The sequence below is a fragment of the Pseudomonas sp. BTN1 genome, from assembly GCF_001907715.1.
GTDB lineage: Bacteria > Pseudomonadota > Gammaproteobacteria > Pseudomonadales > Pseudomonadaceae > Aquipseudomonas > Aquipseudomonas paracarnis.
This window is the reverse complement of sequence record NZ_MPBM01000038.1, coordinates 113487-171157: the sequence shown is the minus strand read 5'-3', so window position 1 is coordinate 171157 and position 57671 is coordinate 113487. Positions and strand designations below refer to the sequence as shown.

Annotated in this window: 52 protein-coding genes and 3 pseudogenes (2 of these 55 cut by a window edge); 35 read left to right on the top strand and 20 right to left on the bottom strand. The window is 59.7% G+C overall.

Translation table 11 applies throughout. From position 1 onward, the window contains the following. The 5 genes from BMH52_RS19415 to BMH52_RS19390 all read left to right on the top strand — a co-directional run. Window positions 1-279: the 3' portion of a helix-turn-helix transcriptional regulator gene (locus BMH52_RS19415; RefSeq protein ID WP_073844737.1), read on the top strand. Its footprint begins 561 nt before the window's first position; the window shows 279 of its 840 coding nt (coding positions 562-840); the start codon falls outside the window, past its left edge; it ends in the stop codon at window positions 277-279. Between the two features lie 36 nt (window positions 280-315). Beyond that, window positions 316-1698, top strand: a complete 1383-nt coding sequence (locus tag BMH52_RS19410; protein WP_014718431.1) for an aspartate aminotransferase family protein — start codon at window positions 316-318, stop codon at window positions 1696-1698. A gap of 144 nt (window positions 1699-1842) precedes the next feature. Next, complete coding sequence (locus BMH52_RS19405) at window positions 1843-3222, top strand: APC family permease (protein WP_073844736.1); 1380 nt, start codon at window positions 1843-1845, stop codon at window positions 3220-3222. 222 nt (window positions 3223-3444) lie between these two features. Beyond that, on the top strand, window positions 3445-4935 hold the full coding sequence (locus tag BMH52_RS19395) for an aldehyde dehydrogenase (protein WP_072434558.1): 1491 nt from the start codon (window positions 3445-3447) through the stop codon (window positions 4933-4935). 131 nt (window positions 4936-5066) lie between these two features. Further along, window positions 5067-5999: a cupin gene (locus tag BMH52_RS19390; protein WP_072434559.1), complete on the top strand. Its 933-nt coding sequence runs from the start codon at window positions 5067-5069 to the stop codon at window positions 5997-5999. Between the two features lies 1 nt (window position 6000). On the opposite strand, the gene BMH52_RS19385 is transcribed toward BMH52_RS19390, so the two are convergent. The 3 genes from BMH52_RS19385 to BMH52_RS19375 all read right to left on the bottom strand — a co-directional run bounded on the left by BMH52_RS19385 (window position 6001) and on the right by BMH52_RS19375 (window position 7568). Then, window positions 6001-6906, bottom strand: a complete 906-nt coding sequence (locus BMH52_RS19385) for a LysR family transcriptional regulator (RefSeq protein WP_072434560.1) — start codon at window positions 6904-6906, stop codon at window positions 6001-6003. 117 nt (window positions 6907-7023) lie between these two features. After that, window positions 7024-7284, bottom strand: coding sequence for a metallothionein (locus BMH52_RS19380; RefSeq protein ID WP_072434561.1), 261 nt, complete (start codon window positions 7282-7284; stop codon window positions 7024-7026). A gap of 56 nt (window positions 7285-7340) precedes the next feature. Then, entirely contained in the window at window positions 7341-7568 is a 228-nt protein-coding gene (locus BMH52_RS19375) for a hypothetical protein (RefSeq protein ID WP_003191203.1), read from the bottom strand. Window positions 7569-7785: 217 nt separating this feature from the next. Here BMH52_RS19375 and BMH52_RS19370 point away from each other — a divergent pair, with 217 nt between their 5' ends. The 9 genes and pseudogenes from BMH52_RS19370 to BMH52_RS19335 all read left to right on the top strand — a co-directional run. Beyond that, a complete protein-coding gene (locus BMH52_RS19370; protein ID WP_072434562.1) occupies window positions 7786-9513 on the top strand; it encodes a hydrogenase maturation protein in 1728 nt (575 codons plus the stop codon). Window positions 9514-9655: 142 nt separating this feature from the next. Continuing rightward, a complete protein-coding gene (locus tag BMH52_RS19365; RefSeq protein ID WP_014718438.1) occupies window positions 9656-10264 on the top strand; it encodes a dTMP kinase in 609 nt (202 codons plus the stop codon). 319 nt (window positions 10265-10583) lie between these two features. Continuing rightward, window positions 10584-10832, top strand: coding sequence for a CsbD family protein (locus BMH52_RS19360; protein WP_014718439.1), 249 nt, complete (start codon window positions 10584-10586; stop codon window positions 10830-10832). Between the two features lie 490 nt (window positions 10833-11322). Next, a complete protein-coding gene (locus BMH52_RS19355) occupies window positions 11323-12690 on the top strand; it encodes an epoxide hydrolase family protein (protein ID WP_073844735.1) in 1368 nt (455 codons plus the stop codon). A 62-nt stretch (window positions 12691-12752) separates the two neighbouring features. Then, window positions 12753-13826: an alpha/beta fold hydrolase gene (locus BMH52_RS19350; protein WP_073844734.1), complete on the top strand. Its 1074-nt coding sequence runs from the start codon at window positions 12753-12755 to the stop codon at window positions 13824-13826. Between the two features lie 24 nt (window positions 13827-13850). Further along, window positions 13851-14360, top strand: coding sequence for a cytochrome P460 family protein (locus BMH52_RS19345; protein WP_032902606.1), 510 nt, complete (start codon window positions 13851-13853; stop codon window positions 14358-14360). Between the two features lie 25 nt (window positions 14361-14385). Beyond that, window positions 14386-15162 carry an alpha/beta fold hydrolase gene (locus tag BMH52_RS19340; protein WP_073844733.1) on the top strand — a complete coding sequence of 259 codons (777 nt, stop codon included), beginning with the start codon at window positions 14386-14388 and terminating at the stop codon, window positions 15160-15162. Window positions 15163-15174: 12 nt separating this feature from the next. Next, a pseudogene (locus BMH52_RS29645) lies at window positions 15175-15252 on the top strand (creatininase family protein); the annotation flags it as partial. Window positions 15253-15326: 74 nt separating this feature from the next. Continuing rightward, window positions 15327-15503 (top strand): annotated as a pseudogene (locus BMH52_RS19335) (aldehyde dehydrogenase family protein); the annotation flags it as partial. A gap of 99 nt (window positions 15504-15602) precedes the next feature. On the opposite strand, the gene BMH52_RS19330 reads toward BMH52_RS19335, so the two are convergent. Then, window positions 15603-16814: a cytochrome c biogenesis protein DipZ gene (locus tag BMH52_RS19330; protein WP_014718445.1), complete on the bottom strand. Its 1212-nt coding sequence runs from the start codon at window positions 16812-16814 to the stop codon at window positions 15603-15605. A gap of 30 nt (window positions 16815-16844) precedes the next feature. Then, the gene (locus BMH52_RS19325; protein WP_073844732.1) at window positions 16845-17105 is read right to left on the bottom strand and encodes a DUF2790 domain-containing protein; all 261 of its coding nucleotides are present in this window, start codon (window positions 17103-17105) and stop codon (window positions 16845-16847) included. A 304-nt stretch (window positions 17106-17409) separates the two neighbouring features. Here BMH52_RS19325 and BMH52_RS19320 point away from each other — a divergent pair, with 304 nt between their 5' ends. Both BMH52_RS19320 and BMH52_RS19315 read left to right on the top strand, forming a co-directional pair. Further along, a complete protein-coding gene (locus tag BMH52_RS19320) occupies window positions 17410-18150 on the top strand; it encodes a response regulator (RefSeq protein ID WP_014718447.1) in 741 nt (246 codons plus the stop codon). Further along, entirely contained in the window at window positions 18147-19454 is a 1308-nt protein-coding gene (locus BMH52_RS19315) for a HAMP domain-containing sensor histidine kinase (protein WP_073844731.1), read from the top strand. The genes BMH52_RS19320 and BMH52_RS19315 overlap by 4 nt, the downstream gene beginning before the upstream one ends. Before the next feature lie 247 nt (window positions 19455-19701). Here BMH52_RS19315 and BMH52_RS19310 read toward each other — a convergent pair whose 3' ends face one another. After that, a complete protein-coding gene (locus BMH52_RS19310; protein ID WP_044483237.1) occupies window positions 19702-19887 on the bottom strand; it encodes a hypothetical protein in 186 nt (61 codons plus the stop codon). Between the two features lie 20 nt (window positions 19888-19907). On the opposite strand from BMH52_RS19310, the gene BMH52_RS19305 reads away from it, so the two are divergent. Then, window positions 19908-20099 carry a hypothetical protein gene (locus BMH52_RS19305; protein WP_073844729.1) on the top strand — a complete coding sequence of 64 codons (192 nt, stop codon included), beginning with the start codon at window positions 19908-19910 and terminating at the stop codon, window positions 20097-20099. Between the two features lie 248 nt (window positions 20100-20347). Here BMH52_RS19305 and BMH52_RS30005 read toward each other — a convergent pair whose 3' ends face one another. Beyond that, window positions 20348-21073: a methyl-accepting chemotaxis protein gene (locus tag BMH52_RS30005; RefSeq protein WP_370712708.1), complete on the bottom strand. Its 726-nt coding sequence runs from the start codon at window positions 21071-21073 to the stop codon at window positions 20348-20350. Window positions 21074-21205: 132 nt separating this feature from the next. After that, window positions 21206-21961, bottom strand: a pseudogene (locus BMH52_RS30000) (MCP four helix bundle domain-containing protein); the annotation flags it as partial. Window positions 21962-22118: 157 nt separating this feature from the next. On the opposite strand from BMH52_RS30000, the gene BMH52_RS19295 reads away from it, so the two are divergent. After that, window positions 22119-23330 (top strand): multidrug effflux MFS transporter, encoded by a 1212-nt coding sequence (locus BMH52_RS19295; RefSeq protein WP_073844727.1) that lies wholly within the window; start codon window positions 22119-22121, stop codon window positions 23328-23330. 96 nt (window positions 23331-23426) lie between these two features. Here BMH52_RS19295 and xerC read toward each other — a convergent pair whose 3' ends face one another. Continuing rightward, a complete protein-coding gene (gene xerC, locus BMH52_RS19290; protein WP_073844725.1) occupies window positions 23427-24341 on the bottom strand; it encodes a tyrosine recombinase XerC in 915 nt (304 codons plus the stop codon). A gap of 108 nt (window positions 24342-24449) precedes the next feature. Then, complete coding sequence (locus tag BMH52_RS19285; protein WP_032902545.1) at window positions 24450-25262, bottom strand: M949_RS01915 family surface polysaccharide biosynthesis protein; 813 nt, start codon at window positions 25260-25262, stop codon at window positions 24450-24452. Window positions 25263-25673: 411 nt separating this feature from the next. Here BMH52_RS19285 and arnC point away from each other — a divergent pair, with 411 nt between their 5' ends. The 12 genes from arnC to BMH52_RS19225 all read left to right on the top strand — a co-directional run bounded on the left by arnC (window position 25674) and on the right by BMH52_RS19225 (window position 38759). After that, the gene (gene arnC, locus BMH52_RS19280) at window positions 25674-26708 is read left to right on the top strand and encodes an undecaprenyl-phosphate 4-deoxy-4-formamido-L-arabinose transferase (protein WP_073844723.1); all 1035 of its coding nucleotides are present in this window, start codon (window positions 25674-25676) and stop codon (window positions 26706-26708) included. Beyond that, window positions 26705-28696: a bifunctional UDP-4-amino-4-deoxy-L-arabinose formyltransferase/UDP-glucuronic acid oxidase ArnA gene (arnA, locus tag BMH52_RS19275; RefSeq protein WP_073844721.1), complete on the top strand. Its 1992-nt coding sequence runs from the start codon at window positions 26705-26707 to the stop codon at window positions 28694-28696. The genes arnC and arnA overlap by 4 nt, the downstream gene beginning before the upstream one ends. Then, window positions 28696-29580 (top strand): 4-deoxy-4-formamido-L-arabinose-phosphoundecaprenol deformylase, encoded by an 885-nt coding sequence (gene arnD, locus BMH52_RS19270; protein ID WP_073844719.1) that lies wholly within the window; start codon window positions 28696-28698, stop codon window positions 29578-29580. Before arnA ends, arnD begins: the two co-directional genes overlap by 1 nt. Continuing rightward, window positions 29577-31232, top strand: a complete 1656-nt coding sequence (arnT, locus tag BMH52_RS19265) for a lipid IV(A) 4-amino-4-deoxy-L-arabinosyltransferase (RefSeq protein ID WP_073844717.1) — start codon at window positions 29577-29579, stop codon at window positions 31230-31232. The genes arnD and arnT overlap by 4 nt, the downstream gene beginning before the upstream one ends. Next, on the top strand, window positions 31229-31576 hold the full coding sequence (gene arnE, locus BMH52_RS19260) for a 4-amino-4-deoxy-L-arabinose-phosphoundecaprenol flippase subunit ArnE (RefSeq protein WP_014718466.1): 348 nt from the start codon (window positions 31229-31231) through the stop codon (window positions 31574-31576). Before arnT ends, arnE begins: the two co-directional genes overlap by 4 nt. Continuing rightward, entirely contained in the window at window positions 31573-31986 is a 414-nt protein-coding gene (arnF, locus tag BMH52_RS19255; protein WP_014718467.1) for a 4-amino-4-deoxy-L-arabinose-phosphoundecaprenol flippase subunit ArnF, read from the top strand. The genes arnE and arnF overlap by 4 nt, the downstream gene beginning before the upstream one ends. Then, window positions 31983-33365, top strand: coding sequence for a UDP-glucose/GDP-mannose dehydrogenase family protein (locus tag BMH52_RS19250; protein ID WP_014718468.1), 1383 nt, complete (start codon window positions 31983-31985; stop codon window positions 33363-33365). The genes arnF and BMH52_RS19250 overlap by 4 nt, the downstream gene beginning before the upstream one ends. Then, the gene (locus BMH52_RS19245) at window positions 33366-34988 is read left to right on the top strand and encodes a glycosyltransferase family 39 protein (protein ID WP_073844715.1); all 1623 of its coding nucleotides are present in this window, start codon (window positions 33366-33368) and stop codon (window positions 34986-34988) included. A gap of 317 nt (window positions 34989-35305) precedes the next feature. Beyond that, window positions 35306-35524, top strand: coding sequence for a type VI secretion system contractile sheath small subunit (locus tag BMH52_RS19240; protein ID WP_256575809.1), 219 nt, complete (start codon window positions 35306-35308; stop codon window positions 35522-35524). A 134-nt stretch (window positions 35525-35658) separates the two neighbouring features. Further along, on the top strand, window positions 35659-36369 hold the full coding sequence (locus tag BMH52_RS19235) for an HPP family protein (protein ID WP_019817055.1): 711 nt from the start codon (window positions 35659-35661) through the stop codon (window positions 36367-36369). 131 nt (window positions 36370-36500) lie between these two features. Continuing rightward, on the top strand, window positions 36501-37604 hold the full coding sequence (locus BMH52_RS19230) for an enoyl-CoA hydratase/isomerase family protein (RefSeq protein WP_073844711.1): 1104 nt from the start codon (window positions 36501-36503) through the stop codon (window positions 37602-37604). A 3-nt stretch (window positions 37605-37607) separates the two neighbouring features. Then, window positions 37608-38759: an acyl-CoA dehydrogenase family protein gene (locus BMH52_RS19225; RefSeq protein WP_073844709.1), complete on the top strand. Its 1152-nt coding sequence runs from the start codon at window positions 37608-37610 to the stop codon at window positions 38757-38759. A 129-nt stretch (window positions 38760-38888) separates the two neighbouring features. Here the strand turns inward: BMH52_RS19225 and BMH52_RS19220 are convergent, their stop codons facing one another. From BMH52_RS19220 to BMH52_RS19200, 5 genes are read right to left on the bottom strand one after another with little or no spacing between them, the layout of a single operon-like run. Further along, window positions 38889-39662, bottom strand: a complete 774-nt coding sequence (locus BMH52_RS19220) for an enoyl-CoA hydratase (RefSeq protein WP_014718474.1) — start codon at window positions 39660-39662, stop codon at window positions 38889-38891. An 11-nt stretch (window positions 39663-39673) separates the two neighbouring features. Then, window positions 39674-40801, bottom strand: coding sequence for an acyl-CoA dehydrogenase (locus BMH52_RS19215; protein WP_019817058.1), 1128 nt, complete (start codon window positions 40799-40801; stop codon window positions 39674-39676). A 9-nt stretch (window positions 40802-40810) separates the two neighbouring features. Further along, window positions 40811-41995 (bottom strand): acetyl-CoA C-acyltransferase, encoded by a 1185-nt coding sequence (locus BMH52_RS19210; protein ID WP_014718476.1) that lies wholly within the window; start codon window positions 41993-41995, stop codon window positions 40811-40813. A 12-nt stretch (window positions 41996-42007) separates the two neighbouring features. Beyond that, window positions 42008-42775: an SDR family NAD(P)-dependent oxidoreductase gene (locus BMH52_RS19205; protein ID WP_014718477.1), complete on the bottom strand. Its 768-nt coding sequence runs from the start codon at window positions 42773-42775 to the stop codon at window positions 42008-42010. Between the two features lie 21 nt (window positions 42776-42796). Continuing rightward, window positions 42797-44446 carry an AMP-binding protein gene (locus BMH52_RS19200; RefSeq protein WP_073844707.1) on the bottom strand — a complete coding sequence of 550 codons (1650 nt, stop codon included), beginning with the start codon at window positions 44444-44446 and terminating at the stop codon, window positions 42797-42799. Window positions 44447-44823: 377 nt separating this feature from the next. Between BMH52_RS19200 and BMH52_RS19195 the strand changes: the two genes are divergently transcribed. The 5 genes from BMH52_RS19195 (at window position 44824) to BMH52_RS19175 (ending at window position 53564) form a co-directional block, all read left to right on the top strand. Continuing rightward, entirely contained in the window at window positions 44824-45717 is an 894-nt protein-coding gene (locus BMH52_RS19195) for a bestrophin family protein (RefSeq protein ID WP_014718479.1), read from the top strand. 70 nt (window positions 45718-45787) lie between these two features. Continuing rightward, window positions 45788-46846 carry a tetratricopeptide repeat protein gene (locus tag BMH52_RS19190; RefSeq protein ID WP_073844705.1) on the top strand — a complete coding sequence of 353 codons (1059 nt, stop codon included), beginning with the start codon at window positions 45788-45790 and terminating at the stop codon, window positions 46844-46846. A 156-nt stretch (window positions 46847-47002) separates the two neighbouring features. Next, on the top strand, window positions 47003-48502 hold the full coding sequence (locus BMH52_RS19185) for an ATPase domain-containing protein (RefSeq protein WP_014718480.1): 1500 nt from the start codon (window positions 47003-47005) through the stop codon (window positions 48500-48502). 39 nt (window positions 48503-48541) lie between these two features. Further along, a complete protein-coding gene (locus tag BMH52_RS19180) occupies window positions 48542-50164 on the top strand; it encodes an ATP-binding protein (protein WP_143192536.1) in 1623 nt (540 codons plus the stop codon). A 121-nt stretch (window positions 50165-50285) separates the two neighbouring features. Next, window positions 50286-53564, top strand: a complete 3279-nt coding sequence (locus BMH52_RS19175) for a hypothetical protein (RefSeq protein ID WP_073844703.1) — start codon at window positions 50286-50288, stop codon at window positions 53562-53564. A gap of 108 nt (window positions 53565-53672) precedes the next feature. Here the strand turns inward: BMH52_RS19175 and BMH52_RS19170 are convergent, their stop codons facing one another. The 5 genes from BMH52_RS19170 to BMH52_RS19150 form a co-directional block, all read right to left on the bottom strand. Beyond that, complete coding sequence (locus BMH52_RS19170; RefSeq protein ID WP_005788286.1) at window positions 53673-54050, bottom strand: response regulator; 378 nt, start codon at window positions 54048-54050, stop codon at window positions 53673-53675. 78 nt (window positions 54051-54128) lie between these two features. Beyond that, on the bottom strand, window positions 54129-55322 hold the full coding sequence (locus BMH52_RS19165) for a hybrid sensor histidine kinase/response regulator (RefSeq protein WP_020302773.1): 1194 nt from the start codon (window positions 55320-55322) through the stop codon (window positions 54129-54131). Next, window positions 55316-55915, bottom strand: coding sequence for a chemotaxis protein CheB (locus tag BMH52_RS19160; RefSeq protein WP_014718484.1), 600 nt, complete (start codon window positions 55913-55915; stop codon window positions 55316-55318). Before BMH52_RS19160 ends, BMH52_RS19165 begins: the two co-directional genes overlap by 7 nt. Beyond that, window positions 55912-56742: a protein-glutamate O-methyltransferase CheR gene (locus tag BMH52_RS19155; protein ID WP_019817062.1), complete on the bottom strand. Its 831-nt coding sequence runs from the start codon at window positions 56740-56742 to the stop codon at window positions 55912-55914. Before BMH52_RS19155 ends, BMH52_RS19160 begins: the two co-directional genes overlap by 4 nt. Continuing rightward, on the bottom strand, window positions 56743-57671 hold the end of the coding sequence (locus tag BMH52_RS19150; protein ID WP_073844701.1) for a response regulator. Its footprint extends 2569 nt past the window's final position; 929 of the gene's 3498 nt are visible here — the last part of the coding sequence; its start codon lies off the right edge, out of view; its stop codon occupies window positions 56743-56745.

Here is a 57671-nt window from a genome sequence, read left to right as displayed (position 1 = left end):
CGTATTCACTCGGCACTCAACAACTTCGGCTCGTCGCTGCTCACCGAACGCGAATGCCGGATCACCCAGTTGATCCTGCGCGGCCACTCCACACGTTCGCTGGCCGAGCGCCTCGGAGTCTCCGAAGACACTATCAAGTCCCACCGCAAGCACATCTACAGCAAGCTCGACATCGGCACGCAATCGGAACTGTTTTCCCTGTTTATCGACTCGTTGGCCGAGGCCCAGGGCGGGCTGAGCAAAGACCCCCTCGAACGCTACATGAGCAAAAGCCGTTGACCGGCTGCATGACCACCCACAACAAGAGAAAAAGCCATGAACCTACCCTTTGAACCGCAACGCCAGACCCAGGACTACCAGGCCTCGGACGCGGCGCACCATATCCATGCCTTTGTGGATCAAAAGGCGCTGAATGCCGAAGGCCCACGCGTAATGGTCCGCGGTGAGGGCCTGTACCTGTGGGACAGCGAGGGTAAGCGTTACCTGGACGGGATGTCGGGCCTGTGGTGTACGCAGCTGGGTTATGGCCGCAAGGACCTGACCGCTGCGGCGGCTGCGCAGATGGATCAGTTGGCGTACTACAACATGTTCTTTCACACCACCCATCCGGCGGTGATCGAGCTGTCCGAGTTGCTGTTCAGCCTGTTGCCAAAGCACTACAGCCATGTGATCTACACCAACTCCGGTTCCGAAGCCAACGAGGTGCTGATCCGCACCGTACGCCGCTACTGGCAAGTGCTCGGCAAGCCGCAGAAGAAGATCATGATCGGTCGCTGGAATGGCTATCACGGCTCCACCCTGGCGGCGTCTGCCCTGGGCGGCATGAAATTCATGCATGAAATGGGCGGCTTGATCCCGGACGTCGCGCACATTGACGAGCCTTATTGGTACGCCCAGGGCGGTGAGTTGACCCCGGCCGAGTTCGGAAGGCGCTGCGCCCTGCAACTGGAAGAAAAGATACTGGAGTTGGGCGCGCAAAACGTCGCCGGTTTTATCGCTGAACCTTTCCAGGGCGCCGGCGGCATGATTTTCCCCCCAGAAAGCTACTGGCCAGAGATCCAGCGCATCTGTCGCCAATACGATGTGCTGCTGTGCGCTGATGAAGTGATTGGCGGTTTCGGCCGTACCGGTGAATGGTTTGCCCATCAGCATTTCGGCTTCGAACCCGACACGTTGTCGATCGCCAAGGGCCTGACCTCCGGTTACCTGCCCATGGGCGGTTTGGTATTGAGCAAGCGCATGGCCGAAGCCCTGGTGGAGCGGGGCGGGGTGTTTGCCCATGGACTGACGTATTCCGGGCACCCGGTTGCGGCGGCGGTGGCCCTGGCCAACCTCAAGGCGCTGCGTGACGAAGGGATCGTGCGCCAGGTGAAGGACGACACCGGGCCGTATTTGCACACGCTCCTGCATGAAGTCTTTGGTAACCACCCGCTGATCGGCGAGATCCAGGGTACCGGCCTGCTGGCAGCCTTGCAGTTTGTCGAGGACAAGGGCACGCGCAAACGCTTTGCCAATGAAAACGACCTGGCCTGGCAATGCCGCACGTTTGGCTTCGAAGAAGGCGTGATTATTCGCTCGACCCTGGGCCGTATGATCATGGCGCCGGCCCTGGTGGCCAGCCGCGCGGAGCTTGATGAGCTGGTCGACAAAACCCGCATCGCGGTGGACCGCACCGCACGGATCGCGGGAAAACTGTGAAGGGCTAAGCCCCTGCATGCCGCTCGGTTGAACAGGGTGGGCGCCCATAGCGGCCTGCCCACCGCTCCCAATGGATGACTCATCAACGGTGTCGATTTGATCGAACGCCGCGGTGCCCTGCATTCCACTTTCCAGGAGTCAGCAATGAATACAATAACAAACGTAGCCGATACTCCCGCCCATCAAACCTCAACCCAACTGACCTCATCGCGCCGCTTTCGACAACCCCTGGGCCTTGTCGGGCTTGTACTGTTCGGCCTGGCGTATATGGTGCCGCTGGCGGTGTTCACCACCTACGGCCTGGTCACCCAGATGACCAAAGGGCATCTGGCCACCGCCTACCTGTTGACCCTGGCTGCCATGCTGCTGACGGCCTACAGCTATGGGTGCATGGTCAAGGCGCACCCCTATTCGGGCTCGGTCTACACCTATACGCGCAAGGCGTTTGGCGCCTCCTTCGGCTTTATCGCCGGCTGGACCTTGCTGCTGGACTACATCTTCCTGCCGCTGCTCAGCTATTTGCTGATCGGCATCTACTTGTCCGAATACTTTCCTACCGTGCCCACCGCCGTATGGGTATTGGGCTCCATTGCCCTGGTGACGGCGCTCAATCTGGTGGGTATCGAGTCGATTACCCGGGTCAATTGGGTGCTGATCGTGGCCCAACTGGTGTTCATCGTGGTGTTCGTGGCGTTGTCGATTTATAACCTCAGCGGGCAAGCCGAGCCGGTGTCGCTACTCAAGCCGTTTTACCATGAAGGTTTCAGTGTGCCGCTGATCATGACCGGCGCGGCGGTGCTGTGCTTGTCGTTCCTGGGTTTCGATGCCGTGTCGACCATGGCTGAAGAGACACCTGACCCGCGCCGTACCATTCCGCAGGCGATCATGGCGGTGTCGCTGATCGGTGGGTTGCTGTTTCTGGTGGTGTCGTATTGCGCCCAGATGGTCTTCCCGGAATGGGATAGTTTTGCCGATCCCGACTCGGCTTCGGTCGATGTGATGCGCCGGGTCGGCGGCGAGCTGCTGGTGAGTGCATTTACCGCCACCTACGTGGCGGGTTGTTTCGCTTCCGCGATGGTCTCCCAGGCCAGCGTGTCCCGGGTGCTGTTCGCCATGGGCCGCGACGGCGCATTGCCCAGGGTATTCGGCAAGCTGGTGACGAAAAAACGCGTCCCGGCCAACGCGATCATGCTGGTCAGCCTGTTTTCGCTGATTGCGCTGTTTATCAGCCTGGACACCGTGGCCAACATGATCAGCTTTGGCGCGCTGTTCGCGTTTTCGGCGGTGAACCTGGCCGTGATCAAACATTACCTGGGCGACCAGAAGCTGCGCGGTACACGCAACTATCTGCTGTACGCCGCCCTGCCAGGCCTGGGGTTTCTCAGCACGCTGTGGTTGTGGACGAGCCTGTCCGGCCTGTCGTTCACCATCGGCCTGTGCTGGATGGCCCTGGGGCTGCTGTGTTTGCTGTGCCTCACCCGAGGGTTCCGGGTGGGGATGCCGGAATTGCACATGGCCGAATAAGAAAAAAAACGGGCGTTCCCTAATGCCAATCAGTCAAGCGCAGGCCCCCTGTGGGAGCGGGCTTGCTCGCGAAGACGTCGGCCCAGCAAACATTGATATTGACTGATACACCGCCTTCGCGAGCAAGCCCGCTCCCACATTGGCACTGCGTTGCCTTGAGCATTGCGTTCGGCGTCGGGCTTGCCGCCGCGTGGATTAGACCCAATTACATAGGAGTACAGCATGTTCAACCTCGACTACTGGCAGCAACGCGCTGCCCGTCAAACCTTCATCAACACCGCCTTGATCGACGGCCAGGCCGTCGCCGCACTGTCCGGGGCGACCTTTGACGCCATCAACCCTGCGACCAACCAGCTCCTTGCACGTGTCGCCGCCTGCGGTGAGGTTGAAGTGGACTTGGCAGTGCGCTCCGCACGCCGCGCCTTTGAGAACGGCCCGTGGCGGCGCATGCCTCCAGGCGAACGCAAAAAAGTCCTGATCAAACTCGCCGACCTGTTGATGACCCACCGCGAAGAACTCGCATTGCTGGACTCCCTGAACATGGGCAAGCCGGTAATGGACGCCTATAACGTCGACGTGCCCGGCGCGGCCCATGTGTTCGCCTGGTACGGTGAAGCCCTGGACAAGCTCTACGATCAGGTCGCGCCGACTGCCCACAACGCGTTGGCGACCATCACCCGCGAAGCCCAGGGTGTGATTGCCGCGGTGGTGCCGTGGAATTTTCCGCTGGACATGGCCGCCTGGAAACTGGCACCCGCCTTGGCGGCCGGCAATAGCGTGGTGCTCAAGCCCGCTGAGCAATCGCCGTTTTCCGCCCTGCGCCTGGCCCAACTGGCGCTGGAGGCAGGCATCCCCGAAGGCGTGCTAAACGTGGTGCCAGGTATGGGCGAGGGCGCCGGCAAGGCACTGGGGTTGCACCCGGACGTTGATTGCCTGGTGTTTACCGGCTCCACCCAGGTGGGCAAATACTTCATGCAGTACGCCGCCCAGTCCAACCTCAAACAGGTGTGGCTGGAGTGTGGTGGCAAGAGCCCGAACCTGGTGTTTGCAGACTGTCAGGACCTGGACCTGGCGGCGGAGAAGGCGGCCTTTGGGATTTTCTTCAACCAGGGCGAGGTGTGTTCGGCCAATTCGCGCCTCTACGTGCAACGCTGCATCCACGACGAGTTCATCGAGCGCCTGATCGATAAATCCCGCGCCTGGATGCCCGGCAACCCACTTAATCCCGCCAGCGCCGCCGGTGCAATTGTCGACAGCGGGCAAACCGCACGCATCATGCAAGCCATCGGCCGGGCGCACGCAGACGGTGCCACGCTGTTGACCGGTGGCCAACAGTTGAACATTGAGGGTTGTTCAAACTTCATCCAGCCGACGATATTCGCCAACGTCACCGCTGACATGCGCCTTTCCCAGGAGGAGGTGTTTGGGCCTGTGCTGGCGGTGAGCGCTTTCGATACCGAAGAACAGGCCATTCAGCAAGCCAACGACAGCCTTTATGGCCTGGCGGCCTCGGTGTGGAGTGATGACCTGAACCGTGCGCATCGCGTGGCCCGTGCCCTGAACGCTGGCACCGTGTCGGTCAACACCATTGATGCGCTGGATGTGACCGTGCCGTTTGGCGGCGGCAAGCAGTCGGGGTTCGGGCGCGATTTGTCGCTGCATTCGTTTGATAAGTACACGCAACTGAAAACCACCTGGTTCCAGTTGCGTTAACTGCCCCGTTTCGCATAACTGCTGTGCCGTCACAGGCATTCATCCGCCAGTGGGCAATGCCTATAGTCCACTCACCCCGTGCAGCGCTTCAACCGCGCTGCGCGATCCAGCCCAAGACTGAGGTGAGCCTGATGAACCGTGAATTGGACCCCGCACTGACGGATATCAACCAAGTGGACGCCGAGTACTTCGAGTACAGTAAGGCGGCGAACCCCATCAGTGCCAACCTGATTTCCCGCATTCCCTACCACAGCTTTCCCGCCTCGCTGTATGACAATGGCCCCTCCCGCGTGGTACCGCTGGACCTCAGCGAGGCTTTGGGCTGCGAAGGCCCCGCCACCGGCCCCGGGTTATGCGCAAACTTCATGCGCCTTAACCGTGGTGACACACTGACCCTGCAACCCAACGCCACTTCCCAGGTGTTCTACGTGATTGCCGGGCAAGGCAGCGTGGTTCAGGGGGAGTATGAGATTCAATGGTCCAAGGGCTGCTTTATTGCCCTGCCGGGATTACAGCAGGCGCACTTCAGTGCCCGCGAGGATGCACGTCTTTACTATGTTCACGATGAGCCGTTGCTGCGTTACCTGGGGGTGACACCCCGCGCCGATCGCTTTGCGCCGACCCTGTACCCAGCAGCGCTGGCCAACGCGAAGTTGCGTGAAGCGGCCGATGATCCCAGGGCACAGGACCGCAGCCGCATCAGCATCCTGCTGGGCAACCGTCATTTCCCGCAGACGCGCACGGTGACTCACGTGCTGTGGGCCATGTACGGAATTCTGCCGGCGGGATCGGTGCAGAAACCCCATCGGCATCAGTCGATTGCACTGGACTTCATTATTGATTGCCCCAAGGGCTGTTATTCATTGGTGGGCACCGAGCTGGACGCGGATGGGCAAATCCGTAACCCGCAGCGGGTCGACTGGTCGCCCGGCCTGGCGTTTGTCACACCACCCGGTTACTGGCATGCGCATTTTAATGAATCGGATAGCGAGGCGTTCCTGATCCCGATTCAGGATGCGGGGCTGCAAACCTACTTGCGTGCGTTGGATATCCGCTTCAGTTGAGTCACTTCCAGTCCGGTGTTTCGCCCAGTCGTTCAACGATAAAGTCGATAAAACACCGGACCTTCGATGACACGATGCGCTTGGGCGGGTACACAAACCACACCGCAAACGCCCGCTCCACGCCCTGGATGTGCCATTCGGGTAGCCACACTGCCAACTCACCGGCCTCGATACTTCGCGCCACCAGCCAGTCCGGCAACAGCCCAAAGCCCAAGCCTTGGCGCACGGCGATGAGTTGCGCGTCCAGGTCATTGATTCGAATCACGCCGTCATGCAGCAACGGGAACGCGCGGCCGGCGGATACAAAACTGATATCGCCGCCGGTCGCCGTGCCCAGCACCGCAGGCACACCGGCCAAGTCCGTGGGCGTGGACGGAGGAGGGTGCTGCGTGCCAAACGCCGGGCTGACCACCAAGCGGTAGTGGCCGTCGCTGAGCTTGCGTGCCTTGAGCGTCGAATCGGCCAGCTCGCCAATGCGGATGGCCAAGTCGACGCCGGCATGAATCAAATTGACCTTGTTGTTATCCAGCACCAGTTCCACGCTGATCTGCGGGTAGCGCGCCAGAAAGTCATTCAACGCCGGCAGGATGTGATGGCGAGCAAACGCCGGTGGCAGGTTGAGTTTCAACACGCCCCGGGGATGCTGGTTCAGCGCAGACGTGGCTGCCTTGGCGTGTTCCAGTTCATCCAATACTCTGCGTGCGTGTATCAGGAAGGTCTGGCCGCCTTCGGTCAGATGCAGCGTGCGTGTGGAGCGGTTGAACAGCGCGATGCCCAGGTCCTGCTCAAGTTCCTTCACATAGCGTGAAACCGTTGAGGCCTTGATCCCCAAGCGCTCGGCGGCACGCGAGAAATTGTTGCCTTCGGCGGCTTCGATGAAGGCGGTGAGCGCGGTGAAATAGTCCAAGGGCAGCCTCAGGGCAGGGCGGTGAGACGTGCAGGTTGTTGAGTTTTGCCGGGGGCTGTCAACTGCTAGACCCTAGAGCCACGATGCAGCCCCCGTTTTCCTAGTGGGGCTGAATGATCAAGGCGATATGGGATCGCTTGCAGGAAAGGTTTCTTCGATCGCCTCGTCGAGCTGGCTATCGCTGACGGAGCGGTCTCGCACCTTCACATTCGACTCGCAATGGCAATCAACACTGGGGCACGCTTGACCCTGTGGGTGCAAGTCGGCGCATGCCTGGCTGCAGTAGGCTTTGCCGTTGCGCTGGTGACGCATGTCATGGGTCACCTGGCAGGTGCAACCTGGGCAGGCGCAGGGCAAACCTTGAGTTGTCGGGTTCATAGGTCCTCCGAATATTCAGTGATTGATAAACGGGCAGCGCTTTTCTGATACGCAAATCAGGGCTGCTGGTAATGCCCTGGGATGTCATGGCCTTCATCGGCGGGCTTGTTGCGCTTTTGCACCTGGACGTCGCTCAATTTCGCGTCCTTGAGCTCTGCAAAGCGCTGCCTGAGCAGGGACTCGGCCCATTGAGGGTCCAGCGTGTCGGCATCGTGCTCAAGCGTGCGGCTTTGTGGCTGGTTGTCGAGGATGAAACTGATGAGGTAATGCGGTTTCTCGAACATGAACGTGGCTCCGTTACGGTTAACAAGGCGTACCCGAGCAGGGCATGTTCATTTGATGAGTAGGTTGCGCGGTGATTCAGAAAAAATAAGCCGCTTTCATCTATTGATCTCGATCAGGTGGGGAGGCTGGCTCGCTCTATAACCTTGGGCGCTTATCGATGGCCAGGGACGGCTCAACGGGCTGCTCCGGTCGCACATTCTCAAGGAAGAGTCAGCCATGCGATCACTGAAGATCCTGTTGTTATCATCGGCATTCAACGGTTTAACCCAACGGGCCTGGCTGGATCTGCGCCAAGCGGGTCACGACCCCAGCATTGTGGTGTTCACCGATCAAGCCACGGTATGCCAGCAGGTCGAGGCGTCTGGCGCCGACCTGGTGATCTGCCCATTTTTGAAGGACCGTGTGCCGCATCAACTGTGGAGCCATCCGCAACGCCCGGTGGTGATCATCCATCCGGGCATCGTCGGCGACCGTGGCGCCAGTGCGCTGGACTGGGCCATCACCCAGCAGGCCCGCCGTTGGGGCGTCACCGCCTTGCAAGCGGTGGAGGAAATGGACGCCGGGCCAATCTGGTCCACCTGTGAGTTCGACATGCCCGCCCAGGTGCGCAAATCCGAGCTGTACAACGGCCTGGTGAGCGACGCCGCGATGGTTTGCATCCGTGATGTAGTGGCGAAATTCGCCAAGGGATTCGTCCCGACACCGCTCGATTACACCCAACCCAGCGTCATCGGACGCTTGCAGCCGAACATGACCCAGGCCGACCGCACCTTCAGTTGGTTCGATTGCGCAGGCTTTATCAAACGCAGCATCGACGCTGCCGATGGCCAGCCCGGCGTGTTGGCCAGCCTGTTGGGCGGGCAATATTACCTCTACGACGCGCACTTGGACGCTCGCCAGGGCACTCCCGGAGAAATCCTCGCAGTGCAGGACGATGCCGTGCTGGTAGCGGCTGGAGATCACAGCCTGTGGATCGGCTCGCTCAAACCCAAAGGCCCAGAGACCTTCAAGCGACCGGCACGGCACGTTCTGGCTGAGCAGTTGGCCGGGGTGCCGGTGCTGGACAGTTCAATCGCCTGCCAGGCGTTCAACGAGCGGGTCTATCAACCCATTCGCTACCAAGAGTTCGGCCACATCGGCGAACTGACGTTCGAGTTCTACAACGGCGCCATGAGCACCGAACAATGCCAGCGGCTGGTCGCAGCGTTGCGCTGGGCCAAGGCGCGAGATACCCAAGTGTTGCTGATCAAGGGCGGGCGCGGCAGCTTTTCCAATGGGGTGCACCTAAACGTCATCCAGGCCGCCGACGTGCCGGGGCTGGAAGCCTGGGCCAACATTCAAGCCATCGACGATGTGTGCCTGGAGCTGCTCACTGCCAGGCAGCTGGTGATCAGCGGCCTGACCGGCAGCGCAGGCGCAGGCGGCGTGATGCTGGCGCTGGCCGCCGACATTGTATTGGCCCGCGAAGGTGTGGTGCTCAACCCGCACTACAAGACCATGGGACTCTACGGCTCCGAATACTGGACCTACAGCCTGCCACGGGCCGTGGGCAGCGAAATCGCGCATAAGCTTACCGAAGAATGCCTGCCCATCAGCGCCATCCAGGCTCAGCAGTACGGCATGGTTCAGGCCATCGGCCCGCGTTGCCCGCAAGCATTTGGCTTATGGCTTTTGCAACAGGCCGACAGTGCGTTGACCGATGATAAGTACCTTCATGCACGCACACGTAAAGCCACGCTGGATACTCAGCAAGTTGAACGCTGTCGCGACCAGGAACTGGCACAGATGCGATTCGACATGGTGGAAAATCGCCAGCAGTTTGCCGAGAAATGCCGCAACTTCGTGTTTAAACGCAAAACCTGCCAGACCCCGCAGCGGTTGATTGCGCCGTGGGCGTTGAGGTACGAGGCTGGCGTGCCGCAAAGCCGGATGCTGAATGACTGACCGTCGACGCGGGGAGGGCGCGGCGGCCAGTCCAGCCTCGCGTTGGGCGATAGGGTTCCCCATAATGAAGTCCAATTTGCCCAAATGCTCAAACTAGAGGCCCCATGGAACTGTACAACCTTAACGATGACGCAGCGCTCGTATGACTCGGGCGCTGTTTATTTCGTTGGATGGGCCCAAGGGTACCGGCAAAACCACGCTGTTGGAGGCCGTTACGACAGCGTTGAGGGCCGACAATAAAAAGGTCGTCCGACTGTGCGAGCGCAAGAGCGATCCCTATCGAGCGCAAACGATGGCGCTGGTTAACAAATTCGCCAGAGACCCCAGCCGGGATCTGGAACTTGAGGTGTGTGAGCGCTTTGCTGACAGCCGCAGCTGGATTACCCAGCACGTACTGGCCGCACAGCCACCTGACAGCATCATCCTGATGGATCGCTGGTACCCGTCTGATGCTGCGTTTCGTCGATTGATACCCTTTGCAGACATTCTTGAGCTGAACATTGATCGACAGGTGCAAGTGCCGGATCTGCATGTGGGGGTTGTCACCGCGGCGCAAATATCCTGGGCACGGGCGGCAGCACGACGGCGCGGGCTGAGCAGTACGGTGATGTTTAAGCTGGAGGAGCAAGTTGTGTGTACCGAGGCGTTTGAACGAGCGGCGGTGGGGCAGGGGTGGGTGATCTGTCGCAATGAAGGGACGATTGAGGAGGCGATGAGGCGGGTGGTTTCGCAGATATATAAAGTCCTTTGATCGAATTCAAGATGAAGAGCGCAAAGGCAACGAGAGTTAGCGGCGCTTGAGCAAAACATAGAAGCGTTGAAACGCCAGGGTGGTGACGCCGCCATTATTGACTGCGAGGGACGCCCGTGCGTGCGCACGCGAGAGGTCCCGGGCGAAAACCCCTATCACGATGCCGCTACAGGGAAGAAGACTTATCGGTTGATCTGGACTAAGTGAGGCTCATCAACTTTGAACTAATCAATAAGCCTGTCCACCTAACGCTTTGCACGTTGCCTCAAACCCGGGTTTTTCCTGGGTTACCCAATCACACACGAAGGTTTGGTTAATCATGAAGAGCGAACAGGTAGAAGGCGTTGTAGAAAAGGTTGCTGGCAAAGCGCAGAGCGCAGTCGGGAAGCTTTTTGGTGATTCGAAGTTGGAAGCTGAGGGCGCTGGACGCCAGGCTGCGGGTCAACTGACGCAAACCTATGGTGACGCACTGGACAGCGTTTCTACATTCGTCAAAGAAAAACCGGTTGCTGCACTGGCAATCGGGGCTGTTGCTCTACTGGTGCTGAAGAGATTGCTTGGTCGCTGAACAGCAGTAGCTTCAATCAGATTGCTAACGCGGTAGAAACGATGGTGAACGCTAACCAGAATCAGGGGCAAATTTCTGCAGTTTCTTGCAGGCGTGGAAGGGCGTGAAGTGGAGCGGGGTATCTGCCTGTTCCTTGGGTAACCAAGTCATGCTGCCTGGCAATCGACGCGGTCTCTATGCCCTTTGCCGAGCTTGATGGGCTGAAAAGCCCTTATGTTTTCCAGGTCCCAGAAAAGCCAATGCCCCGACAAGTCGGGGCATTGGCTTTTTTATGAGCGAGTGGTCGGTTTGTATCGTTTTGTATCTGCGCTTTGGATAGATACACAGCGATTCCTTTAAGTCGGTTGATGACACATACGGGATACCCGCGGGGCTTTAAATGAACCCATCGAGAAGGCGCAAACCTTTTCCAATGGATGACTCATTTAACTCGCGGTTATCCCTGTGCGTTTCGCGACGTTGTCGACCAATGACTTATAGGAAATTCAAAATGCCTGCAGCTACGTTCGGTTTCACCTGGCGCCATTGTCTGGCTTCTTCCGTGAGAATGGGCGCTTTGGGGTTGGCCCTGATAGCCGGCAGCGGTGCTGCCTGGGCTGGTGGCCCGGCCGTCGATGCGTCAGTTGCCAGCTCGGCCTCGACCCATCCCGAATCGATTAGACCTTATCGAATTCACGTCGATGAAGCTCAATTGGCCGATCTGAAAAAGCGCATTGCGGCGACCCGCTGGCCGGACAAAGAGACCGTCAACGACGTTTCCCAAGGCGTGCAGTTGGCCCAGGTCCAGGCGCTGGTGAAGTATTGGGGCAGCGGCTATGACTGGCGCAAGGCCGAAGCGAAGCTCAATGCGCTGCCTGAATTCATCACGACTATCGACGGCGTGGACATTCAATTCATCCATGTTCGCTCGCCAAACCCCAACGCGATGCCGCTGCTTCTGACACACGGATGGCCTGGCTCACAGTTTGAGTTCCTGAAGACGATCGGCCCGCTGACGGATCCCGTTGCTTACGGCGCTAAGGTTGAAGATTCGTTCGACGTGATCATTCCATCGATTCCGGGACACGGTTTTTCCGGTAAGCCAACTGAATTGGGCTGGGGGCCGGATCGGGTCGCGAAGGCTTGGGATGTGCTCATCAAGCGTCTGGGTTATACCCACTATGTTTCCCAGGGCGGAGATCACGGTTCGGTCATATCGGATGCATTGGGCCGCCTGAGTCCGCCGGGGCTGTTGGGCATTCACTTGAACATGCCGGCCACCATCCCGCCCGAATTGGTCAAGCCGATCAATAGTGGTGACCCGGCCCCTGTCGGGCTCACTGAGCCTGAACGCAAGGCGTTTGATTCCTTGAGCACCTTCTTCGGCCGCAATGCAGCATACGGCGCGATGATGGTTACGCGCCCGCAGACTATCGGTTACCTGCTGGCCGATTCGCCTACCGGAACTGCGGCGTGGATGTACGAAAAAATCGCCGCGTGGACGGACAGTGATGGCCAGCCTGAACGGGTATTGACCCGTGACGAGATGCTGGACGATATCAGCCTGTACTGGCTGACGAACGCAGGCGCATCGTCATCGCGTTTCTACTGGGAAAACAACAACAACAATTTCAGCGCTGCCGCGCAGAACACCGCAAGCATCAAGGTGCCGGTGGCGATCACGGTCTTCCCGCACGAGATCTATCAGGCGCCAAAAAGCTGGGCGCAACGCGCTTACCCATCACTTTCCTACTACAACCAGGTTAACAAGGGCGGCCACTTCGCTTCCTGGGAGCAACCTCAATTATTCAGCGAAGAGTTGCGGGAGGCCTTCCGGCCGCTGCGCGCCAAGCTGAGCGCAACGAAGACAGGCCAGTAGCTCACACGCAATTCAGCCAACACACCGGGCCGCTATTCGGCGGCTCGCTACGGAGAAACACCATGGAGATGACCTTGCTGAACAATCAAAATAAATCCAGCCGCCTGCGGGGTCTTACCCCATCGCTGTTGGCAGCAGCAGTGCTGCAATTCGCGGCGGTGGCTGTCGGTTTTTCCCAAGCCAGCGCGGCTGATGTACCCGCGTCCACCATTGGGGCGATCACCCCGGGAGCTCACACCTCTCTCGGTGCACTTAAGCATGTGAAAGCGGGGCTGCTGAACGTTTCTTACGCGGAACTCGGCCCAGCCGATGGCCCTGTGGTCATTTTGTTGCACGGCTGGCCCTACGATATCAACGCATACGCTGATGTCGCTCCTGCTTTGGCGGACAAGGGATATCGAGTGTTGATCCCTTCTGCGCGTGGTTATGGCGATACGCATTTTCTCTCGGCCAAGACCATTCGCAATGGTCAACCTGCTGCGCTGGCGACCGACCTGATCGACTTCATGGACGCGCTGAAGATCAAGACCGCGGTGCTGGGTGGGTTTGACTGGGGCGCCCGCACTGCGGATATCGTTGCCGCACTGTGGCCGGAAAGAGTGAAAGCCCTGGTCGCTGTGAGCGGTTACCTGATAGGCAGCCAAGAGGCGGGCAAGGCGCCATTGCCGCCAGCCGCCGAACTGCAGTGGTGGTACCAGTTCTATTTCGCGACCGAGCGCGGGCGCCTGGGCTACGAGAAAAACACCCATGACTTCGCCAAGCTCATCTGGAAGCTGGCGTCGCCACAGTGGAATTTCGACGACGCCACTTATGAGCGCAGCGCGGCATCCTTGCAAAACCCTGATCACGTGGCCGTGTCGATTTTCAACTATCGCTGGCGCCTGGGGTTGGTCAAGGGCGAGGCCAGATACGACGCGCTGGAGAAGAAACTCGCGGCATTTCCATCCATCAGTGTGCCCACCATCACCCTGGAAGGTGATGCGAACGGCGCACCGCACCCACCTGCCGAAGCGTACGCCAAGCGCTTCACTGGCAAGTATGAGTACCGATTGATCACCGGTGGTGTAGGCCACAACTTGCCGCAGGAAGCGCCGAAAGCCTTCGCCCAGGCGGTGATCGACGCCGATCATCTTTGAAAACCGGCTGAGAGGATGGCGATGATGAAGCTGAAATTTCTGGCCGCGATGTCGGCTGCCATTGCAATCGCAGCGTTGAGCGCTGCCGGTGTGGCCTCGGGCGACGCCAGTACTGGTGACGCCTCTCCAATCTATGGCGTGAAATTGCCGGAAAACTACCGCCTATGGCCGCTGATTGCGCCGGCGCAGGAAGCGGCCCCCCTGAACGAACTTCGAGCCGTGCTGGGCAATGACTTGGCCATCAAGGCATATCAGGATTCAACGCTGCCATTCCCTGATGGCACGGTGCTGGTAAAGCTGGCCTGGAAACATGTGCAGTCCCCGGAATTCGAGCCGGCGTCCATCCCGGGGCCGGCCACGACCGTGCAGGTGATGGTCAAGGACTCGAAAAAATATGCAGCAACCGGTGGTTGGGGATTCGGGCGGTTTATCAACGGTAAACCGGCCGATGAAGCCCAACACCAAACCTGCTTCGCCTGTCACCAGGCGCGAGTGCGTAATCACGATTTTGTCTTCACTCGCTTCGCTCCCTGATTTCCCGTCAAACCTGGAGTCAACAATGAAAAAAGTACTAACCGCACTGGCCGTCGCCGTCAGCCTGAGCATGGCGACACACGCCTGGTCGCAAACTGAAAAACCCACGATTGTGCTCGTACATGGCGCCTTTGCCGATGCGTCGAGTTGGAATGGGGTCGTGAAGATTCTCGAGAAGGACGGTTATCCAGTGGTTGCCGCTGCCAACCCATTGCGCAGTGTAAAGAGCGATGGTTCGGCAATCTCGGCATTGTTGACGAGCATTCATTCGCCGGTGGTGTTGGTCGGCCACTCCTATGGCGGCAACGTTATCAGTGATGCGGCCAACGATCATGCAAACGTCAAAGCCCTGGTTTACGTCAGTGCGTTTGCACCTGAGGCCGGGGAAACCGTCGCCGGGCTGGCCGGCAAATTCCCGGGCAGTACGCTGGGCCCAACGCTGGCTGCGCCTGTACCGCTGGCCGATGGGGGCAAGGACTTGTACATCCAGCAGGACAAGTTTCACAACCAGTTCGCCGCTGACGTCCCCGCGAAAGAGGCGGCATTGATGGCCGCCACCCAACGCCCGGTAGCGGAAGCGGCGCTCAACGAAGCGTCCGGCAGCCCTGCCTGGAAGCATATACCGTCCTGGTACATCTACGGCGACAAGGACAAGAACATTCCCCCGCAAGCCATGGCATTCATGGCCAAGCGCGCCGCTGCCAAAGCCGTGGAAGTGGTCAAGGGCGCTTCACATGTGGTGATGGTTTCGAACCCGGAACCGGTTGCCCGCCTCATCGAAAAAGCCGCCACGGCGAAATGACACGCCAGGGGCGAAGCGGCGTTTTCAGCGTTCTACGCCGAGGCGAGTTTTGCACGTCGCCCGGCGGGTTTCGTTTTGAAGTTGTGCAACGCTGAAACGCGGGAGAGGGGGGGTCGACGCGGCCAACGCCTGGGCATACCGGGCGTTGTGCTTATCGCGGGCAACCGGACCGTGCCCAACACCTGGCGACCCAGCTGCAGGCCGGCTCGGTGTTGATCAACAGAATTTCGCCAGAGCTGCTGGCGCCGTTCGGCGGGGTAAAGCAGTCCGGTGTCGGCCGAGAGTTTGGAGTCTTTGGGCTGCAAGCATTTCTTGAGGCCAAAAGCATCGTGTCGGATTAGCCTGGGGTTGGCGGGAGAGGGTGGTCGCGCAACCCAGGCCGCAGGAGAAAAAGCTAATGGCCCACAGCACGTTGCCTGTGGGCCATGGGTTTTCAAGGGTTACGCGGCTGGAGCTTTCGCCTCCTGCAGCAGTTGCTGAATCATCTTTTCCTGCGTCTCGTAGCGTCCTTCTCCGAAGTGGGTGAAACGCACTTGCCCTTTGGCGTCGATCAGGTAGTGCGCGGGCCAGTACTGGTTATCGAAGTTGCGCCAGATCGCGTAGTTGTTATCGATGGCTACCGGGTAAGTGATGCCGAGCTTTTTCACCTCATCCCTGACATTGCTGATGATGCGTTCAAAACCGTATTCCGGGGTGTGGACGCCGATTACCACCAAGCCATCCTTCTGGTACTTCTGCGCCCAGTCCTTCACGTACGGCAGGGTATGCTGGCAATTGATGCAGTCGTAAGTCCAGAAATCGACGAGCACCACCTTGCCTCTGAGCGATTCACTGGTCAGTGCGGGCGAATTGAGCCATTCCACCGCGCCAGAAAGCGACGGCATCGGGCCTCGGGCGTTGTCGAGGGTGGGTTCGGCCTTGGCCTTGCTTACCAGGTATTCGACGACTTTGGGGACGCTTTGCAGCACCCCGTTTTCCAGCACGCTGACGCCTTCGGACGACGCCCCGGCCAACAGCGTCTTGTCGGCACCGGTAGAAATCATCAGCGCTGCGGCCAGGACCGCAAAACCGGTGGCGCGCCGCAGCCAACCAGTAACCGGAATCGAGGCCTTCAGGCGATTGACTAAACCACGTCCGGCGAAAATCAGCGTACCCAACGACAGTGCACTGCCCAGGCCGTAGGCCACCAGCAGCAGGCTGGTTTGCGCATTGGCGCCTTGCAGCATGGCGCCGGTAAGGATCACCCCGAGGATAGGCCCGGCGCACGGCGCCCAGAGCAGGCCGGTGGCGACGCCGATCATCAGCGAACCCAGCGGCCCGGACATTTTGCGCGTCTGGGGGTCGAGGCAATTGCCCAGTAACACGAACGGGCTGGCCAGCCAGCCACTGATTCGCGCCGAGATCAGCGACAAGGCAAACAGCGCCATCACCACCAGTGCCACATGACGCCCGGTGTTGTTGGCCTGAATCACCCATTCACTGCTGACCACGGCCAGGCTGGAAACCAGCGCGAAGGTCAGGACCATGCCACCAAGGGTAAGCAGGATCGATGAGCGTGTGCGGTCGATACCCGCGAACAGAAATGGCACGACCGGCAGGATACAAGGGCTGAGGACGGTCAATAAGCCGCCCAGGAATGCGATGAGGAACATAAGGGTCTCCTGATGAAATGTGGGCCGGGCTCAGTTATCGCTGTGGCATTCGGCAAATTTGCGGTAGTTCAGGATCTCGGTCTTGCCCTGCGAATTCAGGTAGGTCAGCTGGGCATCGACAATGCCGCAGGCCGCCCCGGCATCCTGTGTCAATGCCACCACTTTCTGGATGTCCAGGTGCGTGCCGTAGGTGTAGGTCTGCGGCGTGACGTCGGCTTCGGCGCGGGCCGAGAAGGTGCAGATATTCAGGGCGGCAAACAGGTAAGTGGCATAGAGGGTATTGGTGTTCATGGTCGTTTCCTCAAGGCTTCAAGGGTTGGGTCGTTCGGTTGAGCCGAGGCGCTAGGGTTGGCCTCGATGTGGCTCATTAGAAGCCCGCGAGGTATCTCGTCTGTGTCAAAAACAGGCGCGGATAAATCGGTTCGTATCAGGACCCCATCCCGATACACAGCCATACAAAACCTAGAAAATTGTTGTTTTTGCCTCTGCATGTATCCTTCGCCACAGCAGATACACTGCAATACAAACCGCCACGGGCGAACGGGCTCAGCCTCTATAGACTGAGCCGCAATTCCCATTGACAGAGGCTTGGCCCATGGAACACGTTGATCACATCCTCATCGTGGACGATGACCGTGAGATTCGAGAGATGGTAGGCAACTACCTGAAGAAGAACGGCCTGCGCACCACCGTGGTTGCCGATGGCCGCCAGATGCGCTCGTTTCTCGAGGCCACGCCGGTAGACCTGATCGTGCTGGACATCATGATGCCCGGCGACGATGGCCTGGTGCTCTGCCGCGACATTCGCGCCGGCAAACACAAGGCCACGCCGGTGCTGATGCTGACCGCCCGCAACGACGAAACCGATCGCATCATCGGCTTGGAAATGGGCGCCGACGATTACCTGGTCAAGCCGTTCGCCGCCCGTGAATTGCTGGCACGCATCAACGCTGTGCTGCGCCGTACGCGCATGCTGCCGCCCAACCTGGTCGTTACCGAAACCGGAAGGTGGCTGGGGTTCGGGCGCTGGCGCCTGGACACCTCCGCCCGCCATCTGCTTGATGAAGACGGCACCATGGTCGCCCTCAGCGGCGCTGAATATCGCCTGCTGCGGGTGTTCCTCGACCATCCGCAACGGGTACTCAATCGCGACCAGTTGCTCAACCTGACCCAGGGCCGTGACGCCGACCTGTTCGACCGTTCCATTGATCTGCTGGTCAGCCGCCTGCGCCAACGCCTGCTTGACGATGCGCGCGAGCCGGCTTACATCAAAACCGTACGCAGCGAGGGGTATGTCTTCTCGCTGCCGGTGCAAGTGCTTGGAGCACCGGCATGAAGCCTTCGCTGCATTGGCCTCGTACCCTCATCTCGCGGCTTTCGCTGATCTTTCTGGTAGGGCTGACCCTGGCGCAGGCCTTGTCCTTCGGCGTGCAGTATTACGAGCGTTACGAAACCGCGAAAAACACCATGCTCGGTAACCTGGAAACCGATGTATCGACGTCCATTGCCATCCTTGACCGCTTGCCCGCCGAGGAACGCATGAGTTGGTTGAAACAACTGGATCGACGCAATTACCGCTATTTGCTCGACGAAGGCTCGCCAGGCGTCGCTCTGCGTGACACGCCGATTGCAGTGACCTCGATCAAGGAGGCCATCGGCAAGGATTACCCGATGACCGTGACAGACATTCCCGGGCCTATCAAACATTTCCAGGTCCATCTGAAACTGGCCGACGGCAGCCCGGTGACCATCGACGTGCGCCCCTCGATGGTGCCGTTGTCGCCGTGGCTGCCGGTGGTTTTGCTGGGCCAGTTGGCCTTGATGATTCTATGCACGTGGCTGGCCGTTCGCATTGCCATAAGCCCGCTGACCCGCCTGGCCCAGGCCGTGGAAAACCTCGATCCCAACACTCACCCGGTGCATCTGGATGAACAAGGCCCGACCGAAGTCGCACACGCTGCCATCGCCTTCAATGCCATGCAGGCGCGCATTGCGGCCTATCTGAAAGAACGCATGCAACTGCTGGCGGCGATTTCCCACGACCTGCAAACCCCAATCACGCGCATGAAGCTGCGTGCCGAATTGATGGACGACTGCGGTGACAAAGACAAATTGTGGAATGACCTCGGCGAGATGGAACATCTGGTGCGTGAAGGCGTTGCCTATGCCCGCAGCGTGCATGGCGCCACCGAGGAAAGCCGCCGTACCGATTTTGATTCATTCCTCGACAGCCTCGTGTTCGACTACCAGGACATGGGCAAGGACGTGCAGCTCAGCGGCAAAAGCAATGCAGTGATTCACACTCGACCCCACGCGCTGCGCCGAGTGCTGGTAAACCTCACGGATAACGCGCTCAAATTCGCCGGTGCCGCGCAGCTGCGGGTCGAGCCGGAGGAGGGCGACAGCCTCTCGGTGACCGTGATGGATCGTGGTCCCGGCATTGCCGAAGAGGAGCTGGCCCGTGTGATTGAGCCATTTTACCGCGTGGAAAATTCGCGCAACCGCAGCACCGGCGGCACGGGCCTGGGCCTGGCTATCGCCCAGCAACTGGCACAAGCCCTCGGCGGCACCCTGACCTTGAGAAATCGCGAAGGCGGCGGATTGTGCGCTGAACTGAGATTACCGACGCGCTTCTCGTAGGAGGCGCGAAGCGGCGCTAGTCAACTGTGCTTTGAATCTGGATGTGGAAGAGTTGATCAACGCGAGTTTCATCAAGCGCTTTCGCCAGCGCCCGCGTCAAACCGAGTCGACCATGAACCTATAAGGCATAACACTTCATTTAACATAATATACATTATGCGAACCATCCTATACGGAGCTGGGGGGCTCTGGAGGCTATATTTCACCTGGTGATCAGCGCTCAGGTGTTGCTACTAGCAACACAGGTTCAGAACGATGAATCCTGGGCTTGGCCATCTGCCTCGATACGAATCTTGGCGCGTGCAACAACGGCCATAGCCTCGGCAATGAAAGCTGCATCACCGGTGTCGTGTGCATCAGCCAAAAATACAGCTACGGCCTCTGAATCAACCAGCGAGTCTGCTGGGTCATAATCATAAATTGGCTCTGTCATCTGATCACCTGGAGAAAATAATGAACCCGAAACCCAAGGCTAAAAATACGAGCAGGAAAGTAAAATGCCAGGATGCAGCTGATGACACTGGCGATTTAATCATACCGCTGACTGACGATCTCCTGTCGGCCATCAAGTTAGCCAGCGGCGACAAACTCGACCTGGAAGTGAAACCTAACGGCACCATAATCCTGACGCCAGTTCGTGCGTAGGACCAATTCAGCCATCCACGCGATTGATGGTTGCAGCCCATAAACGACGTGACTTGTTACCGACTACACGTGATTTCACTGGGCGCTAATTTCTAATCCTTGAGAGATAGCGTTCAAATTTGGAAGATAACGAGCAAGGATGAGCTACCCCGAGTTCATCTGCTGAGCTACCCTTCTCCTTTTTAATATCCTTTATGCATAACTAAACTAAATGACTATTTAGTTGAGTTATAAGCTGTTACCCCAGATCAAAGCCTAAACCGATCCACCGACTGCGAAAGCTTCCCCGCCAAACTCGACAATTCATCCGTCGTCGACGCCGTCTCGCCAATCACCCGACTGTTACTTTCCGACATCCCCGCAATTCTCTCCACCTGATGAGCGATCTCATTACTGGCCAGGCTCTGCTCACTAATCGTGCGTGAAATATCGTTGACCAATTCAGTGGTACTCAGCGTAGCCTGGAGGATCTCGCGAATGGCGCGCTCCACCTCGGCAGTCACCGCCATGCCCTTGTCCACTTGGGCAACGCCCTCCTCCATGCTGATCACCGCTTCACGGGTGTTCTGCTGGATACTCCCGACCATGCTGGCGATTTCCTGGGTGGAGGCGCTGGTGCGTCCGGCCAGGCTGCGCACTTCGTCGGCCACGACCGCAAAGCCGCGCCCTTGTTCACCGGCGCGAGCGGCTTCGATGGCGGCGTTCAGGGCCAGCAGGTTAGTCTGGTCGGCAATCCCCTTGATCACCTGGATAATGCTGTAGATCGCCTCGGACTCCTTGTCCAGCGTGCGGATCACTTGGGCTGACTGTTGGGCAGAACGGGCGATGCCATCCATGTCGCTGACCACCTGGTGGATAACCCGGCCGCCGTCCTTGGCCAGGGTTTCAGCCTGGCTGGCCATGTCCAGGGCACGTTGGGCGTGACGGGTGATTTCTTCGATGCTGGCGGTCATTTCGCTCGCGGCGGCGGCCATGGTGCTGGCGGCGACGCTTTGTTGCTGGCTGCTGCCTGCCACTTCATGGCAACCCTGGCTGAGGCGCTCGCTCATGCCATTGACGCCATGGGCGTTGCTGCGAACCACTTCGATCATGCCGCGCAAATCCCGCTGCATCGTCGCCAGGCTGCGAATCAGTGCACTGGCTTCGTCCTGGTTCTTGGGTTCGGCAATCGGCTCGCTCAGGTTGCCATGGGCAATGCTCTGGGCAATACGGCTGGCGGTGCGCAACGGCCCCATGATGCTCAGGGTCACCCAACGTCCTTGTGCCAGCAGCAACAGCAGGCTCGCCCCCAATACAATAATCAAGGTCCAGTTAGCGTTACTGATGGTTTGCCGGGTACCGGTGCTGGTGAGTTGGGTATTGTTTTCGATCAGTTCGCTCAACGCCGCCATTTGTTCTTCCAACTGGCTGAACGCGGCATTGAAGGTCTGCAGTTCCCCTCGTGCGGCCTCGGGATTGTCCAGGGCCAGCGCGACGATGCGCTCGCCGGCACTGATGTAGGTGTCCAGGCTGGGTTTGATTTTTTCCAGGCTGGCCTTGATCGAGGCGTCCAACGGCAGCTTGAGATTGTCCGCCAGCACCTCGCGAAAGTGCTCGGCATGCTCCTTGATCGAGCTGTTGACCTCGGCCGCCGTACTGGTGCTTTTGCCCAGCCCGACCAACATGGCTGACAGTACATCCGCACGCAGGGCGTCGTGCATCATGTCGGCTTCCATGTGGTTGCGCAGTACCGTCATGCTGACGTCGTTATCCTGTACCGCATCGGCCATCCGCGTATTGCCCAGGTAGCCAGCCAGGCTCATGATCAAAGCGGTGAGCAACCCGGTCGCAATCAACAGCACCAAGCGTAATTTGATCGTCATAGTGGTACCCCGTGCCAGGACCGCCGGTTGGGAGCCCAACCGTTTCAGTGTCGTTGCTAGCTGTATCGGCAGCTGTTGCTTGTTAGTGAAGCCTAAGTTTGCGGATCTGCGCGGTTCCCTTAAGCTGACCGTCCGTTGCTCTACCTGGATCTGCCAAATGCCTCAACGTATCGCCCGCCTCGCCCTGTTGCTGGGCTTGATCACCGCAATCGGCCCGTTTGCCATCGACATCTACCTGCCGGCACTGCCGACCCTGGGCGCCAGCCTCCAGGCCTCGCCGGCGGCCGTGCAGATGAGTTTGACGGTGTTCTTCATGATTATCGGCGTGTGCCAGTTGTTCTACGGCCCCCTCAGCGACGTGTTCGGGCGTAAACCACCGATTTATGCGGGTTTGGTGATCTTTGCCATTGGCAGCGTCGGCTGCGCGCTGGCACCGACCATCGAAGTGTTGATTGGTTTTCGTGCGGTGCAGGCGTTCGGTGCTTGTGCGGGCATGGTGATCCCACGGGCGATTGTCCGTGACCTGTATACCGGCCATGAAGCGGCGCGTCTGATGGCTTTGTTGATGCTGGTGATGAGTGTTTCGCCGATCCTCGCGCCGCTGGCCGGTAGCCTGGTGATTTCGATCTGGAGCTGGCGCGAAGTGTTTGCCGTGTTGGCGGTGGTGGCCGTGCTGTGTCTGGTGATGACCGCCGTACAACTGCCAGAAACCCACCCGGCCGAGCGCCGCCTGGGCAAGACACTGGGCCAGGCATTCGGCAGTTATGGCGCCCTCCTCCGCGACCCGGTCTTTACGGGGTTGTCGGTGGTGTGCGGGTTTGGCCTGGCCACCTTTTTCGTGTTCATCGGCAGCGCGCCCTTCGTGTACATCGAATTTTTTGGCCTGACACCGACCCAGTTCAGCCTGTGCTTTGCGCTCAACGCGGCTTCGTTTTTTGCCATGAGCCAATTGACCGCCCGCCTCAGCGCCCGCTTTGGCCTGGCGCCGTTGATTCGCTGGTCGGTGGTGGGCGTGGCGGCGGTCATGAGCTTGCTGGCGGCTACTACACTGTGGGGTGACAGCCTGGGCTTGATGATGGGGCTGTTGTTTATCGGTTTTGGCTTTCTTGGCCTGCTATTGCCGGCGGCCGGGGTACTGTCGCTGGAGGATCATGGTGCGGTGGCGGGTTCTGCGTCTGCACTGCTGGGCGCGATCCAGATGGTCACGGCGGCTGTGGCGATGACCTTGGTGGGGATCTTTGCCGACCATACACCGGTGCCGATGTTGATCGGCATTGCGCTGTGTGCGCTTGCCGCGATGCTGACCACCTTGTGGACGTTGCGGCGCTTGCCGGCTCACCTGGTCTCAAGCGTCCCGCCTTCCTCCTGAGCAGAGGAGCAGGCAGATTCAACATTCTGGTTGCCTGTGAGGCCCTCTTCGCAGGCAAGCCAGCTCCCACATTTGAATCGTGGTGTATCCACAAGCCTACAAATCAAATCGATCCACCGCCCGCCGCCGCTCATTGTCGTCACGCACGTCATAGCTGGCGGTGGTCTGGATATTGGTGTGATGCGCCAGTTTCTGCGCAATCGACAAATCATGCTCCTCGATCACCCGCGTGATAAACGAACGACGGAAATCATGGGGCATGATCTTGACCCCCACTTGATCGCCGCGCTGGCGCGCGATGTAGTAAATCGCATGCTTGGTGATGCGTTCCCGGGTGATATGGCTGCCTCGCCGGATACGGTTGAACAAGAAGCTGTCGTCCTGCTCGCCTTCCTTGAGGTGCTCGCGGCGGAACGCCAGCCAGGCCTGCAGCTCGGCAAACGCCCAGTCCGGCGCGTACTTGACCAGCTCTTTGTTGCCCTTGCCGATCACGCGCAAGCTGCGCTCGTCAAAGTTGATCTGTGCCAGGTCCAGGTTCACCGACTCCGACTTGCGCATGCCCGAGCCATATAACAGACCGATCACTGCGGCATCCCGCAGGCCCTGAGGCCGGGGGTCGGCGGCGCAGACGTCGAGCATCTCGCGGATCAAGGTGCGGCGCAGATTGCGGCCCTGGCTCAGGCGCGTACCGGGTGTGGCCTTGACCGAGCGCATCTTCAACAGGTGGTCCTGGCTGATCAAGCTCATGCGCCACGCCTCATTCATCACCCCGCGCACCGCATTCACATACAGCGACGAAGTGTTCGGCGCTAAGCCGTCCTCGCGCAAGGCAGCCACCAGTGCGATGACGTGTTCGGGCTGCAGCAGGTGCCAGTCAATCTCTTCGAGGTTGAGATCTTCGAAACCCAGGCGGTCGGCGGCATCCTGCAGCACGTAGCGCATGGTTAACTGGCTGGAAGGCGCCAGGCGGGTGAGGTAAAGGGTCAGCGGGTTGCGAATGGACTCGGTCAAGGTAGATCAGCCTTTGGATTAAATACATCGACCAACTATTTGATTAGTCGATGTATTTAGTGGGTTGGCGAAGGCCGAGTCTAACCCAGGAGCGGCCCTGGCACAAAATCACGGGGCTGTATCGTCGTCCTCACTGGCTGCCTGGGGTTGGGCCTGGGACTGGCTCCAGTCGGCGTCCTGTTGCTGCATCAGCGCGAACCACTGCTGGCGCATAAAAGCGAGGTAACTGTCCGGCGCCTTGGCAAAGTCCTTCTCGTCGCCATAGCAGCCTGGCAGGGGCAGTTCGGTGCCCTGCTCCTTGTATTGGCTGACCAACGCTTGCTGCGCCACGACGCTGCAGTCAGTGGGCAGTGGCATGCCGCGCAAGGCGCCAGCGTCCTCATCCCACCAACTTGCGCCCACGCGGTCGAGGCCGCGCAGACGATACTTCTCGGACTTTCCGGCATGCATGATCAGCTTGAATTCGTTGGGGCTGACATCACTGGTGCAGGCCCGCGAATAACCGACCGTGGCCTGGGTATTGCCGTCGCCCAGCAGGTCGGTGACCTTGGTGGCAGCCCGATCAAAGCGCAGCCCGGCGTCGAATTCGCAGTGCTGTACATCGTCGTACAGCATCCACACGCGCTTGGGGCGCTCGCCTCCCAGCACGTATTGCGCCGCGTAGACAAAGGCCGACTGGGTACCATCGTCATCGCGCTCACCGACTTGCTCGGCGAGTACCAGCAGGTTTTTGCCTTGGCGGTCATCCCAGGTATAGGCGGCGACCTGCTTGCCGCGCACTTCCACCCCGTCCGGCACCTGGTCCAGTGGGGTCAGCGCGACGCCCTGATCAGCCCGCACGCTGGTGACACAGGCCACCGTCATCAACAATCCCATCAGCGCTGGCCGCAACTGGCCGCGTAAAAGCTGCACGCTATTCATCCGAGTACCCTGGCAAGAGAGGGCTTACTTTACCGGCACTTGAGCGCCAATGCAGAGAAGATTGTTGAAGGGCAAACATTGGGCTGATCGCCTCGCTCAGATTGAACCAAGCGTCTTGCACGAAGCTCCGATATCGCCCTGTGAGGCCTACATGTAACGCCTTGATTACTTAGCTGAACCCTAGCTGTCTGCCTGTCAAATAAACGAGTTTTTCATCCGCCTTTCATATTCGTTGCACATTTTTGCGCTTAACCTTGTAGGCAACACTTGAGAGCAATCCGTGGATTATCGACTAACCTATTGAAAACGCATCATCTTTAGCCCCGTTTTGTAACCTGCGGGCTGTAGTTTTGCCCAATGAACGCTGCCGTTTTCACGCTTGAAGTCGCTTTAGCCCGAGGTCATGAATCTTTGAAACCCTACCCTATTCATTGCGTGTCGATCGTTATCCCGGTCTACAACGAACAAGAAAGCCTGCCTGAGTTGCTGCGTCGCACCACGGCAGCCTGCAAGCAGCTGGCCTACGAATACGAAATCATCCTGGTGGATGACGGTAGCCGCGACAACTCGGCCCAACTGCTCGAAGACGCCGCCGCGGAAGACGGCAGCAATGTGGTAGCGGTGATCCTTAACCGCAACTACGGCCAGCACGCGGCGATCATGGCCGGCTTTGAACAGTGCTGTGGCGAAGTGGTGATCACCCTTGACGCCGACCTGCAGAACCCGCCGGAAGAAATCCCGCGCCTGGTCGAGCAAGCCGCCCTGGGCTACGACGTGGTCGCCACCGTGCGTAATAACCGCCAGGACTCGGCCTTCCGCCGCTGGCCCTCGCGCTTGATCAACCTTGCCGTGCAGCGCTCTACCGGCGTGGCCATGACCGACTACGGCTGCATGTTGCGCGCCTACCGCCGCACCATCGTCGACGCCATGCTCGCCTGCCGTGAACGCAGCACGTTCATCCCGATCCTGGCCAACGGCTTTGCCCGCCACACCACGGAAATCCTGGTGCACCACGCCGAACGTGAGCACGGCGAATCCAAATACAGCGCCATGCGCCTGATCAGCCTGATGTTCGACCTGCTGACCTGCATGACCACCACGCCCTTGCGCCTGCTGTCCATCGTCGGCTTCAGCCTCGCGGCGCTGGGCGTGCTGTTTGCCTTTGCCCTGATCGTCATGCGCCTGGCCTTCGGCGCCGACTGGGCTGGCGATGGCCTGTTCGTGCTGTTTGCGGTGCTGTTTGTGTTCACCGGTGGCCAGTTCATCGGCATGGGTCTTTTGGGCGAATACCTGGGCCGCATGTACAGCGATGTCCGCGCCCGCCCACGCTTCTTTATTGAAAAAGTGCTGCGCAACCAACCGGCAGCACCGGCTCCAGTCGTCGTGGTCGACGGCCTGGTGTCTTCCCATACTTCTACTTCTTCTTCGGATCAGGTCCAGTCATGAGTTCAAAAGCTGTTGTATTCGCCTACCACGATATTGGCTGCGCAGGCATTGAAGCGCTGCTCAGCGCCGGTTACGACATTGCCGCCGTGTTCACCCATGCCGATGACCCCAAGGAAAACAACTTCTACGGTTCCGTCGCCCAACTCTGCGCCCGCAATGGCATCCCGGTGCATGCACCGGAAGACGCCAACCACCCGCTGTGGATCGAACGCATCGCCAAGCTGAACCCGGAGTACATCTTCTCGTTCTACTACCGCAACCTGCTGAGCGAGCCGCTGTTGGCCACCGCCCGCAAAGGCGCGTTCAACCTGCACGGCTCGTTGCTGCCTAAATACCGTGGCCGCGCGCCGGCCAACTGGGTGCTGGTCAACGGCGAAACCGAAACCGGTGTGACCCTGCATCGCATGGTCAAGCGTGCCGATGCCGGCGCCATCCTGGCCCAGCAGAAAGTCACCATCGAGCGCAGCGATACCGGCCTGAGCCTGCACGCCAAGCTGCGTGAGGCGGCCACGGCGCTGCTGCGTGATGCCCTGCCACAGCTGGCCCAGGGCAAGCTGAGCGAAACCGCCCAGGACGAGAGCAAAGCCACCTACTTCGGTCGTCGCACCGCCGCCGATGGCAAGCTGGACTGGAAAAAGCCCGCCGAGCAACTGTTCAACCTGGTACGTGCAGTGACCCAGCCGTACCCGGGCGCCTTCTGCGCCGTGGGCGAGCACAAGTTGATCGTGTGGCAAGCCGACGTGGTCAAGGGCAACGAAGGTCTGGCGCCTGGCCGTGTAATCAGCGTCAACCCCCTGCGCATTGCCTGCGGTGAAGATTCCCTGGTGGTCAAGTTCGGCCAGCGCAACGAAAACGGCCTGTACCTGGCCGGCCCGTCCCTGGCCGATGAGTTGGGCCTGGTAGACGGTTCCGTGCTGCGCGGCGCCGAGTCGGGCCGCAAGCCGCGCCGTACCCGTGTGCTGATCCTGGGCGTGAACGGTTTTATCGGTAACCACCTGTCCGAGCGCCTGCTGCGTGACGACCGCTACGAAGTCTATGGCCTGGACATCGGCTCAGACGCCATCGAGCGCCTGCGCAGCCACCCCAACTTCCATTACGTGGAAGGCGACATCAGCATCCACACCGAATGGATCGAGTACCACATCAAGAAATGCGACGTGGTGCTGCCGCTGGTGGCCATCGCCACGCCGATCGAATACACCCGTAACCCGCTGCGCGTATTCGAACTGGACTTCGAAGAAAACCTCAAGCTGGTGCGCTACTGCGTCAAGTACAACAAGCGCGTGATTTTCCCGTCGACCTCCGAAGTCTATGGCATGTGCCAAGACCAGTATTTCGACGAAGACACCTCCAACCTGGTAGTGGGCCCGGTCAACAAGCAACGCTGGATCTACTCCGTCTCCAAGCAACTGCTGGACCGCGTGATCTGGGCCTACGGCGACAAGGGCCTGAAGTTCACCCTGTTCCGGCCATTCAACTGGATGGGCCCGCGCCTGGACCGCCTGGACTCGGCGCGTATCGGCAGCTCCCGCGCCATTACCCAACTGATCCTGAACCTGGTGGAAGGCACGCCGATCCGTCTGTTCGACGGTGGTGAGCAGAAGCGTTGCTTCACCGACATTGCCGACGGCATCGAAGCCCTGGCACGCATCATTGATAACGACAATGGCGTCTGCGACGGCCAGATCATCAACATCGGCAACCCCGAAAACGAAGCCAGCATCCGCCAGTTGGGCGAAGAGCTGCTGCGTCAGTTCGAGGCTCACCCACTGCGCCACAACTTCCCGCCGTTCGCCGGTTTCCGCGACGTCGAGAGCAAGGCGTTCTACGGCACAGGCTACCAGGACGTGGCGCACCGCAAGCCGAGCATCGAAAACGCCAAGCGCCTGCTGAACTGGGAGCCGAGCGTAGAGATGAGCGAAACCATCGGCAACACGCTCGATTTCTTCCTGCGTGAAGCCATGCTTGAAATTGCGGATAAAAAGTAATGCAGGCAGGTCTTCGCATCGACGTCGACACCTACCGCGGCACCCGTGAAGGTGTGCCGCGGTTGCTCGACTCCCTGGCCGAAGCCGGGGTCAAGGCGACGTTCTTCTTCAGTGTCGGGCCGGACAACATGGGGCGTCACTTGTGGCGCCTGATCCGCCCGCAGTTCCTGTGGAAGATGCTGCGCTCCAACGCGGCCGGCCTGTATGGCTGGGACATCTTGTTGGCCGGCACTGCCTGGCCAGGCAAGCCGATTGGCCGAGACCTGGGGCATTTGATGCGCCAGGCCAAGGCGGCCGGGCATGAAGTCGGCCTGCACGCCTGGGACCACCATGGCTGGCAAGCCAACACCGGGCGTTGGAGCGAGGCACAACTGGTCGAGCAGATTCGACGCGGCGTAGACACCTTGAGCGACATTCTCGGCGAGCGCATCGACTGTTCAGCGGCCGCCGGCTGGCGTGCCGATGAGCGTGTGGTGCAAGCCAAGCAAGGCTTCAACTTTCGCTACAACAGCGATTGCCGGGGCTCCAGTCTGTTTCGACCAACCTTGGCCGATGGCAGCGCGGGCACCCCACAAATTCCGGTAGACCTGCCGACCTTCGACGAAGTCGTCGGGCCGGTGGTGGCTGCCAACGATTTCAACCGCTTCATTCTCGAGCGCTTCAGCGCGTCGAAGCTGAACGTCTACACGATCCACGCGGAAGTAGAAGGGATTCTGATGGCCAATGAATTTCGCCAGTTGCTCGCCCAGGCCGGGCAGCGCGGCATCGAGTTCAAACCCTTGGGCGAGCTGTTGCCCACGGATGTGACCACCCTGCCCCAGCAACAGTTGGTGCGCGGCGCATTGAGCGGCCGCGAGGGTTGGCTGGGAGTGCAGCAGGCATGATCCGCCGCTGGGCTTTGCCCTTGCTCCTGCTGGCGTTTGCCGTGTTCTACCTGCTGCCATTGGCCACCCATGGCCTGTGGATCCCAGATGAAACCCGCTATGCGCAAATCAGCCAGGAAATGCTGCTGACCGGCAAGTGGGCCGCGCCGCACTTCATGGGCATTCGCTACTTCGAAAAGCCCGCCGCAGGCTATTGGATGATCGCGCTGGGCCAGGCGATCTTCGGGCAGAACCTGTTCGGCGTGCGGTTTGCCTCGGCGTTGAGCACCGGTTTGAGCATTTTGCTGGTGTACCTGGTCTCTCGTCGGTTGTGGAATGATCCGCAAAAAAGCCTGGTCAGCACGTTGCTCTACATGAGCTTCGTCAGCGTGGCCGCGCTGGGCGGCTATGCCAACCTGGACCCGCAGTTCACCTTCTGGGTCAACCTGACGGGCGTGGCCTTGTGGTTCTGTTTCGACAGCACCACGCGGCGTGCGCGCTTGTGGTCCTGGGCCTTGCTGGGCCTGGCGTGCGGCATGGGCTTCATGACCAAGGGCTTCCTGGCCTGGTTGCTGCCGGTGCTGGTCGCCCTGCCCTACGCCGTCTGGCAAAAACGTTTTGGCGAGTTGTGCAAATTTGGCCCTGTTGCCGTGGTGGTGGCGATTGCTGTCAGCGTGTCGTGGGCGTTGGCCGTGCACCTGCAAGAGCCGGACTACTGGCATTTCTTTTTCTGGCACGAGCACATCCAACGCTTTGCCGGTGAAGACGCCCAGCACGCCGAACCTTTCTGGTATTACTTGCCGCTGCTGGTCGCGTTCGCGCTGCCGTGGGTTGCGCTGTTGCCGTCCGCGTTCAAGCAGGCCTGGCTGCAACGGCGCGTGCCGAAAACCGCGTTCCTGCTGCTGTGGCTGTTGATGCCCCTGGCCTTTTTCAGCCTGGCCAAAGGCAAGCTGCCCTCCTACATCATGCCGTGCATGCTCCCCCTGGCCTTGCTGATGGGCTCGGCCCTGAGCGACAAACTGGCTCAAGGCCACGGCCGTGTGCTGCGCATCAATGGCTGGTTGAACCTGGTGATGGGTGTGCTGGTGTTGCTGGCCCTCAGCTGGTTCCAGTTGAAGAAGCCGGTCTACGAACCGGGTGAGGAAACCGTCAGCCTGGTGCTGGTGTTCATCTTTTTGTTCGGCTGGATCGTGGTCAATCTGCTGCAAGCGGCACGCCCCTTGGCATTGTGGGCCGCGCCGCTGATCGGCAGTGGATTTCTGGTGCTGCTGGTGCCTGCGGCGTTGCCCCATTCGGTGGTTTACAACAAGACCCCGGATCAGTTCATCATTGATCACATCGACGAGTTGCAGCCCAGCGTTGCCCTGCTGAGCAACGACCTGGGCGCCGCGTCGGCGCTGTCCTGGCGCCTCAAACGCCCGGATATCACGCTGTACAACACCTCGGGTGAGGTCAAGTACGGCCTGGCTTACGAGGACACGGCCCCGCGTCTGGTCGACCGTAACCGCATCCAGACGTGGATGGCCGAAACCCGTCGTACCGGTGCGGTGGGCGTGGTGATGCGCGTCAATAGCACCGGCGAAAAGGAAGAACTCGCGCTGCTGCCCACTGACGGCAAGCGTTATGCGCAGGGCAAGATCGTGATCCTGATTTTCCCGCAGGTCGCGCCATGATCACCCTGCTGCTACTGCTCACGGCCTGCCTGCTCACCTGCATGGGCCAGGTCTCGCAAAAATTCGCCGTGGAGAGCTGGCGCGGCGTGCCGGACGGCTGGGCACCGAAACTGCGCTCGCCGTGGTTGTGGTCGGCGCTGGTGTGCCTGGGCCTGGGCTTGCTGGTGTGGCTGCTGGTGTTGCAGCGCCTGGAAGTCGGCATTGCCTACCCCATGCTCAGCCTGAATTTTGTGCTGGTCACGCTGATGGCGCGCTTTGTGTTTCACGAACCCATTGATGCCCGTCATTGGCTGGGTGTGGGGCTGGTGATTGCCGGCGTGGTCTTGCTGGGGCGCCAGGTATGAGCCGCATGCGGGGTTTCGCCCTGGCCCTGGGCAGTGTCGGCCTGGTGAGTGGCGCCCAATTGGGCATGCGCTGGAGCATGACGCGCCTGCCGCTGCCCACCCAATGGCTGGCTGCCTTCACGGATAACAGCATCGACCTCGGCGCCCTGGGCGTGGTGATCCTGGCGATCATCGCCTATGCGCTGTCGATGCTGTGCTGGCTCGGCGCACTGAAGCACTTACCCCTGGGCCGCGCCTATTCGCTGCTCAGCATCAGTTACGCGCTGGTGTATTTGCTGGCCGCCAGCCTGCCGGTGTTCAACGAAGATTTTTCGCTTTCAAAAACCCTGGGGGTGGCCTTGGTCATCCTCGGCGTACTGGTTATCAACTCTCGTCGTGCTAGCACCTCAAGTCCCAGGAATACCCCATGAAAATCAGTGTATTTGGTAGTGGTTACGTTGGTCTGGTTCAGGCCACGGTATTAGCCGAAGTCGGTCACGATGTCATTTGCATGGACGTTGACAAGCACAAAGTCGAGTCACTGCAGAAGGGGCATGTGACCATCTTCGAGCCGGGCCTGGCAGCCATGGTCAAGGACAACCTGGAAAGCGGACGCCTGCGCTTTACCCACGACGAAAAACTCGCCGTCGAGCACGGTGAAGTATTGTTTATTGCTGTGGGCACGCCGTCGGATGAAGACGGTTCGGCCGACTTGAAATACGTGCTGTCGGTGGGTGATGCAGTTGCCCGCCATCGCGTGGCGCCGGTGATCCTGGTGGAGAAATCCACCGTACCGGTAGGCACCGGCGACACGTTGCGTGACCACATCCTCAATAACCTGCGTGCCGCCGGCCGTGAGCTGCAGTTCGATATCGTCTCCAACCCGGAATTCCTCAAGGAAGGCTCCGCCGTTGCCGACTGCCGCCGCCCGGACCGGATCATCATCGGCTGCGAGCGTGAAGAGGTGCGCGACGTGATGCGCGACCTGTACGCACCGTTCAACCGCAACCACGACCGCATCATCTTCATGGACCTGCGCAGCGCAGAACTGACCAAGTACGCCGCCAACTGCATGCTGGCCACCAAGATCAGCTTCATCAACCAGATCGCCGAGTTGGCTGAACACCTGGGTGCCGACATTGAGTCGGTGCGCCTGGGCATCGGTGCCGACTCACGCATCGGCTACCACTTTATCTACCCCGGCTGCGGTTATGGCGGCTCGTGCTTCCCCAAAGACATGCGCGCCCTGATCCACAGCGCCAAGCAGGCCAACTGCTCCAGCGACCTGCTCGAAGCCGTGGAAGCCATCAACCAGCGCCAGAAGAGCAAGTTGTTCGAGCGCATCAACGCGTTCTTCCAGGGCAACCTCAAGGGCAAGACGTTTGCCCTGTGGGGCCTGGCCTTCAAGCCCAACACCGATGACATGCGTGATGCCCCCAGCCGCGTGCTGATGGAAGCGCTGTGGGCTGCCGGCGCCAATGTGCGCGCCTTTGACCCTGAAGCCATGCAGGAAACCCAACGCATCTACGGCGATGACCCGCGCCTGATGCTGATGGGCACCCCGGAATCCACCTTGGGCGGCGCCGATGCGTTGATCGTGTGCACCGAATGGCAGCAATTCAAGGCGCCGGACTTTGACCTGATTCACCAGCGCCTGAAAACCCCGGTGATCTTCGACGGCCGTAACCTGTACGACGGCGAGCGCCTGGCGCGCAAAGGCTTCAAATACTTCCCCATCGGCCGCGGCGATTCCTGCGAGTTGCCGATCCCCCAGCAAAACTGGGTGGAACAGGTCAAGGACGCTTGCTAGGTGAACATCGCCTTACCGTCCGCGCAGCGCGCGACGATCCGCCACCAGTCGCTGGGGCTTGGGCTCTTGGCGCTGCTGCTGTTTATCGTCGGCAACTGGCACCAGGCGATCATCGGCTTTGATTCGCGCTTTGTGCTGTTTGCCCAGGAAATGCTGCGTCACGGGCCGAGTTTCTTTCCCACCACCTATGGTCAGCCGTATGCCGATTACCTGGCGACGTCGACCCTGTTGACGTGGCTGCTGTCGGTGCCCTTGGGCCAGGTCACCAGCCTGACGGCGTGGCTGCCCACTGCGGTCGCGTCGGCGCTGATTGTGGTGCTGGTCTATCGCCTCACTGCACCCTACTCGCCACGTTGGGGCCTGCTGAGTATTGCGATGCTGCTGCTCAGCAGTACGTTCATCAGCGAAACCCGTGCAGTCTCCCTCGACCAGATGCTCGCCGCCGTAACGTTGGCGGTGTTCTACCTGGGCTACGCCCATGATCATTTCGCCGCAGCCAAGCGCCTGCATTGGGTGTTTTTGCTGGTGCTGCTGGGGTTTGCCATTCGCGGCCCGATCGGCCTGGTGATCCCTACGGGCGTGTTGTGCAGCTACTACCTGATCAACCGCCAGTGGCGCCAACTGTTCAGCTTCGGCCTGCTGGCACTGGCGCTGCTGGCGGCGTGCGTCGGCCTGTTGCTGCTGCTGGCCAAGCTCAGCGGCGGCGAAGACTTTATGCATGACGTGATTCGCATGCAGTTCCTGGGGCGCATGGATGGCAGCGAAGGCTCCGGCGGCGTGCTGTATTACTTCACCAGCTCCCTGGGCAACTACGCCCTGGCCTATCCAATCGCGTTGTTGGTGCTGCTGGCGGTGCTGATGGGCGGTCGACGTGCGCCGGACCCGGCATTGAAGCTGGTGCTCTACTGCGCGGCAGCCGGTGTGTTGGTGATGCTGGGGCTGTCGGTGCCCCAAGCCAAGAAAGCGCGCTATATCCTGCCGATGTTACCGATGGCCGCGATCATTGCCGCGTATCCCTTCGCGGTCACACAACGGCGACTGTTTGCGTGGCTGCGCGCCTTGATGCTGGGCATCTGGACGCTGTTGCCAACGCTGTTGGCCATTGGCTTGGTGGTGGCGCGGCGGCGCTACCCGGAACCGCTGGCCGACCTTGAGCTGATCTTCGTCGTGCTTGGCTTGCTACAGGTGCTGGCCCTGCTGGCATTGTTCCGCTCGCGGCTGCGCACCTACGGTCCCGCCTTGGCCGCCGTACTCGCCCTCTGGACCACCTACATCATGGTGGTTGAACCCCTGGAACGTCAGGTGTACGACACCCGCACCTTCAGCCTCGCCGTCAAGGCACAGGTTCAACAGCAACCGGCGCCGCTGGTGTTGCACGCACTGGGCAAAGACGCGAAAGCCATCAAGTTCATGGTCAACTTCGATTGCGACAAGGTTCCGCTGTTTACCCAATTGCCCGCCGAATTGAAACCGGTCCAGGCGCCGGCATGGTTGGTCATGAGCCAGGCTGATTTCCAGGCGCTGGACGATCCGCGCCTGCGTTCAATCACGCCAACGCTTACCGCAGCGTTCGACAAAACCCCCTATGTGTTGCTGCATTTGGCAAAAACCTCGACGCCTTGAGCGCTTTTCCGCCTGCACTGTAAGAAGAACGCCCACTCCCTCCACGAGTGGGCGACTTTCATCATAGGTACCAAGAAAACACCTACATTTGTTTGCGTAATGGCTGGTGCACTTTCCCTTCCGGTGCTCGGAGCCCAACTGTAGACTCGCTGCCACGTGCACTTACTATCTACCACCCGATCGTCAGGACTGCCCTGAAACGCTTGGGTCAGGGCACTTCACAACAAGGACGTTGTAGGCTGCCCACGCGCGATGGCTTACTTCATTGAGAGGACAATGCCGTGCGAGAAGACCTGTTAACCGTACCCTTACCCAGGCTGGATCGTTTGATGGCATTGCGTGACGCACTCGTGGCGTTAAAGGGGCCGTTGGCCGACGACCCCAGGCTGCGCGAAGACTTGCAAGCGCGCCTGTTCAACGAAGAAACCCATAGTCGCGTGCTGGGCAAAATCAACCCCGCTGCATCCGCGTCCACCGGGCAGATAACCTATGGCGAAGCCGGTAACTGCATTTATTTTGCATTCAATGTTCATTAATATGCAGTGGCGCCACCAGATCAAGCGCGGCACACTGCGCAGGTTCCTTCCCCCAATGTTGGAACCTTCAAAGGGCTGTTCCGGGAAACCAGGCAGGCCTTTTTTTTCGCCCGCTGTTTATGGACCGTCTTTCAATGCTCGCTCGCTGGTTACCCGCTGCAATCAACACCCGTCCCGCCGAATGGAGCCGTGCAGCCATCGGCATGGCCCTGGGCACGCTGTTCAGTGTCTGGGCCTGTGCCCAGGTGTTCGGCATGGAGGTGGCCCTGCACCTGCTCGGCCCTCTTGGCGCATCGGCCGTATTGCTGTTTGCCGTGTCGTCGGGGGCGCTGGCCCAACCCTGGTCGATAATCGGCAGTTACCTGTGTGCAGGCGTCGTCGCGTTGCTGGTCGCCCGCGTCCTGGGGCGCACCTTGGGCAGCGCCTGCCTGGCGGCAGGCATGACGGTGATCCTCATCTGCTGGCTGCGCTGCCTGCACCCGCCGGCCGGCGGCCTGGCCATGACCCTGGTGCTGGCCGATCCGGCATCGGTCGGCCTCGGCTGGTACGAGCTTGCGCCGGTGATGCTAGGGGCCGGCGCGCTGCTCGCCTGCGCGCTGGCCTATAACAATGCCACGCGCACGCGTTATCCCAAGGGGCTTGCCGAGCCTGCCCCGGTTATCCTGGGCACTGCCACCGCCGTGAGCGAGCCGAGCATCACGGCAGCCGACCTCAAGCTAGCGTTGGCCGAGATGGAGCAGTTCTACGATGTCGAACCGACAGAGCTTGAACAACTGATCCACGCCGCCGAGGGCCATGCCCGGCGTCGCAGTATCGGTGAGGTTCTGGCCAGCCGGGTGGTTTGAGCGACACTGCATAAATGCAACAACGACCTGCATGATTCCAAGTTGTACGAGGCAAATTTGCACTGGTACGATCACGAGAGAGTTCGCCCGCGAACGTCTTGATAAAGAACAATAAAAGCAGGGAGTTAGAGATGACTGCTCAGGTTTCATCCCAAGCAAGCCACGCCGAGATCCAGCAGGATGCAGTTCTGGCACAGGTGCGTAACCATATCGGCCACCTCACCCTCAACCGCCCCGCCGGCCTTAACGCCATCACCCTGAACATGGTCCGCCAATTGGCCGCGCACTTGCAGGTCTGGGCCGACGACCCTGAGGTCTATGCCATCGTCCTGCGCGGCGCCGGTGAGAAGGCCTTTTGCGCCGGTGGCGACATCCGTTCGCTGTACGACAGCTTCAAGCAAGGCGACACCCTGCACCAGGATTTCTTCGTCGAGGAATATGCCCTCGACCTTGCCATCCACCATTACCGTAAACCCGTACTGGCGTTGATGGACGGCTTCGTACTCGGCGGTGGCATGGGCCTGGTGCAAGGCGCGGACCTGCGGGTGGTCACCGAACGCAGCCGCCTGGCAATGCCGGAAGTGGCCATCGGGTACTTCCCGGATGTGGGCGGCAGTTATTTCCTCTCGCGTATTCCTGGCGAACTGGGCACCTACCTTGGGGTGACCGGCGTGCAAATCCGCGCGGCGGATGCCTTGTATTGCGGGCTGGCGGACTGGTACATCGACAGCGCCAAGCTGGTTGAACTGGATCAGAAGCTCGACCGTCTGCAATGGAGCGAGTCTCCCCTCAAGGACTTGCAAGGCGCACTTGCCAGGCTGGCCGTGCAGCAATTGCCCGACGCCCCGCTGGCGGCCTTGCGCCCGGCCATTGACCACTTTTTCGGGTTGCCGGACGTGCCCAGCATCGTCGAGCAACTGCAACAAGTCACCGTGGCCGATAGCCATGAGTGGGCGCTGACCACCGCCAACCTCATGCAGACCCGCTCGCCCCTGGCCATGGCCGTGACCCTGGAGATGCTGCGCCGTGGCCGCCACCTGCCACTGGAACACTGCTTTGCCCTCGAACTGCACCTGGACCGCCAATGGTTCGAGCGCGGCGACCTGATCGAAGGGGTTCGCGCCCTGATCATAGACAAGGACAAGACGCCGAAGTGGAACCCGCCCACCCTCCATGCGCTGGATGCCAGCCATGTGGAGAGCTTCTTCCGCGACTTCGCGCAGATTGAGAAATAAGCCATGCAAGATCTTGAATACACTGAAGAACAAGTGATGATCCGCGACATGGCGCGGGATTTTGCCCGTGGCGAAATCGCCCCCTACGCCCAAGCCTGGGAAAAAGCCGGCTGGATCGACGACGCCCTGGTGGCGAAGATGGGGGAGCTGGGCCTGCTGGGCATGGTGGTCCCGGAAGAATGGGGTGGCACCTATGTCGATTACGTGGCCTACGCCCTGGCCGTGGAGGAAATATCCGCCGGTGACGGCGCCACTGGCGCCTTGATGAGCATCCATAATTCAGTCGGTTGCGGGCCGATCCTCAACTACGGCACCACCGAACAGAAACACACCTGGCTGGCCGAACTCGCCAGCGGCCAGGCCATCGGTTGCTTCTGCCTGACCGAGCCCCAGGCCGGCTCCGAAGCCCATAACCTGCGCACACGCGCCGAACTGCGTGATGGCCAATGGGTCATCAATGGCGCCAAACAGTTCGTCAGCAACGGCAAGCGCGCCAAATTGGCCATCGTGTTCGCCGTGACCGACCCGGAACTGGGCAAGAAAGGCATTTCGGCGTTCCTGGTGCCGACCGACACCCCAGGTTTCGTGGTCGACCGCACCGAGCACAAGATGGGCATTCGTGCGTCAGACACCTGCGCCGTCACCCTCAACCAATGCAAGGTTCCCGAAGCCAATCTGTTGGGTGAGCGCGGCAAGGGGCTGGCCATCGCCCTCTCCAACCTGGAAGGCGGCCGCATTGGTATCGCCGCCCAGGCCTTGGGCATCGCCCGCGCCGCGTTTGAAGCCGCGCTGGCCTACGCCCGTGAGCGGGTGCAGTTCGACAAGGCAATCATCGAACACCAGAGCGTGGCCAACCTGCTGGCCGACATGCAAACCCAGCTCAACGCTGCGCGCCTGCTGATCCTCCACGCCGCGCGCCTGCGCACCGCCGGCAAACCGTGCTTGTCCGAAGCCTCCCAGGCCAAGCTGTTCGCCTCGGAAATGGCCGAGCGGGTCTGCTCCAAGGCAATGCAGATTCATGGAGGGTATGGGTATCTGGAGGATTACCCGGTGGAGCGTTACTACCGGGACGCACGGATCACGCAGATTTACGAAGGCACCAGCGAGATTCAGCGGATGGTGATTGCCAGGGAGTTGAAAAACTACCAGCTCTGATGGGCATGACCCAAAGCCCCGTGGGAGCTGGCTTGCCTGCGATGCAGACACCTCGGTACATCATAAACCGAGGCGATGCCATCGCAGGCATGCCAGCTCCCACCTTTGCTTTGCGGCGTTTGGCAGGGGTTACTTATCCTTGAATTGCGGCGCCCGCTTGGCCACAAACGCGGCCATGCCTTCCTTCTGGTCCTGGGTCGCAAACGCCGCATGAAACACCCGACGCTCAAAACGCACGCCTTCGGACAGGCTGACTTCAAACGCACGGTTCACGCTTTCCTTGACCATCATGCTGATCGGTACGGATTTACCGGCGATCAGGGCGGCCACTTTCAGCGCTTCTTCCAGCAATTCATCGGCGGGCACGATGCGCGCCACGATCCCGCAGCGCTCGGCCTCTACCGCGTCGATAAAACGCCCGGTCAAGCACATCTCCATGGCCTTGGCCTTGCCCACTGCACGGGTCAGGCGCTGGGTGCCGCCCATGCCTGGCAGCACGCCCAGGTTGATTTCCGGCTGGCCGAACTTGGCAGTGTCGCCGGCGAGGATAAAGTCGCACATCAAGGCCAGTTCGCAGCCGCCGCCTAGGGCGAAGCCATTCACGGCGGCGATGATCGGCTTGCGGCGGTTGGCCACGCGGTCGCTGTCGCTGAACAAGTCGTCCATGTAGATCTGCGGGTAGGTCAGCTCGGCCATTTCCTTGATGTCGGCACCGGCCGCGAAGGCTTTTTTCGAGCCAGTCAGCACGATGCAGCCAATTTCAGGGTTGGCTTCCAGGCTGTCCAGCGCCTGGTTCAGCTCACTGACCAGTTGTGCATTCAAAGCGTTCAGGGCGTTGGGGCGGTTAAGCGTGATCAGCCCCACACGGCCCTGGACGTCAAGCAGGATGGTTTCGTAACTCATGTATCGGCTCCTTAAAGATTGCGTGAGATGACCATGCGTTGAATATCGCTGGTGCCTTCGTAAATCTGGCAGACCCGCACATCGCGGTAGATCCGCTCCAGGGGGAAGTCGTTCAGGTAACCGTAACCGCCCAGGGTTTGCAAGGCGGCCGAGCAGACTTTCTCGGCCATTTCGGACGCAAACAGCTTGGCCATGGACGCTTCCACCAGCGCCGGCTTGCCACTGTCACGCAGGGCGGCGGCGTAATGCACCATCTGCCGGGCGACGGCGATCTGGGTGGCCATGTCGGCCAGGCGAAAGGCCACGGCCTGGTGTTCGACCAACGGCTTGCCAAAGCTTTCACGCTCACGGGCATAGTCGCGGGCCGCTTCGAAGGCGGCACGGGCCATGCCCACCGACTGGGAGGCGATGCCCACGCGGCCACCTTCCAGGTTGGCCAAGGCGATTTTGTAGCCCTCGCCCTCCTCGCCCAGACGGTTGGCCACCGGTACTTTCACGTCTTCAAACAGGATCTGGCAAGTGTCCGAGGCATGCTGCCCCAGCTTGTCTTCCACCCGTGCCACGGTATAACCGGGCGAATCGGTGGGCACGATAAACGCGCTGATCCCACGCTTGCCTGCGGCGGGGTCGGTGACCGCAAACACAATCACGATCCCGGCGTTTTGCCCGGAGGTGATGAACTGTTTGCAGCCGTTGAGTACATAGTGGTCGCCTTCAAGGCGCGCCCGGGTTTTCAGGCTGCTGGCATCGGAGCCTGCCTGGGGTTCGGTCAGCGCGAAGGCACCGAGCATGGCGCCACTGGCCAGGGGCGTGAGGAACTGCTCTTTCTGCTGGTCATTGCCAAACTTGAGGATCGGCACACAACCCACCGAGTTGTGCACGCTCATGATCGTGGAGCAGGCACCGTCGCCGGCGGCGATTTCTTCCAGGGCCATGGCGTAGGCCAGGTAGCCAGTGTCGCAACCGCCCCACTGTTCCGGGACCAGCATGCCGAAAAAGCCCAGTTCGGCCATTTGCGCAATGGCCTCCTTGGGAAAACGATGCTCGCGGTCCCACTCGGCGGCGAAGGGTTTCAAACGTTCCTGGGCAAATTGCCGGGCGGCGTCGCTGATCTGCAGTTGTTCGTCATTGGGCAACATAGGTCATCCTCAATACAAGCATTCAACGGCCATGGCCGTGGCTTCACCGCCGCCAATGCAGATAGCGGCGACGCCACGCTTGAGGCCCTTCTGGCGCAGGGCCGCGAGCAACGTCACCAGGATGCGTGCGCCGGAGGCACCAATGGGGTGGCCCAATGCACAGGCACCACCATGCACGTTGACCTTGTCATGGGGAATCTCCAGCTTGCTCATGGTCACCAGGCTGACCACGGCGAAGGCCTCGTTGATTTCGAACAGGTCCACCTCGTCGAGGCTCCAGCCGGTCTTGCTCATCAGTTTGCGAATCGCCCCCACCGGCGCCACCGGAAACAGCCCAGGCTCATCGGCAAACGCGGCGTGCCCGTGGATCACTGCTAACGGCTTGAGGCCGCGCTTGAGCGCCTCGGACTCACGCATCAGCAACAACGCCGCGGCGCCATCGGAGATCGAGCTGGAGTTGGCTGCTGTCACTGTACCGCCGTCACGGAACGCCGGTTTCAGGCTGGCAATCTTGTCCAGCCTGGCTTTCGGCGGTTGCTCATCGTGCAGAATGGTTTTTTGTTCTTTGCCCACGGTGACCTGCACCGGGACGATTTCACTGGCAAAGCTGCCGTGGGTGATAGCCTCTTGTGCGCGGGTCAGGGAAGCGATGGCAAACGCGTCCTGAGCTTCACGGGTAAAACCATTGTGCTCGGCGCAGTCCTCGGCAAAGGTGCCCATCAGGCGCCCCTTGTCGTAGGCATCTTCAAGGCCGTCGAGGAACATATGGTCCAGCACCTTGCCGTGGCCCATGCGGTAGCCGCTGCGCGCACGGTCCAGCAGGTACGGGGCGTTGGACATGCTTTCCATGCCGCCAGCGATCACCACATCGACACTGCCAGCGCGCAGCGAATCGTGGGCCAGAATCGTCGCTTCCATGCCGGAACCGCACATTTTGTTGAGGGTGGTGCAGCGCGTGCCCTTGTCCAGCCCGGCGCCCAAGGCAGCCTGGCGAGCAGGCGCTTGCCCAAGCCCGGCGGGCAGTACACAGCCAAACAGCACTTCGTCGACGGCATCGGTGGCGATACCGGCACGCTCGACCGCCGCACGAATGGCGGCTGCGCCCAGTTGCGGCGCGGTCAGGCTTTTGAGGTCGCCCTGGAACCCGCCCATGGGCGTGCGCACGGCGCTGACAATAACAATTGGATCGTTCATAGCCATTGCTCCTTATTTGGCGGCCATGCGCAAGGCACCGTCGAGACGGATCACCTCACCATTAAGCATGCTGTTTTCAATGATGTGGCGTACCAGCGCGGCATATTCGGCGGGTTTGCCCAGGCGTGGCGGGAACGGCACGCCGGCAGCCAGGGAGTTGCGGACTTCGTCGGTCATGCCGGCCATCATCGGGGTTTCGAAAATGCCGGGTGCAATGGTCATCACCCGGATACCAAAGCGCGCCAGTTCCCGCGCGGCAGGCAAGGTGAGGCTGGCGATCGCGCCCTTGGACGCGGCGTACGCAGCCTGGCCGATCTGCCCATCGAATGCCGCCACCGAGGCGGTATTAATGATGACGCCCCGCTCGCCGTCGGCATTCGCCTCGGTTTCAGCGATCGCCGCAGCGGCCAGGCGCAGCAGGTTGAAACTGCCGATCAAGTTGACGTTGATGACTTGGGCAAAGCTCGCCAGGCCGTGCGGGCCGTTCTTGCCGAGGATCTTCTCGCCACGCACGACACCCGCGCAGTTGACCAGGCCGTGCAAGCCCCCAAAGGCCTCGACCGCCGCCGTCACGGCCGCTTCTGCAGCGGCTTCCTGGCTGATGTCCGCCACGGCGCTGCGGGCATTGTCGCCCAGTTGCTTGGCCTTGGCAGTCACGGCGTCGGCGTTCAAGTCCACCAGCATCACCTTGGCACCCGCGGCGACCAGCATTTCGGCCGTGGCCGCGCCGAGGCCCGACGCGCCGCCGCTGACCAGGAATACCTTGTTTTCAATCTGCATCGTTGTTTCCTTTTAAAAGGGTCAAGCCACGGCCGCCTGGGCCTTGGCTATTTCCTGATTGCGCAAAATAAAGCGTTGCAGCTTGCCGCTCGGGGTCTTGGGCAAGTCGCTGACAAATTCGATTTCCCGCGGGTACGCATGGGCGGCCAGGCGCTGGCGCACATGCAGGCGCAGCTCTTCAGCCAGCTCCGGGGCGGCGCGGTATTGCTCGCTGATCACCACAAAGGCTTTGACCAGCTCAGTGCGCTCCGGGCAAGGCTTGCCGACCACGGCAGCCTCGACCACCGCCGGGTGTTCGACCAACGCGCTTTCCACGTCGAAGGGGCCCACGCGGTAGCCGGATGTAGTGATCACGTCGTCGCTGCGTCCGACAAAGCTGATGCTGCCGTCCGGGTTCAGCTCCACGGTATCGCCGCTGAGGTAGTACTTGCCGACGAACGCCTTGGTTTTCACGCCGTCGTACCCGGCAAACCAGCACATAGGCGATTGCTCGCGGTCGATGGCCAGGATGCCGGGTTGGCCGGCTGGCAGCTCCTGATGGTTGTCATCCAGCACCACGATGCGATGCCCTGGCGAGGCAAAACCCGCCGAGCCCACATGCACCGGATGCGCCAAACCATGGTGATTGCACAGCACCATGCCCAGCTCGGTCTGGCCGTAATGGTCGTGGATGGTCACGCCCAGGTGGTCGGCGAACCAGCGGATCACCTCCGGGTTCAAAGGCTCACCGGCGCTGCTGACGATGCGCAGCTTGCCCTTGATCGAACCGGCGAACTGTTCGCCACCGGCAATCAACAGCCGATACGCCGTGGGCGAACCGGTCAGGTTGGTGATGGCGTATTTATTGATGACCCGGCAGGTGCTTTCCAGGGTGAACGGGCCATCGTAGAAGGTGATCGGGTGCCCCATGGACAACGGCCCGGTCACGCCGAAATAGATGCCATAGGCCCAGCCAGGGTCGGCAACGTTCCAGAATGCGTCCTCGGGGCGCAAGTCCACGGCGTCGCGCATGTAGCCCTGGAACGCGACGATGGCCTTGAGCGGTACCGACAGCGCCTTGGACGGGCCGGTGGTGCCGGAGGTGAACATCAGCAGGAACGGCTCCTCTGCGCCCAGCAGCACCGGCTCGCAGTGAGAAGAGTAGCTGGGCAGTTCGGCCCAGAAGCTGTAGTCGCCCCGCACGATACCTTCGCCCTTGGCCCCGGCGACCGTGACGATGGTCGGGCAGTCGGCGACTTCCGCCAGCTTGGGACGGTTCACTGCATCGGTGACCACCAGCGCTGCGCCCGAGCTGTTCAAGCGATGTTCAATTGCCTTGGGTCCGAACGCGGTAAACAGCGGCTGATAGACCGCGCCGATGCGCCACGTCGCCAGCACGACCACCAACAATTCGGCAGTACGGGGCAACAGGCCCGCCACCTTGTCACCGCGCTTGACGCCCTGGGCCAGGAGGAAGTTGGCGAAACGCGCGGCCTGCTCCTGCAGTTCGGTAAAGGTCGACGTGGCGCTGCGCCCGTCCTTGCCTTCCCAGAACAGCGCGATGCGCCCCGGCAACGCGTGACGGTCACAGCATTCCACGCAGGCATTGAGCGCTTGCAGGTTACCGGCCAATGCGGCGTCGACGGTGTGCTGGTAATCAAACTCGGTGGTGGCAGCCAAATACTCACGCATCGCTTCCTATCCTTCTGTGTTTTTATTTTCAGGACGTTTTCAACTCGAGAAAAGCGCTGAAATAGTCGCTCCAGAGCGGCGCAGCGGCAATGGTCAAAGCTTTCAACTTGGCTGACTGGTTTGGCCAGTCCGTAGCGAAACGCGGGGGGCTTTTTCGCTTTTCGGTGGGAGCGGGCTTGCCCGCGAAGGCGGTGGGTCAGTCACCACAGCTGTCACTGCACCACCGCTTTCGCAGGCAAGCCAGCTCCCACAGGGTTATGTACTGCCCGGCTCCCACGTTAGTCATTGAGTCGACTGATCAGGCGGTCGATCCAAGTGATTGGACGCGATGCATAGCAGCTTCTAATCTGAACGCCTGCACGCCACAGAAGCCCTCCATGATCGTTCGCCCTAAACCCAACGTCCTGGGTATCCTGTTCTCCCTCAAAGGCTCCATTGCCAAGCGCATTGCCTGGCGCAGCCTGCTGGTCACGCTGTTGGCCTCGGTCATCGTGCTGGTGGAAACCCTGCACCCTGCCTATTTTTCCAAGGTCAACGCTACGCCCTTCACCTTGTTGGGCCTGTCACTGTCGATCTTCATGAGTTTTCGCAACAACGCCTGCTATGACCGATGGTGGGAGGGCCGCAAGCAACTGGGGCAAATGGTCATTGACGTGCGCTCGCTGATTCGCGAGACCCAGGTGTTGGGGGACACCGCCGAGCGTGCAGGCCTGCTGCGCGGCCTGTGCGGTTTTGCCCATGGCTTGGTCGCGCATTTGCGCCATGAAGATCAAGCCCGGGCGATACACCCTTGGATCAGCATGCCAGTGGGCCACCCCAACCTGCCGGACAGCGTGCTGCAAACGGTCGGTGCGCGCTTTTCGGTCCTGGCACAACAGGGCGTGATCAGCGAATGGCGCTACACCCAACTGGAAGCCCGGCTAGTCAGCCTGAGCCAGGTGCAGGCGGCATGCGAGCGCATCAAGACCACGCCACTGCCCTTTCCCTACACCCTGCTGTTGCACCGCACCATTTACCTGTTCTGCATCTTGCTGCCATTCGCAATGGCCGAGCCACTTGGCTGGTTGACGCCAGTGTTCACCGCGATTGTCAGCTACACCTTCTTTGGCCTGGATGCGATTGGCGACGAATTGGAAGACCCCTTCGGCTTCGACGAAAACGACTTGCCGTGTGATGCTATCCTGCGGACATTGGAGCGCGAGATCCTCGCCGCCCTTGGTGAAGTCAACCTGCCGCCAGCGTTGGAGCCAGCGGACTACGTGCTGACCTGACGCGGGTTTGACACTCGCCTCGCACTGACCGAAGCTTGGAACTTTGCTGCCCAAGCTTTCGGACGCCTGCATGTCAAAGTCACGCCGTTACTCCATCATCGGCCTGTGCGCCCTGTTGTTGATCGTACTGATCACCTGGTTTTTCTCCCGCACCCCTGCAGTGGCCGTACCCCCAGCCATCGCCCATGGCTATTCCAAGGCCTTGAAGCAAGCGCATAACGGCGAGCCCGGCGCCGCACGTGTGTTGTACCAACAGTTGGGCCGGCCGGACCTGTCGCCCGAGCGCCGCGCCGCCTTGCATGCGGAGTTGCCCAATTACCCCAGCCCCCAGGCGCTGAAGCTGGCCGATAAAGACCTGGCCAATGAATCGGCGCTGGTGCGCGAGGCCGCGATTCACAGCATCGTCGGGCTGGTGCCCACTGGCCAACGTACCTTGCTGCTCGGCCCGGTACTGGACGATCCGGAACAATCGGTGCGCTTTGCCGCCGCCAACGCCTTGCTGGGCCTGTCCCCCGATACCCTGGGCCTGTACTTTGGCCCGCTGCAGCAGGTGCTCGACGAATTCGTTAAAACCCTGAAGGCTCAACCCGAAACCGCCGAAGGCTGGATTCAATTGGCGCGCCTGTACATCCACAGCGCCCTGCTGCCGGAGGCGCAAAACGCTCTGGAGCAGGCAATGCGCTTGCAGCCGGACAACCTGCAAGCGGTGGTATCGCAAATCGAACTGCTGGACAAGCAAGGCAAGACCGACGAGTCGCGCCAACTGCTGGCCCGGCAACTGGCGGCGCATCCGGAGTCGGCCTACCTGCAACATGCCTTGGGCATGTGGCTGTTGCACCATGGCGAGCGCCCCTACGCCCTGCTCGGCCTGTCCAAGGCGGTGGAGCTTGCGCCGGACAACCCGGATTATCGCTATGACCTGGCCACCACCCTGCACGCCCAAGACGAAGTAGAGGCGGCCCAGCGCCAGTTGGAAGAAATCGTCCAGCGGCATCCCGCCAATCGCAAAGCCCGCGTGTTGCTGGTCAATTACTGGAAAGAGACCGGGCAGTTGCAGAACGTCCAGGTGCTGCTCGCCCAACTGGAGCAACAGAACCCGGATGATCCGGCGCTACAACAGGGCCTCTGATAGGCGATCAGCTCAGCACTGCAAAAACGTGTAAAGCGACCTCTCTTCGTACAATTCATCCAAAACGTTGAACCGCTAGTGGCCACTACGGTCAAGTGAATATGGCGCGTCCCAGTCGGCGTGCCCCTCTACTTGTACGTGACCTGAGGGCACTTCTTGAGTACATCCAAACAGCTGTTGAGTGAAAAGGCGGCCACCGGCGTCGAAGGTCTTGATGACATTCTTGCCGGGGGGCTATCGCGAAGCCACGTGTTTTTGCTCGAAGGCGAACCCGGCACCGGTAAAACCACCGTGGCCCTGCATTTTCTGCGGGCCGGTGCGCAGAACGGCGAACGTTGCTTATATATCACCCTGTCCGAAACCGAGCACGAACTGCGCCAGGGTGCCAAATCCCACGGCTGGGACTTGGATGAGCATATTCATATCTTCGAGCTGACCCCACCGGAAAGCCTGCTCAACGCCGATCACCAGCAAAGCCTGCTGTACTCCTCCGACCTGGAGCTGGGTGAAGCCACCCGCCAGATCTTTGAAGTGGTAGAGCGGGTCAAGCCGACCCGCGTGGTGGTCGACAGCCTGTCTGAGATCCGCCTTCTGGCGCAAAGCTCGTTGCGCTATCGCCGGCAGATCCTGGCGATCAAGCACTACTTCGTGCGTTATGACGCCACCGTGTTACTGCTGGATGACTTGACCACCGAATCCCTGGATAAGACCGTGCACAGCGTTGCGCACGGGGTGATTCGCCTGGAGGAGCTGACGCCCAACTATGGCGCCGAGCGTCGGCGTATCCGGGTAGTCAAGTACCGGGGCCAGAAATACCGTGGCGGCTTCCACGACTTCACCATCATGGGCGACGGCATTCACGTATTCCCGCGCCTGGTGGCGGCCGAGCATCGCGGCGGTTACAACCGTCAAACCTTGAGCAGCGGTATCGAGGAGTTGGATTCTCTGCTCGGCGGGGGGATCGAGACCGGCTCCAGCAGCCTGATTCTCGGCCCGGCCGGTACCGGCAAGTCTTTGATCTCGATGATCTTCGCTGCCGCCGCCGTGGCCCGTGGCGAAAAGGCTGCGCTGTTCATCTTCGATGAAGAGCTGGGCCTGCTGTTCGAGCGCATGAAGAACATGGGCATCGACCTCGCCGCCTTACGGGACACCGGAAACCTGCTGATCGAACAGGTCGACGCGGCCGAACTCTCCCCCGGCGAATTTTCCCACCGGGTTCGCCGCTGCGTGGATGAGCGCGGTATCAAGACCGTGGTCATCGACAGTATCAACGGCTACCAGGCGGCCATGCCCGAAGAAAACGCGCTGATCCTGCATATGCATGAACTGCTGCTATACCTTAACCGCCGTGGTGCAGCCACCTTCATGACGGTGGCCCAGCACGGCCTGGTCGGCGACATGCAGACGCCGGTCGACATCACCTACCTGGCCGACACCGTGATCTTGCTGCGTTATTTCGAGGCCCTGGGTAAAGTTCGCCGGGCCATTTCGGTCATCAAAAAAAGAACGGGCTCCCACGAGTCGACCATTCGTGAATATCGCATCGGCAGCCGCGGTATGACGGTAGGTGTACCTCTGGATAACTTCCAGGGTGTGCTGCGGGGCATTCCAACCTATATGGGTGCCGGCTCCCCTCTGCTCAAGGATGAGGGCTAGTGCCGGCCCTGTCTCCCGTCTCCGAGCGTGCTGGCGCCCATGGGCCGCGATGGCTCATTGGCGCTGATGATGCTTAACGAAGCCGGCTACAGCGGGATTGTCGCCAACAACCTGGCCGCTCTGTGCGAAGAGCTGACGCAAGGCGCCGGGCTGCTCATCGTTGCGGCTGAGGCACTGCGTGGCGTCGACCTTGAGCCGTTACTCGAGCTGTTGCATCAGCAACCGGCCTGGTCCGACCTGCCTATCGTGCTGATGACCCAGCATGGCGGCAAAGAGCAGAACGGCTCGACGCGGCTGAGCGGCTTGCTGGGCAACGTCACGTTTCTGGAGCGGCCGTTCCATCCCATCACCTTGATCAGCCTGGTGAGCGCGGCCCTGCGCGGTCGACGGCGCCAGTACGAAGCGCGGGACCGGTTGATTGACTTGAGCGAGAGTGAGTTGCGTCTCCAGCGCACTTTGGAAACGCTTGAGCAGCAAGTGGAGGAACGCACCGCCCAACTGCGTCACAATGAAGAAGCCCTGCGCCAATCGCAGAAAATGGAAGCCGTTGGCCAGTTGACCGGGGGTATCGCCCATGACTTCAACAATATGCTTACCGGCATTATCGGTAGCCTGGAACTGCTACGCCGACGTGTGTCCCGGGGCAAACTGGATGACCTGGACAGCCTGATCGACCTGGGCGTGACCTCGGCCAACCGCGCGGCGAGCCTCACCCATCGACTGTTGGCGTTCTCCCGTCGACAATCACTGGACTCCAAGCCTGTGCAGATCAACCAGTTGGTCACGGCCATGGGCGAATTATTGCAACGCAGCATCAACGAAAGTATCAGCCTGGACATGCGCCTGAGCGACGCCTTGTGGACGGCCGAGGCCGACCCGAACCAGCTCGAAAGCGCCCTGCTCAACCTGGTGATCAACGCGCGCGACGCCATGCCCACGGGTGGCACGCTGACCGTGGAGACCACCAATCGTCACCTCGACAGTGTCTTTACCGCCGCCTACGGCACCTTGACCCCGGGCGACTACGTAGAACTGAGTGTCAGCGACAACGGTTGCGGCATACCGCAACACCTGATGGATCGCGTGTTCGATCCGTTTTTTACCACCAAACCCATCGGCCAAGGCACCGGTCTTGGGCTGTCGATGATCTACGGCTTCGCTCGCCAGTCTCGTGGGCATGTGACCATCCACAGCGAAGTCGGCAAAGGTACGACGGTCAGTTTGTTCCTGCCGCGCTTTATCGGTGAGCCCCAAGCTCAGGAGCCGCTCAACCCGACATTGCTGCCGTTTGCCAATGCAGGGGAAACGGTGTTGATCGTCGAGGATGATCCCGCAGTTCGGGTGTTGGTCAGCGCGGTGCTCAAAGAACTGGGTTACGGGTTTATCGAGGCTGGGGACGCGAATGCGGCGGTGCCGATCATTGAATCCGAACAGCGCATCGACCTGATGATCAGCGACGTCGGTTTGCCGGGGATGAACGGCCGACAACTGGCGGAAATCGGCCGGCAGATTCGTCCGGAACTCAAAGTATTGTTTATTACCGGATACGCCGAGCACGCCGCGGTGCGGGGTGGCTTCCTGGACCCGGGGATGCAACTGATCACCAAGCCTTTTACGTTTGATTTGTTGACGGCCAAGGTGCGGGAGATGATCCAGGCGTAGAGCGGCCACATGTGGCAATAAGTCGTCACGGTTTAGCAGGCAGCAGATGGAATCGATGTGAGTTTTTTTCCACATACGTTGGCGAACAACGTATTACCCACTTCGACCAGGAATATTTCTGATGACTGCTATTTCCAACTCCCACCTGCGCCAGCTGTACACGACCGATCAGGCAAAGGCCGCCCCACAACCGCAGCCTGCCCGTCTAGAGCTGGCAATAGAGCTAACGCCGGGGCCCCGCCACGAAGAGGCGGATCATAATTTAGCCCGTTTGTACAACCAGGCTTTGAAACAATTTCCCGAGGATGGCCAAAACGTTCGGGAGCACACCGTTGAAGATATCCCGCGCGATTCGTCCTTTATGCAGTCGCGTACGCTGTTGGCTAACCTCCTGAAAAGTCCAGCGTTCAAGGGCTGGGCCAAAGAGCATAACGTAGACCTCTCAAAAGAGATCACCATCAATGTCGCCAGCGGTACCATCGGTTTCACCACCCTGCGCGCCGAACCCCGAAATGCCTTCGATTTTACGCCGTTCAGGCCCATCGGCGAGCCAAAAGTCGAATCCTCCGATATTCAAAGCTTTATTGATTGGCCCCTGCTCGAGAGCGCTGCTAAAACGCTGGCGGGCTCCGGCAACGTTGTAAGCCTGGACCCCACGGCCACTGCGACCACTGCGAAGATCGCGGAAATCGCTCAGTTTCATGGTCATACCTTGCCTTTTGACAGCGATCCGTCGCCTTCAGAGCAGCGGGCATTCATCGTGCAGCACCTCAACGGGTGGCAGGATAAATATAACCTCTTCGCTGAAAATTTCGATATCCCCACCCAAGAACTCCTGAAGAGCCAAGCGTCTAAACTGGGTGATCTGAACAACCGAAGTACTGTGATTGCGGCAATACCAAAAATCGCAGAGATAGTAGATATTAATGTGAAGCAGTTTCTCCCTGGCCCAAATGCATCCGAGGAAGTTCACGCAAAGTACAAACAAGTTGTTGAGGAGCGGATGCAGGTTGCGCTGAATACTGCGATCCAAATCGATCCTGCCTCTTCATATTTTCAAGACAGCAAACTGTGGCCGAACGTGGCTGTGACGCTGCGCGACTACCTCGTAGGGCATGGCATAGTACTTCCAACCAATGCATCGGAGTTAAAGGACATTGCGCAGTCTTTGACACGTCGGCCAATTGAAGCACCGGCGCATGGCAATCTCAGTGGAGCGCACTCATGGCCAACGCCGATGAGCAGTGAAGATCGGCGTGCACTTGCCGCCATGACCAGTAAGTTTTTGGAAGGCCAGCCAGAAAACAACTTGCTCGCCTATTTGACCCGTGGAATTGATTATCAGCAGGGTCTTTCCGAAGACTTTCGCGAAGATCGTAGTCGCGCTATTGACAGAATCCTCGGGTTTTCCAATGTTCAGAAATTCGCCCTCGCCGCTGAACGTGAACTTGGCGAAATTGCATCGCCTAACGTGATCGCCGATTGGATGTTGACAGCGCTCTACGACTCGTTGGACCCCCTCAGCATCAACGCAACTTCACCCGACTCGAACAGGACTAAAGTTGCAGGCTTCGACCTGGCCAACATTAACCTCTCCGGAATGAACGCCCGGCACATATACGCCACGCTGTCTGATCACTTGCGTGAAAACGGAGTGACGAACCATTACAACGGCGTGCTGGCCATGGAAGTTCTATTGGCCCGCAAGGCTCCGGAACTCCTGGTCAAAGACATACCCGAAACATTGACCAAGGGCACCCACTCTTGGGTCAGCTTCGCTACGGCAGTAGCCCGTATAGAGGCTGAGGCCCCTGGTTCAACCAGCAAAATGACGTTTTCACAGGTCATGATGCGACATGAGTTGGCACCTATAACGCTGGCAGACAAACTGGTTGAACAGCAGGCTCAAACGGATGCCCTAAAAGACTGGGGCGTTTACAATGGTGTGTTGGTCAGGAGCAGTACAGATCAATATTCAGAAGAAGACATGAAGGCTGTACGTTCTGCGTACAATGATCAGGTGCGTTTGTTGAGTGAGGCTTCCGATACGTTTGCGATGAAGATCCCTGATCTTCATGACAGGGCAGTGGCCAGCATACAATCGCAAAATCCACACTTATCGGAAGAGCAAATCAAACAAAAGGTGCTGACACCAAAGGAATCCGAATTTTTGTCATTTCCAGGCCCCTACTCACTGTTGGACATATTTCTCCATTCCGATAAAACTCTCGAGGACATTGATTTAACTCGCTACGACTCCAGCGATAAAGATTTCGTTCTCAGCAACATCAAATTTGAGAAGCAATCCAGCAGCGTCGTAGCGCACTGGTTTGAAAAAGATCTCAAAACACATTTTGATCGCTTTGAACAGGCTACGCAAACGCAGGTCAAGAATTTGATTTCCAGTCTGCCTGTCGAGGACCGGAAGATCATTGAGCATGGAAAGATTACAATTTCTAAAGAAGTTGATGTTTCGTACGAAGCTTATTCGCAGGTACAAAAAAGAAAAGACTCGTCACCGACCAGTATATTTTTACAAAGCGAGTTTGTGGATGCACAAGGCAATAAAGGCACCCATACCTATGAAATCGACAGCGCAAAGAATACCATTCGAAAACGTGTCGATTTGAACAGCAAAATCCCAGGTGCCATTCTGGACGATAAGATTAATTCCAAGCGCCTTGTCCCCCTCGCCCCTGATGGTAATTACAGGGATAACGTTCTTTCGGCCTGGTCCACCGACTTGGTCAATGATGCCCCTAACAGCTTCGCCAGCGAAAAAACGCAGTACATTGCTGATGCCATGGTAAAAAAAATCGGTATTCGCCAGTACGCAGAGTCACTGCGGGGTACTACTACATTCGACGGTGAAGTACCTTTCTATGAAAAAATTGTAGATTTTGTAGCCGGGCTTATTCCGGGTTTTAACGCTATCAAAAATTTTATCAACGGAAACTGGCGCGAGGGCCTCACCGATTTGGCTTTTGATGCTTTCGGTTTTATCCTCGCCGGTGCCGGTGGAGCAGCAAGGGCTGCTGGCGCCGGCTTCAGGGCGGCCTCGTCTACGTTTGGGAGTACCGCAAAAAAACTGGTGCGCGGCACACTGAGCGCGCTCAACCCTATCGATCCAAAGGGTATTGCGTTAGGCTTCGTGCAAGAAGGTATAAAGTCCTTGGCGAACAGTGGTCCCGGACGGAATAATCGACCTTCGTTTAAAATCAAGTATGACCCTGTAAAGATCTTCAGGAACGTTGAGAACGCCACAATAGGCAACGCCAACATGCAAGGGACAACAATAGCAATCGCTGCCACCCAGAAAAACGGCAAATGGTATGCCCTTGACCCTGTCAGTAAACAGCCGTTTGGTCTTCCCTTGAAGGATTTCGTGCCTTCGGCATAAAGGATGTCGTCAAGCGGGAAAAACGCGCAATACCTCAAAAAGGTTCTTCTCGGTGGTTCGAGAAGAACTTTTGCTATCGCACAAAACTTGCGCGTCTCGTTTGAATCATCACGCCAATAAACGCTGGATATGCTCCTGCAGCGTATCCAGATCAAACGGCTTGGCCAAAATCGGCGCGTTGCGCGTGATCGGGCTGTTGCAGTCGAGAATTTCCTGCGGATAGCCGCTGATAAAGATTACTTTCAGTTCCGGTCGCAGCTTGAGCGCCGGCTCAGCGATCTGCACCCCGGAAATTCCACCCGGCAGGCGGTAATCGGTGACCATCAAGTCCAGGTGCGGCTTGGTCGCAAGGATTTCGAAGGCCTGCTCCCCGTCGATCGCCTTCAAGACCCGGTAGCCCAAGCCTGCCAGGTACTCACCCAGCACAAACATAATGGATTCGTCGTCCTCGACGATCAGTACGACATCTTGTGCATCTTCACTCATGGGAAGCCTTTGTCCGGTCAATTGCTGCAGTTACGACCATGGGGTCACGCAGAGGTTGCGTCGAGCTGACGATTGATTTCACGCGGTCGCCTCAAGGGGCAAGCACACACGAAACAAGGCGCCCTCGCCTATCTGGCTCTCCACCTCAATGGTGCCGCCATGGGCCGCTACTATCTGCTCGGAAATAAACAATCCCAGGCCCAGGCCGGCGGCGGCATGGTTGGCGGAAACCCGTTCGAACTGCTGAAAAATGCGCTTCTGGTTGTCTTCACTGATACCAATGCCACGGTCGCGCACTTCGACGCGCGCCTCGCCATGCTCGGTATACACCCGCACATCCACCGGGCTTTTAGCGCCGTAGCGCAGGGCATTGGTCAGCAGGTTGGTGATCACCTGCTCGATACGGAATTCATCCCAGTGGCCCTCTACAGGCTCGTCTGCCACCAACTGCATCGACGATTCAGCCGCGGCGACCTGTGGCTCGAAGTTGTGCACGAGGTTGCGCACCAACTGCGCCAGGTCAAAACGCGCCGGGCGTATGGACAGCTTGCCGGTACGGATGCGTGACACGTCAAGCATGTCTTCGATCAGACGGATCAGGCTTTTGATCTGGCGCTCATCGCGGTCAACCATGGCGTGCATCTTGTCCAGAGTGAACGCGGCGGCGTTGTCCCGGGCCAGGTGCATCTTGCGCAACTGGGTCTCCAGAATCAGCCCGTTCAGGGGTGTACGCACTTCGTGGGCGACAATCGACATGAAGTCGTCACGCATGCGCACCGCTTGTTCCAGTTCGGCCTGAGTGGCCTGCAGGCGCGTGAGCAACAGTTCCTGCTCGCGGCGGCTACGCTCCAGTTCCTCGACTTGCAGCTTCATCGCCTTGCTCTGGCGATACAGGTCGACGAACACATTGACCTTGCTCTTGACCGCATGGATATCCAAGGGCTTATGCAGGAAGTCCACCGCGCCGCTCTCATAACCCTTGAAGGCGTAGTTGAGTTCGCGCCCGGCGGCGCTGACGAACACGATGGGGATGTTCTTGGTCTTTTCGGTGCCGCGCATCAGTTCGGCCAGCTCGAACCCGTTCATGCCAGGCATCTGCACGTCGAGGATCGCCATGGCGAATTCATGTTCCAGCAACAGGGACAACGCCTCATCGGCACTCAATGCCTTGAAGACCTGGCGATCCTCACGCTTGATCAGCGCCTCTAGGGCCAGCAGGTTTTCCGGCAGATCGTCGACGATCAGCAGTTTGGCCTGGACAGTACTTAACATGGGAAGGGTTCCAGGGAAGCCAGCAATGAGCCGATTCGGCTCAAGGAAAGAATATGGTCAGGTGTGTGCAAGGCCAGGGCCGCCAGGGGCATGACGGCAATGCGTGCCTCTTGTGGGTCCTGCACGATGGTGATGCCACCCGATTGCTTGACGTGGGCCAGCCCGCTTGCGCCGTCCTGGTTGGCGCCAGTCAACAAAATGGCGAGCAGGCGAGGCCCATACACATCGGCCGCCGAGGAAAACAGGTAGTCGATGGCGGGTCTGGAATGGTGCACCCGGTCTTCCTGGCTCAGGGACAGGCTGCGGTCCTGCTCTACCGACAGGTGATAACCGGGCCCGGCAAAGTACAAGGTGCCCGCCTCCAGCGCTTCTTTGTCCCTTGCCTCCTTGACCGGGATGTTCAGGCGCCGGGCAAAGACTTCCGCCAATTGGCTGCGGCGCTCGTCCGGCAGGTGCAGCACGGCAATGATCGGCAGGCCGAAGGTACTGGGCAACTGGCCGAAAATACTCAGCAACGCCTCGACGCCGCCGGCGGACGCGCCGACGACGATGGCTTCGATCCCCGAAATCGAGGTGTCTGGCGCGTCGCTCATGATTTTCGGTAAATCCGTTCCTGCTTGACCAAGGGCTCGAATTGCTTGCTGTAGGCGGAAAAATCCAGGGTTTCCTTGCTGCCCAGCACCAAAAAGCCGCGATGACACAGCGACTCATGAAACAAGCCAAACGCTCGATCTTGCAATTTTTTATTGAAATAAATCAATACGTTACGGCATGAAATTAATTGCGTTTCTGAAAATACGCTGTCGGTCGCCAGGCTGTGATCGGCAAAGGTCACGTTCTCGCGCAATGTCTTGTCAAAGATCGCGTAATCGTAAGCTGCTGTGTAGTAGTCGGCAAATGAACGTTGCCCGCCGGCCTGCTGATAATTGGCGGTATAGGCGCGCACGTTCTCCAGGGAAAAGATGCCCTGCTTGGCTTTATCCAGCGACGCCGGGTTGATGTCCGTGGCGTAGATGATGGTGCGTTCCAGCAAGCCTTCTTCACGCAGCAGGATGGCCATGGAGTACACCTCCTCGCCTGTGCTGCAGCCGGCGATCCAGATCTTGATCGACGGGTAGGTCTTGAGCAGCGGCACGACTTCCTGGCGAATCGCGAGGAAGTGCGACGGGTCGCGAAACATCTCGCTCACCGGGATGGTCAAGAATTGCAGCAACTGCATGAACGCCGCAGGGTCGTGCAACACGCGCTCTTGCAGTGCGGAAATGGTCGCGCAGTCGAACTGACGCAAGGCATGGGCCACACGGCGTTTGACCGACGCGCCCGAATAGTCGCGAAAGTCGTAGCTGTACTTGAGGTAAATCGCCTCGATCAACAGGCGCAGCTCAATATCGCTACTCTTATCCAAGAAACACTGCTCCACTTAAATGCGTTCCATCTTCGGTAGCCATACGCGAATCAGTGAGAACAGGCGGTCCAGGTCAATCGGCTTGGCCAGGTAATCGTTTGAGCCTGCTGCCAGGCAACGCTCCTGATCGTCCTTCATGGCCTTGGCCGTCACGGCAATGATTGGCAGTTTTTTCCAGCGTGGGTCCTGGCGGATCAAGGCGGTGGCCTCGTAACCGTCCATCTCCGGCATCATCACGTCCATCAGCACCAGGTCGATATCTTCGACTTCATTGAGTTTATCGATAGCCTCCTGGCCGTTACGCCCGATCACCACCACAGCACCTTTGTGCTCCAGGGCGCTGGTCAGGGCGAAGATATTGCGCACGTCGTCGTCCACCAAGAGGATTTTGCGCCCCTCGAACACCTTGTCGCGGCTGCGGGCGGTCTTGAGCATCTTCTGGCGGTCATGGGACAACTGGGATTCGACTTTGTGCAGAAACAGCGTGACTTCATCCAGCAGACGCTCGGGCGAGCGCGCCCCCTTGATGATGATCGAGCGTGAATACTTGCGCAGTTCGGCCTCTTCGTCCCGGGTCAGGTTGCGCCCGGTGTAGACGATCACCGGCGGGAACGAGCAGATGTCCTCGGTGGCCATGCGCTTGAGCAGCTCGTTGCCGAGCATGTCCGGCAGCTTGAGGTCGATGATCATGCAGTCGTAGATGGTGGTGCGCAACAGGTCGAGGGCCTCCTGGGCGAAGCCTACGGCAGTGATCTCGATGTCATCGTCGCCGATCAGGCGGGCAATGCTGTCGCGCTGCAGGTCATCGTCTTCCACCAGCAGGATGCGCTTGACCTTCTGGGTCAACTTGGCTTCCAGGCGCGCGAACACGTCCTTGAGCTCTTCGCGGGTGGTGGGCTTGACCGCATAACCGATGGCACCCATGTGCATGGCGGCTTCGACAC

What these genes read in the sequence shown, in the direction of transcription:
- BMH52_RS19410 (WP_014718431.1), top strand. Translation starts at nt 316, where the DNA reads ATGAACCTACCCTTTGAACCGCAACGCCAGACCCAGGACTACCAGGCC.
- BMH52_RS19405 (WP_073844736.1), top strand. Translation starts at nt 1,843, where the DNA reads ATGAATACAATAACAAACGTAGCCGATACTCCCGCCCATCAAACCTCA.
- BMH52_RS19395 (WP_072434558.1), top strand. Translation starts at nt 3,445, where the DNA reads ATGTTCAACCTCGACTACTGGCAGCAACGCGCTGCCCGTCAAACCTTC.
- BMH52_RS19390 (WP_072434559.1), top strand. Translation starts at nt 5,067, where the DNA reads ATGAACCGTGAATTGGACCCCGCACTGACGGATATCAACCAAGTGGAC.
- BMH52_RS19380 (WP_072434561.1), bottom strand. Translation starts at nt 7,284, where the DNA reads ATGAACCCGACAACTCAAGGTTTGCCCTGCGCCTGCCCAGGTTGCACC.
- BMH52_RS19375 (WP_003191203.1), bottom strand. Translation starts at nt 7,568, where the DNA reads ATGTTCGAGAAACCGCATTACCTCATCAGTTTCATCCTCGACAACCAG.
- BMH52_RS19370 (WP_072434562.1), top strand. Translation starts at nt 7,786, where the DNA reads ATGCGATCACTGAAGATCCTGTTGTTATCATCGGCATTCAACGGTTTA.
- BMH52_RS19365 (WP_014718438.1), top strand. Translation starts at nt 9,656, where the DNA reads ATGACTCGGGCGCTGTTTATTTCGTTGGATGGGCCCAAGGGTACCGGC.
- BMH52_RS19360 (WP_014718439.1), top strand. Translation starts at nt 10,584, where the DNA reads ATGAAGAGCGAACAGGTAGAAGGCGTTGTAGAAAAGGTTGCTGGCAAA.
- BMH52_RS19355 (WP_073844735.1), top strand. Translation starts at nt 11,323, where the DNA reads ATGCCTGCAGCTACGTTCGGTTTCACCTGGCGCCATTGTCTGGCTTCT.
- BMH52_RS19350 (WP_073844734.1), top strand. Translation starts at nt 12,753, where the DNA reads ATGGAGATGACCTTGCTGAACAATCAAAATAAATCCAGCCGCCTGCGG.
- BMH52_RS19345 (WP_032902606.1), top strand. Translation starts at nt 13,851, where the DNA reads ATGAAGCTGAAATTTCTGGCCGCGATGTCGGCTGCCATTGCAATCGCA.
- BMH52_RS19340 (WP_073844733.1), top strand. Translation starts at nt 14,386, where the DNA reads ATGAAAAAAGTACTAACCGCACTGGCCGTCGCCGTCAGCCTGAGCATG.
- BMH52_RS19330 (WP_014718445.1), bottom strand. Translation starts at nt 16,814, where the DNA reads ATGTTCCTCATCGCATTCCTGGGCGGCTTATTGACCGTCCTCAGCCCT.
- BMH52_RS19325 (WP_073844732.1), bottom strand. Translation starts at nt 17,105, where the DNA reads ATGAACACCAATACCCTCTATGCCACTTACCTGTTTGCCGCCCTGAAT.
- BMH52_RS19320 (WP_014718447.1), top strand. Translation starts at nt 17,410, where the DNA reads ATGGAACACGTTGATCACATCCTCATCGTGGACGATGACCGTGAGATT.
- BMH52_RS19315 (WP_073844731.1), top strand. Translation starts at nt 18,147, where the DNA reads ATGAAGCCTTCGCTGCATTGGCCTCGTACCCTCATCTCGCGGCTTTCG.
- BMH52_RS19310 (WP_044483237.1), bottom strand. Translation starts at nt 19,887, where the DNA reads ATGACAGAGCCAATTTATGATTATGACCCAGCAGACTCGCTGGTTGAT.
- BMH52_RS19305 (WP_073844729.1), top strand. Translation starts at nt 19,908, where the DNA reads ATGAACCCGAAACCCAAGGCTAAAAATACGAGCAGGAAAGTAAAATGC.
- BMH52_RS30005 (WP_370712708.1), bottom strand. Translation starts at nt 21,073, where the DNA reads ATGGCCGCCGCCGCGAGCGAAATGACCGCCAGCATCGAAGAAATCACC.
- BMH52_RS19295 (WP_073844727.1), top strand. Translation starts at nt 22,119, where the DNA reads ATGCCTCAACGTATCGCCCGCCTCGCCCTGTTGCTGGGCTTGATCACC.
- BMH52_RS19285 (WP_032902545.1), bottom strand. Translation starts at nt 25,262, where the DNA reads ATGAATAGCGTGCAGCTTTTACGCGGCCAGTTGCGGCCAGCGCTGATG.
- arnA (WP_073844721.1), top strand. Translation starts at nt 26,705, where the DNA reads ATGAGTTCAAAAGCTGTTGTATTCGCCTACCACGATATTGGCTGCGCA.
- arnD (WP_073844719.1), top strand. Translation starts at nt 28,696, where the DNA reads ATGCAGGCAGGTCTTCGCATCGACGTCGACACCTACCGCGGCACCCGT.
- arnT (WP_073844717.1), top strand. Translation starts at nt 29,577, where the DNA reads ATGATCCGCCGCTGGGCTTTGCCCTTGCTCCTGCTGGCGTTTGCCGTG.
- arnE (WP_014718466.1), top strand. Translation starts at nt 31,229, where the DNA reads ATGATCACCCTGCTGCTACTGCTCACGGCCTGCCTGCTCACCTGCATG.
- arnF (WP_014718467.1), top strand. Translation starts at nt 31,573, where the DNA reads ATGAGCCGCATGCGGGGTTTCGCCCTGGCCCTGGGCAGTGTCGGCCTG.
- BMH52_RS19250 (WP_014718468.1), top strand. Translation starts at nt 31,983, where the DNA reads ATGAAAATCAGTGTATTTGGTAGTGGTTACGTTGGTCTGGTTCAGGCC.
- BMH52_RS19235 (WP_019817055.1), top strand. Translation starts at nt 35,659, where the DNA reads ATGCTCGCTCGCTGGTTACCCGCTGCAATCAACACCCGTCCCGCCGAA.
- BMH52_RS19230 (WP_073844711.1), top strand. Translation starts at nt 36,501, where the DNA reads ATGACTGCTCAGGTTTCATCCCAAGCAAGCCACGCCGAGATCCAGCAG.
- BMH52_RS19225 (WP_073844709.1), top strand. Translation starts at nt 37,608, where the DNA reads ATGCAAGATCTTGAATACACTGAAGAACAAGTGATGATCCGCGACATG.
- BMH52_RS19220 (WP_014718474.1), bottom strand. Translation starts at nt 39,662, where the DNA reads ATGAGTTACGAAACCATCCTGCTTGACGTCCAGGGCCGTGTGGGGCTG.
- BMH52_RS19215 (WP_019817058.1), bottom strand. Translation starts at nt 40,801, where the DNA reads ATGTTGCCCAATGACGAACAACTGCAGATCAGCGACGCCGCCCGGCAA.
- BMH52_RS19210 (WP_014718476.1), bottom strand. Translation starts at nt 41,995, where the DNA reads ATGAACGATCCAATTGTTATTGTCAGCGCCGTGCGCACGCCCATGGGC.
- BMH52_RS19205 (WP_014718477.1), bottom strand. Translation starts at nt 42,775, where the DNA reads ATGCAGATTGAAAACAAGGTATTCCTGGTCAGCGGCGGCGCGTCGGGC.
- BMH52_RS19200 (WP_073844707.1), bottom strand. Translation starts at nt 44,446, where the DNA reads ATGCGTGAGTATTTGGCTGCCACCACCGAGTTTGATTACCAGCACACC.
- BMH52_RS19195 (WP_014718479.1), top strand. Translation starts at nt 44,824, where the DNA reads ATGATCGTTCGCCCTAAACCCAACGTCCTGGGTATCCTGTTCTCCCTC.
- BMH52_RS19190 (WP_073844705.1), top strand. Translation starts at nt 45,788, where the DNA reads ATGTCAAAGTCACGCCGTTACTCCATCATCGGCCTGTGCGCCCTGTTG.
- BMH52_RS19180 (WP_143192536.1), top strand. Translation starts at nt 48,542, where the DNA reads ATGGGCCGCGATGGCTCATTGGCGCTGATGATGCTTAACGAAGCCGGC.
- BMH52_RS19175 (WP_073844703.1), top strand. Translation starts at nt 50,286, where the DNA reads ATGACTGCTATTTCCAACTCCCACCTGCGCCAGCTGTACACGACCGAT.
- BMH52_RS19170 (WP_005788286.1), bottom strand. Translation starts at nt 54,050, where the DNA reads ATGAGTGAAGATGCACAAGATGTCGTACTGATCGTCGAGGACGACGAA.
- BMH52_RS19165 (WP_020302773.1), bottom strand. Translation starts at nt 55,322, where the DNA reads ATGTTAAGTACTGTCCAGGCCAAACTGCTGATCGTCGACGATCTGCCG.
- BMH52_RS19160 (WP_014718484.1), bottom strand. Translation starts at nt 55,915, where the DNA reads ATGAGCGACGCGCCAGACACCTCGATTTCGGGGATCGAAGCCATCGTC.